This window comes from Candidatus Thiothrix putei (assembly GCA_029972225.1).
Classification (GTDB): Bacteria; Pseudomonadota; Gammaproteobacteria; order Thiotrichales; family Thiotrichaceae; genus Thiothrix; species Thiothrix putei.
Window position 1 is genome coordinate 228417 of record CP124756.1, and the last position, 56808, is coordinate 285224.

Consider the following 56808-nt stretch of genomic DNA (forward strand, 5'->3'; position numbering starts at 1 on the left):
CGCGATTATGATTGACGAAGGGCATGATTTTCAGCCCGCGTGGTTAAAGCTGATTAGCGGCATGGTTGACCCGGAAAAGGATTCCCTGTTGTTGTTATACGATGACGCGCAGTCGATTTATCAGCAAAGTAAAGCGTTGAAGTTCAGCCTGTCCAGCGTGGGGATTCAGGCACGTGGGCGCACCACGGTGCTGCGGCTTAATTACCGCAATACCGATGAAATCTTTGGGTTTGCTTATCAATTTGCGCGGCAATACTTGCAACCGCACGACAGCGACGATGACCATATACCGCTGCTTGCCCCTGAAATGGTGGGGCGGCACAGCTTTGCGCCGGTCTGCCGTTTGTTCCCCAGTTTTGCGGAAGAAACTGCACGGGTGGTGCGTTGGTTACGCCAATGGCATGAGGAACGCGGAACCGCATGGGCAGACATCGCGGTGTTGTACCGGCATTATCAACAGGGCGCGGCGTTGTGGCAGGCAATACAGGCGGAAGGCGTACCTTGTGCTTGGTTGCGCGATGCCGCGAGTAAGAAAGGTTTTAACCCGGCGGACAATACTGTGAAGCTGATGACCTTCCACAGCAGCAAGGGATTAGAATTTCCGCTGGTCGTGGTTGCGGGTCTGGGTTTTATTAGTGCGGATGCAGAAAGTGCAGTCGACGAAGCCAAGCTATTGTATGTCGCGATGACCCGCGCTACTGACCGTTTATTGCTGACTAGCCATCAGGAAACGGACTTTACGCGAGTCTTGCAAAGTAAAACCACTTCCGTAGCAGTAACGCTTTAGCCGTATTCGATACCCAAGCCAAACAACAGAAGCAGTTGCCTCCCTATGCTATGATTTTCCTACCGTGAGCTTTTAGGAACAAAGAACCGCCATGAAAATCCCCTACGGTCTGAGCAATTTCAAAGATGTCATCACCCAAGGCTATTATTACGTCGATAAAACCGACTATATCGCCAAGCTGGAAGAAAATGGTAAATACCACATCCTGCTGCGTCCGCGCCGTTTCGGCAAGAGCCTGTTTCTATCCGCATTGGAACATTATTACGACATCGGCTATCAGACTGATTTTGATGCAATTTTTTCAACGCTTTATATTGGCAAGCACCCCACAACGCTCAAAAGCAGTTACCAAGTACTGTTCATGGAATTCAGCGGAATTGCCACTGAACAGGGGTTTGAGCGCTTATACCAAGACTTTGACCGAAAAATATCCATCTCACTGCAAGCCTTTTTACGGCGCTACGGTTATCCGCCGGATATGCTTGCGCTGGTCGATAGCGAACCCTCTCCCCACGCGAAAATGGAGCAATTCTTCAAACTTGTCGCAGAGCAGAAAATTCTGTTGCTGATCGACGAATACGACCACTTTGCCAATAGCATTCTGGCGCAAGACCTGAAATTGTTCCAAAGCATTGTCGGCAAGGGCGGCTTCTTGCGCAGTTTTTACGAAACTCTCAAAACTGCCACACAACGCGGCACGATTGACCGTTTGTTTATTACGGGGGTTACGCCGATTACGCTCGATAACATGACTAGCGGGTTTAATATTGGCGAAAATATTTCCCTGCATAAAGACTTCAACGCCTTGATGGGGTTCACCAAAGCGGAAGTGGAACAGTTGCTGCAACCCTTAGTGAAGGCGTGCCAGCTTGATGCTAGCATACTGATGGCGGATGTGACCCGTTGGTACAATGGCTACCGCTTCCATACCAAAGCACAGGAGAGCCTTTATAATTCGGATATGGTGCTGTACTTTGTGAAAAACTTTGATGCAGAGGATTGCGCCTACCCTGCACGGATGCTGGATGACAATATCGCCTCAGACTACGGCAAGCTGTTGGGCATGTTCAGTATCGGCGACCGTGACGAAAACTACGCCGTGCTGGACGAGTTGATCAATACAGGGCAGGTGATTGCTGAGCAACGCCGTAAATTCGACTTCGACAAGGGCTTTGATCGCGACGATTTTATCAGTTTGCTGGCGTACATGGGTTTTGCCTCCCTGCAAGGTCAAACCCTTTCCGGCGAAATCTTTGGAATCCCCAACCATGTGATGCAGGAATTGTATTTCCAGTACTTCAAAGTCGAATTGGAACGCCGCAACCAGATCAGCATTCCCAATCGTGCGTTGCGGATGGCGCTGGAAACCTTGGCGTTGCATGACAATATCCAGCCACTGGCGGATGAGATGCAACGGGTACTGCAATTGCTCTCCAATCGCGATTTTACCAATATGGATGAAAAGCACGTCAAGACCCTGCTGTTAACCTTGCTATACCAAGTGTCGTTCTATTTCATTCAGAGCGAGCGCGAAATGAACCACCGTTATCCCGATGTTTTGCTGTTGGAGCGCAGCCCGTTTGCCGTCAACCACCAGCACCTGATTGAGTTAAAATACGCCAAGAAAAGCGATAAGGAAAAGGGGTGGGAAGCCAAACGGCAGGAAGGCATTGCGCAGGTGCAAGGCTATTTGCAGTTGCCAGAGATTGCCGCACTCCCCAAACTCAGTGCATGGGTATTACTCACGGATGGGGAACGGCTAGATGTGGTGAAAGTGCAAACAAATCCATACCTATCGACATAACCTGCGGATTCAGGCGTGCGGCAAGCCATGCCCCACCAATGAGGTTTCACCATCAGGATAAGTCCGCACCCGGGTAAGCTGTGCGTACCCCACTTCAAAGCGCAAACTGCGCTGATACAAAATATCCAGCACCTTTGCCAGCACCACGCGAATCACGCCTGCATGAGTCAGCAGCAAGATATTTTGCCCCGCGTAGCTGCGTTGCAGTTCATCCCAGGCTTGTTGCACGCGGTCAATGAAGTCTTCCATCGCCTCGCCATTGGGGGCAATGAAACGGCGCGGTTGATACCACAATTGTTGCATCAGTTCGGGGTATTGTTCCCAGATGTCGCTTTGGGATTTGCCGATCCAATCCCCGAAATCCATTTCCCCGAAACGTGGGTCAACCCCAAATGGGCAGCCGAGGCGTTGCGCCAATAAGCGGGCGAAATCGTGGCAGCGGCGGTTGGGGGAGCTGATCACGATGTCCCATTGCCCCGCTTGGGTGGCAAGGGTTAATTGCTTCCAGCCGTGATTACCCAGTGGCTCGTTGCTGGGGGCGCAAAACAAGTTGGGGGTGACCACTTGCCCATGGCGTAACAAGTCCACCGTGGTGGGGGTGGTGATTGGCGCGGGTTGTTCTGGCGCTACGTCGGGCTGATCAGCCTGAGTTTCGTGGGTTTCGTCTGTCATCGTGTCTCACAGTTTTCCGGCTACGGCGGCTTCCGCAAACGTCGCCATGTGATTGTGTAAGGCGCAGGCCATGCGCAATAAGGGGACGGCAACAGCAGCACCACTGCCTTCGCCTAAGCGTAAATTCAAATCCAGTAAGGGGCGTTGTTGCAATTCGGCAATCGCAAAGAAGTGCCCAGGTTCGGCAGAGGTATGGGAAAGCAGTAACCAGTCAGCGACGCTAGGTTGCACATTAATCGCAAGCAGCGCGGCGGCAGTGCTGATGAAACCATCCACCAATACCGGCAAACCGAGTTGTGCCGCCCGGATGTATGCGCCGGTGATGGCGGCTATTTCAAACCCACCGAGGCGGCGTAAGACTTCCAGCGGGTTGTCGAAATGGCTGCGATGTTGGTTGAGAATACGGCGGATTACATTCACTTTATGTATCATACCATCGCGGTCTAAACCCGTACCGGGGCCGGTAGCATCGAGTATGGCGACATCCAGCAGGGCGCAATAGATAGCAGTGGCGGCAGTGGTGTTGGCAATGCCCATTTCGCCTGCAATGAATAGATCCGCATTGGCGGCTTTAGCACGATCAGCCGCATCGGCTCCGGCTTGCAGGGCAAGGCTTAATTGGGCTGTATTCATGGCCGCATCCAAGGCGCTGTTAGCGGTGCCATCACCAGCACGTTGGCTGATGAGATTGGGGTGCGTGAGTGGGGTTTTCACGCCGACATCAATGATTTCCAGCGTTGCGCCGAGTTCACGTGCCAAAACGTTGATAGCCGCACCACCGTTGAGGAAGTTATGTGCCATTTGTGCGGTGACAGCTTGGGGGAATGCGGATACGCCTTCATTGGCTACGCCATGATCAGCGGCAAACACGCTAATGTGGACGTTATCAACGCGGGGTTGCTCCCGCCCTTGCAAACCCGCCAGACGGATTGCAACCGCTTCCAATTCACCCAACGCACCGGCTGGTTTGGTCAGTTGTGTTTGGCGCAAGTGGGCGGCTGCGGTCATTGCTGCATTGGGCGCTTGAGCCGGGGTGTTTAGCCATTCCATGAGATCACTCCTTTCAACGGTTGTGGTAACCCTGCCACCATGAAAATTACGGTATCCAATTGTGCGGCGAGTTGCTGGTGTAATTGGCCTGCATGGTCGACGTAACGGCGGGTTAATTCGCCTAATGGCACAATGCCTAAACCGACTTCGTTACTGACCAGCAAAATATCAGCGGGTAAGGCGGGCAAACACCTTAGCAACGCGCTGGTTTCGGTGTGCAGGCGGTCGTTATCGTTTAAGCATAGCAGGTTGCTGAGCCAGAGGGTCAGACAATCCACCAGTAGTAAGCGTCCGGGTACTGCATGGTTTTGTAGGGTGGTCGCCAGCGCTAAAGGTTCTTCCAGGGTTTGCCAATGGGCAGGGCGGGAGGCACGGTGGTGGGCAATGCGGCTGTGCATTTCAGCATCATGGGCTTGAGCGGTGGCGATATACACCACGTCGCGCCCGGATTGTTGCGCAAGGGTTTCCGCATAACGGCTTTTGCCAGAACGTGCACCACCGAGGATCAAGGCTTGCATGGGCGTTTCCTGTGAATAACAACAGGAAAGCGTGTATCAGCTTGCCACTAATTGCAAGGTTAACGGCTCAGGGCCGGTCACTTGGTAGCGGAAATGGCTGCCGGGTTCTTCCCGTAAGGCAACGATTTGTGGCTCGATGGGGAGTTCACGCCCCTCACGGGCAATTAGCACAATGGCCGTAATGCTGGCAGGGCGACCGAAGTCGAACAACTCATTCATCGCACCACGCAGGGTACGCCCGGTGTAGATGACGTCATCGACCAGCAGCACATGGCGGTTTTCAATTTCAAACGGCAGGTGGGAGGGCTTTTGTTGGCGGTGTAACCCTACTTGATGGAAGTCATCACGGTAGAAGGTGGCGCTGACTGTGCCGAGTTCTTCCGCTATGTGTAAGCGTTGGCGCAGTGCTTGGGCTACCCACACGCCTGCGGTGTGTAAACCAACAATAACGGGGTTGGTAATGCTTTTTGCTTGCATCCACGCACGGATTTGCTGTTCGAGCTGGTCAAGTAAGGCGTTGATATTATAGCTTTTGCTGTCCATGGGTGTATTCCTGCATCCAGCTTTCCAGAATAATGGTTGCTGCTATTTGGTCAATTTCTTCTTTGCGCACTTTGCGCTTACGCCCTACTTGCCGGGCCTGCTTGAGACGTTGTTCGGCTTCGAGGGATGATAGTTGCTCACTGACGACATCAACAGGAAGGTGGTAACGTCCTTCCAGTTGGCGGATAAAGCGTAAAATCGGTTCCTGCATAGCACTGTCGGAGCCATCCAGTTTGCGTGGCATTCCCACCACTAAGCGTTTCGGTTGCCATTCTTGCAGGCAACGGGTAATCGCGTTCCAGTCGGGTGTGCCATCGTGCGCCTGAATGGTGGACTGGGGTGTCGCAATACCGGTGAGGGTATTGGTTATCGCCACGCCAATTCGTGCTTTACCATAATCAAAGCCTAGCACGGTTATGTGACTCATGCGTGACCAGCCGCAACGCCTAACAAATTAACATCAATACCGAGTGTGCGAGCTGCCCCATGCCAGCGTTCCTGATAAGGCATTTCAAACAGAATATTGGCGTGGGAGGGGCAAGTCAGCCAGACATTTTCTTTCATTTCGTGTTCGAGTTGCCCCGAACTCCAACCCGCACAGCCTAATAACAGCAAAAAGTGTGCAGGCCCCCGGTCATGGGCGATGTCTTGCAGAATGTCACGCGACGAGGTAAGCGCTAAATCCTCAGCAATACGCAAGGTGCTATCCCAACTGCGGCTGCCATCATGCAGTACAAAGCCTTGTTCGGCTTGTACCGGGCCACCGCTGAGGGCATATTGCCCCGCAATGTGGGGGTCATCAATGATAATGTCGAGTTGCTCAAACAGTTCACCCACCGTCATTTCCAGTGGGCGGTTGATCATCACCCCAAAGGCACCGAATTCATCGTGTTGACAGATCAGGCTGACCGTATGCTCAAAGTTGGGGTCACCCATGTTTGGCATGGCTATCAGCAGATGATTGCGTAAATTGAGGATGTCTTGGGTCACAGTTGTTCCGGTCACGCTCTGGCTATTGGGTGTTTAGGGTTCCGCTGTGGAAAATCCACGTGCGGGTGATGTTCAGTTGATCCCACTTACGGCGAATTTCATCGGGCAATGCGGGGTAAGGGCCTGCGAGTTTAATAATACGCAGCGCGGCTTTGTCCAGCACGTCATACCCTGATGATAGACTAATTTGTGCATCAACGACACGCCCGCCATGATCCAGTGTCGCATTGAGAATGAGTTTGCCACTGAGGTTGCGCATGATGGCTTCTTCAGGGAAATTGATATTGCCAATGCGTTCGATTTTCTTGACCCACGCGTCGATGTATTCGGCTTCGACCGCACTTTTGGCACTCACTGCATCAATGAAGTGGATGCGTGGGCGACGGGCATAACGGGCTTCGTCCTCATCCATTTCAGCGAGTAATTGGGCAATTTCCTCGGTCGCATCGGTGCGTTCTTCGGCGACGGGTACGTCCTCTTCCTCAACCGGTTGTTCGGGTGTCTTGTCGACACGTTTGAAGGTTTCTCCTTTCGTGGTGAGGATTTGCGGCGTCAGTTTGAGCGGGGTATCCGGTGAACCGGCTTCCGACTGCACCGGCGATTCGCCGCTGGTTTCGATAGGCAGAAGCGCAGCCAATGGGCTTTGCGGGCGATTCTTTTCGTCGCTGCTGCCGCTGGCTTGCTGGTTGGCTTGTGCAATAAAGTCCACCACATCGGGTGCTTGTTCGGAATGCGTCTGAACAAGGGTAATATCCAACACGGGTGCTAAGCGGGTGTTTTTGCTGATTTCGGGTAGGAAGCCCACGCCAAAGATCAACAACAGGTGCAACAGCGCTGCAACAGGGAAGGTTTTGGCTAACGGTTCGTCAGCTAGGTTCATTGGCAATACATGCATTGTTATAGTACGCAGATAACGTGTCCCACGGACAGGATATTGTTTTTAATATTACCCTGCTTGCTTTTTTTCAAGGTATGCCCCTTTGATTGAAGGTATTCTAACACTTTTCAGAGCCGATTGAGTAGAGCCTTATGTTGAAACAAATCATCGGGGTGGTCTTAGCTGTCTTATTAGGTGTCGGGGGAGCATGGTTTGTTGCCGGATTTCTCAGTCCAGATGAAACGCTGAGTCAAGCACCGTTACCTTTGCCTAAAGGCGGGGATTTTACCCTGCAAGCGGTACAGGGTGCGGTTAGCCTGAGTGACTTTCAGGGCAAAGTCGTGGTGCTGTATTTCGGCTATACCGCGTGCCCGGATATTTGCCCCACCTCCATGGCGACCTTAAAAGCCGCACTGGCACAGTTGACGCCAGTGGAGTTGTCACAGACACAGGGGCTGTTTGTTTCGGTAGACCCCGAACGCGATACCTTGGAACACATTCAGCGCTACGTTGGGTATTTCCACCCCAGTTTGATAGGGGTGAGTGGCTCTCAGGCAGAACTCTTGGAAATTACCCGCCGTTATAATGCGTTTTACCGCAAGGTGGAAGTGCCGGGTTCGGCAATGGCATACACCATCGACCATTCCGCAATTTTATATGTCATTGATAAGGATGGGCAGGTGCGTGAGCAGGTGCAACACGCCGTGCCACCCGCAGAATTAGCGGCGGCTATACGCCGTCATTTGTAAGTTTGCGGCACAACATGTGCTGATAACGTGCCAGCGAGCGCCAAGGTTCTTGCTGTGAATATTGGCGTTCCAGTGGTAGCACTTCTTCCAATTTGGCGGCTTTGCGGACATCACGATACATATAGTCATAAAAGCAGCGTACTCCTGACCAAGTATCCAATTCCAAGCCTAATGGTGCAAGCCAGCTCAGGACTTCATCCGGCTTTAGGGGCGAGATTGGCGCTAAGCCACGTTTGCCATCGCTGGCAATCTCACCCCGGCGCACGGTATCAAGATCGCCCGCAATCAGCCGCCGCATGACCGTCGAATGGTGATTGAAAAACATGAGAGACAGCCAGCCTTCCGGTTTCAGGCACGATAACAACTGTGCTAACACTGCTCGCGGCTCTGCCAGCCATTCCAATACGGCATGAAAGGTGATTAAGTCGAAGGATTCACAGTCTTGTGCCGCTAATTCCTGCACACTGGCTTGCAATAAGTGAATCGCATCTTGCAAACCCGCAGCGGCAATCGCGGTGGCAGCGCGTTGTAACATCTCGGCGGAAGGTTCTGCCAATACCACTTGGTGGCCTTGCTGCGCTAACCAAATAGCCATTTGCCCCAAGCCGCCCCCGGCATCCAAAATCTTCAAGGGGCGCGTATTCACGACGCAAGGTTGCAAATCGTCTTGCAGAATGGCTAAGCGAATGGCTCCACGCGGGTCATCATAAATGCTGCGTTGGAAACGTTGAGCTAAACCGTCAAAGATTCGGTCTTGTTGCATATCAAAACCTATGGTGATTACTAGGTTGTTTGTCAGGTTTTTTAATAAAATGCCTAAAAAAAACTTGACGTGTAAACCGGCATTAACTTTTTCTTTGTTATGCTCGTTCCAAGTTGAACAGAGTTTTCCGTCTCAGCTTTATGTGCTAGGGACCCCTCAACTGACCATAAGAACTAGCACATAACTTCAACCGGCCTCCATAACGGTAGGCCGGTTTTTTTATGCCTGCTGTTCCAGCATTTCCCAACGGGTAAAAGCCGTTTCCAAGTCGCTTTCCAGGCGCTGTAATTCATCCTGTCGCGCCGCAATTTGCACCGTGCCTTGCTGGTAAAAGTCAGGCTGGTTCATCAGTTCGTGGAGTGCGGCAATCGCCAGCTCCAGTTGTTCGATCTGGGCGGGTAATTGTTCGAGTTCGCGCTGGTCTTTGAAACTGAGCTTTTTGGCTTTGGGAGCGGGTTTGGCGGCTACTGCGACTGGTTTTTCCGCTGATTTTTCAGTTTTTGCGGCAGGTTTATCTTTCTCAGACACGGGCTGCGGGCGTTGCAACAGCCAGTCGTCGTAACCACCTGCGTATTCGCCGATCGTACCGTTATCAAACACGATGGTGCGCGTGACCACCGAGTTGAGGAAACTTCTGTCATGCGAAATCAGCAATAAAGTGCCTTGGTAGTCGATCAGCAATTCTTCCAGCAATTCGAGGGTTTCAGCATCGAGGTCGTTGGTCGGTTCGTCGAGTACCAGTAAATTGGAGGGTTGCGAGAATAAGCGAGCCAGCAATAAACGGTTGCGTTCGCCACCGGAGAGCACTTTCACCGGCTTTTGGATTTGCAGCGGGGTGAACAGGAAATCCTGCAAATAGCTGATGATATGGCGCTTTTGCCCGTTGATTTCCACAAAATCGGAACCGCTGGCGATGTTATCACGCAGATTTTTCTCACCATCAAATTGCGAACGGTGTTGGTCGAAATAGGCGACTTGTAAACGTGTGCCGAGCTTGACCGTCCCCGCCGTGGGTTGTAATTGCCCTAATAACAGTTTGATCAGGGTGGTTTTGCCGACCCCGTTGGGGCCGATAATGCCGATCTTGTCGCCACGCAAGACGGTGGTGTTGAAGTCTTGAATCAATAGCTTGCCATCCCAGCCATAATCGAGGTGTTCGGCTTCGACCACGATTTTGCCGGAGTTGTCGCCTTGCCCGATTTGTGCGGTGACTTTGCCTTGCAGGTTACGGCGTTGTTTGAATTCTTCGCGCATGGCTTCGAGGCGGCGCACACGACCTTCGTTACGGGTGCGGCGGGCTTTGACACCTTGGCGTATCCACACTTCTTCGTCGGCTAAGCGCTTGTCGAACAGCGCGGCTTGCTGGGCTTCGGCATCGAGCGCGGCTTGTTTGTTTTCTTGGTATTTTTGGAAATTGCCCGGCCAACTGGTGAGTTTGCCCCGGTCAAGTTCAATAATGCGGGTGGCGAGCTTTTGCACGAAGGAACGGTCATGGCTGACAAACAGCAGGGTACTTTTGAAGCCCATCAGGAAGTTTTCCAACCATTCAATCGCGGGGATGTCGAGGTGGTTGGTTGGCTCGTCCAGCAATAGCAAATCGGGTTCGGCGACGAGGGCGCGAGCGAGTAAAGCGCGGCGTTTCCAGCCACCGGAAAGGCTGTCAAACAGGGTGTCGGGGTCAAGCTGGATGCGGGAAAGCACCGTGTCGACTTTCCACTGGATTTGCCACTCGTCTTCAGGCTGCACTTCACCTAGGCCTTCTGCCACAATGTCGAAAATGCGGGCAGAAAGATCGTGGGGTACGTCTTGTTGCAGGCGGGCAATTTTGAGTTCGGGCGGGTGAATCATTTCGCCATCATCCGGCAAAATATCGCGGCACAACAATTTCATCAGGGTGGATTTGCCCGTGCCGTTGCGCCCGACCAAACACAGGCGTTCACCCGGTTCTATGGTGAGGTCGATGCCGTCAAACAGGCGATTGTCGCCGTTTTCGAGGTGGATATTGCGTAAGTGAAGTAAAGCCATGAGTGCCAGCGCGGTGTTGAACAGGCGGGCAGTATAGCGCAGATGCGGGAAAAAGGGTTCTGTTACGCATGGCACTCAGCCAAACATCTCCCAAAACGGCAAGGTTTCTATCCCGTCTGCGAAAGGCTCTGACTGATCGAAGGTAATCAATAACTTGCGAGTAACTGCCAGTTTCAGTTTGAGCAAACCTTGCCGTTCCCGCTCACGGTTTTGCGGAGTCAGTTGGTAACACACCTGAATAGCAGTCAATTGCTCCTCTTTGCGGGCAATGAAATCACACTCGAAATCGCTGCTGATAAAGAACAACTCATAGCCCTGTTTGACCAGTTCACTAAACACCAGATTTTCAAACAACGTGCCGTAATTGGCGGAAAAGCGGAATGCGGTTTGTGCCAGAAAACCGTTATCAATGATGTAGCTTTTTTTCTTAGCCTTCAGTTGTTCCTTGGGCGAATAGGAATAGGGTTTGAGTTCAGTCAACACATAGCAATCTTCCAACACGCGGATGTATTCCTTGATGGTGCTGTCATGTTGCCCCAAAGCACGACCCAGCGAGTTGTAGGAATACAGGTTAGCGGTATTGGAAATCAGAAAATGAGCAGCTTCACGGAAACTTTTGGTATCGCGTATTTGGTTATTGGCAATGCAGTCCTTGAAGATCACGGTATCGTAGTAGTTCAGCAGAATGTCACGTTTCAGCCCTTCATCCTGTTGCCCAAACACTTCGTAAAACGAACCGTATTCCATCATCTGCATCATCAATGCCAGAATCTTGGGCTTGTTTGCCAAGCGTGACAGATAATCGGTGTAACCTTGCGCCTGCAAAAGTTCGCTCAACGCGGGTGGATAAACAATGTCACGCACATAACGCCCACTCAATAAGGTCGCAAATTCGCCTTCCAGCAAGGAGGAGTTCGAGCCAGTGACGAAAGTTTTCTGCACTTGCTGGTTATCGTAGATGGCTTTGACGAACTTTTCCCAACGGGTGACGTTTTGTACTTCATCCAGAAACAAGTACACCACTTTATGCCCTGTGAGCGATTCGGATAAATCCAACAGGCTGTAAAGTTGCTTAGAATCCGTGTACAACTCAGCGAAATACGGGTCATCCAGATTCACATACAGGATGCTCCTCGCCTCTACGCCCTGTTCCACAAGGTGCTGGATCAACAGGCGGAACAGCGATGACTTGCCGCTGCGGCGGCTACCTTGCAATACTTGCACCTGTTTGAGTGCCAACTTTTTGGTTAGAACGGGCAGCAACGCACGCGGGTATAAAGTGGGGAAACGTGCTTCCCAGTGAGGATTGTGCGTCAGCAAGGCTCTTTTCATAACGATTCTTGGCAATAAATGAGTATTTTAGAGATTATAGACTGTAAAAAAATTAATATTTTCACCTTGCCCCAAAAATGGCTGTGCCGATGCGCACAATAGTCGCCCCTTCGGCAATGGCGGCTTCCATGTCATCGGTCATCCCCATTGATAATGTATCGAGGCTGAAACCTTGTGAGACGAGATTTTCTTGCAAGGCACGTACTTGCGCAAATACGGCACATTGCTTAGTGAAGTCGTGTTCGGGGGCGGGAATCGCCATTAAGCCGCGTAAGCGAATACCGGGTAAGGTTGCTATTTGGGCGGCTAATTCGGGCAGGTCTTCCGGCGTTACGCCTGATTTGCTGGCTTCCCCGCTGATATTCACTTGCAGGCAGATATTGATGTCGGGCGCATCTGCTGGTTTTTGCTCACTCAAGCGCTTGGCGATTTTGACACTATCCACAGAATGTACCCAGCGGGCGGTTGCTGCAATCAGGCGCGTTTTGTTGGATTGGATCGGGCCGATGAAATGCCACACGATGCCGCTATTAGCGAGTTCAGCCGCTTTTTCGACCATTTCTTGCACGTAATTTTCACCAAACTGCGTCTGGCCTGCGAGGATGGCTTCGCGAATACTCGCTGTGGGGTGTTTTTTGCTTACAGCGAGTAAGTGTACGCTGCCCGGTTCACGTCCGAAGCCTTGTTCAGCAGAACGGATGCGTTCGCCGATTGTCTGGATATTGTCACGGATTGTCATGGTATGTGTTACTTTCCTCATTAATTACGGAACTAAACCTTCAACGCGAATAATAACAACAATGGATATTACTCAACTGCTGGCATTCAGCGTCAAAAACAATGCATCCGACTTGCATTTATCGGGCGGGATGCCGCCTATGATCCGTGTCGATGGTGAAATGCGCAAGATTAACTTGCCGGTGCTCGACCATAAACAGGTACACGCGCTGGTGTACGACATCATGAATGACTACCAGCGTAAAAATTACGAGGAACATTGGGAATGCGATTTTTCGTTTGAAATTCCGGGTGTTGCCCGTTTTCGTGTGAATGCCTTTAACCAAAATCGTGGGGCAGGTGCGGTGTTCCGTACCATTCCCAGCAAAGTATTAACCTTAGATCAGTTGGGTGCGCCGGGTATTTTTCGCAAGATTTCCGAAAATCCACGGGGGTTGGTGCTAGTGACAGGGCCTACGGGGTCGGGTAAATCCACCACCTTAGCGGCGATGATCGACTACAAAAATGACACCGATTACGGTCATATTCTCACCATCGAAGACCCCATCGAATTTGTCCACGAAAGTAAAAAAAGTCTTATCAACCAACGTGAAGTGCACCGTGATACCAAAGGTTTTGAAGCAGCTTTGCGTTCCGCCTTGCGTGAAGACCCGGACACCATTCTGGTGGGGGAAATGCGTGACTTGGAAACCATTCGTCTGGCACTGACGGCGGCGGAAACCGGGCATTTGGTGTTTGGCACCTTGCATACCACGTCTGCGCCCAAAACCATTGACCGTATTGTGGATGTGTTTCCTGCTGCCGAAAAAGAAATGGTGCGAGCCATGCTGTCTGAATCGTTGCAAGCCGTTATTTCCCAAACGTTATTGAAGAAAAAAGGCGGCGGGCGTGTGGCTGCTCACGAAATTTTGATTGGCAACCGTGCGGTGCGCAACTTGATCCGCGAGAACAAGATTGCGCAGATGCGTTCCGCGATGCAGACCGGACAAAATGACGGAATGCAAACCCTTGATCAGTCACTGAAAAATTTGGTGATGAAAGGGCTGGTCGAGCGTGAAGCTGCCCGCCGCAAAGCCGATAACCCCGATAGTATTTAAGCAGAGGGTAAGATATGGATCGCGATGCTGCCATCAGCTATGTGCATAAATTGTTGGCTACCATGTTGGATAAAAAGGCTTCCGACTTGTATATCACTGCCGAGGCCGCGCCTTCTGCCAAAATTGCTAACGAAATGCTACCGTTAACCACGCAGGCACTTAATGAGCAAAACGCTAGGATGTTGGTGCGTGCCATTATGAATGACCGCCAGCTCAAGCAGTTTGAAGAGGATATGGAATGTAACTTTTCCATCAGCCTGCCTGGCAAAGCGCGTTTCCGGGTCAATGCTTTCACGCAACGTGGGTGCGCAGGCATGGTATTGCGGCACATTCCTACCCATATTCCGGGTTTGAAGGATTTGGGCTTGCCGCCAGTATTGCGTGAAATTGCCATGACCAAACGCGGTTTGGTGATTATGGTGGGGGCAACCGGTTCGGGTAAGTCCACCACGTTGGCCTCAATGGTGGATTACCGTAATACGAATTCCAAGGGGCATATCATTACCATCGAAGACCCTATCGAGTTTGTGCATCAGCACAAGGGGTGTTTGATTACGCAGCGTGAAATTGGAGTGGATACCGCCAGTTACGAAATCGCCATGAAAAACACCTTGCGCCAAGCACCCGATGTCATTTTGCTGGGTGAAATTCGGGATCGTGAGTCGATGGATTATGCGATTGCTTACGCGGAAACCGGGCATTTGTGCTTGACTACCTTGCACGCCAACAGTTCTAACCAAGCGATTGACCGGATTATTAACTTTTTTCCCGAAGAACGCCGCAACCAGTTATTGATGGATTTATCGTTAAACCTGAAGGCGGTGGTGTCACAACGTTTGGTACGTAAAGCCAAGGGCGAGGGGCGTTTGGCAGCGGTGGAGGTGGTGATTAATACCCCATTAATGGCAGATTTGATCCTCAAAGGGGATGTGCCGGGGATGAAAGTGCTTACCTCGAAATCGCGTGAACAGGGAATGCGCACGTTCGACCAAGCCTTGTTTGACCTGATTGAAGCGCGGCAAATCACCGTACAAGAAGCGTTGCGCCATGCAGATTCACAGAATGACTTGCGTCTACGCCTTAAATTGGAAAGCCGCTTTGCCCAGGATAATGACTTCTTTAAGGGTTTGGATGAGTTGGCGATTGAGCCGCTGGAGAATGCCACACGATGACCATTTTAAGTGAAGCTGAGATGCGCATCACGCCATTATTGAATGTGATGGTGAAACAAAGCGCGTCGGATTTGTATTTGACCACGGGGGCGCACGCCACGATTAAGGTGCGCGGGCAGCTCAAGCGCATTAGCCGGGAGTCGATGAAGCCGGGCAATATTCGCCAATTAGCCGAAGAGATCCTGACGGCAACCGAAATTGAAGCTTTCTTTGCGGATCGTGAATTAAATAAGGGATTTTCGCTGAAAGGTATTGGGCGCTTTCGCATGAATTTTTATTTTCAGCGAGGGGAAGTGTCGATGGTGATTCGCCATATTCGTTCCGACATTCGTTCGCCGGATGAGTTGAAATTGCCGGAAGTGCTGAAAAAACTGGTGATGCAAAAGGAGGGGATGTTGCTGTTCGTGGGGTCTACGGGATCGGGTAAATCCACGTCGATGGCATCTTTGATTCAGCACCGCAATGAGCATCACTGTGGGCATATTTTGACTATTGAAGATCCGATTGAATACACCTTCCGCCATGGCAAATCCATCATCGGGCAACGCGAAGTCGGTTTTGATACCTTGAGTTATGCCAATGCGATGCGTGAGGCAATGCGTGAAGCACCGGATATGATCATGGTGGGGGAGGTACGCGATACCGAAACGATGGATGCAGTATTGGGGTTTGCGGATACCGGACATTTGGTGTTATCGACTTTACATGCCACTAACGTAATTCAGGCATTGGAGCGGATGTTGTACCTGTTTCCCAGCGAAAATAAAAGTCGGGTGTTGATGGATTTATCCCTTAACTTGCGGGGTATTGTGGCGCAACGGCTGATTCCTGATGAGCAGGATGGCTTGCATCTGGCGGCAGAAGTATTGGTCAATACGCCGTATGTGGCGGAACTGATTCGCACCGGGCAGTTTGGTGAACTGAAAGACATCATTACCAAGGGCACGGTGGATGGAATGCAGACCTTCGACCAAGCGCTCTACCAGCTTTATATCGGTAAACACATTAGCAAAGCGATTGCGCTGGAATATGCGAGTTCACGCAACGACCTTGAGTGGCAAATCAATTTCGGGGCGGGTCAAGGTGATAGCCGCGAATCCCTCCATGAGTTACCGGAGATGGTTTAAGCACATGGGAACTGCATGATTGGAATATCGAGGTATTGTTGCAAATCATGGCGGTTATCCATGCCTGCGATGGGTGTCTGCCGAGCATTGAGGATAATACCCGCAAGTCTGAGCGCTCGGTGTTGAATGGCTTCTGCTATCAGTAAGACATGATTCATACAGCCTACACGGTCTTCTGCCACTAGGATAATCGGTAACCCCAGAATTTGGGCAAGGTCGGCATTTACCCCATCATGTGCAATGGGTGAGTAGAAACCACCCGCGCCTTCCACATGCAGAAATTGGCGAGTTTCCCAACGTGTAGGGCAGGTTGCGGCAAGTTGTTGTAATCCTAAAGTTGTGCCTGCTTGTCTGGCTGCCCTTGGCGGGGCAAGGGCAGCGGCGAACCGGTAGGGACAAATTGTGTTATCCAGGGGCAATCCAGCCGCATCTGCTAATTGCCAAGCATCGGTTTGTTTTAGGTCTGATACCCAGCCTGATTCCACGGGCTTACGGGGGATCACTTCGCGCCCTAAAACACGCATGACCCGAATCAATTGAGTGCCAACCCAAGTTTTACCCACACCGGTATCGGTGCCTGTTATGAAAACACCATTGCTAGTACTCATTCCGGAGTCATCCAGCCATTGAGCAAGTGCCGGGACAATCATTCCCATAGCGTTCCCTCTTCGTTAATAACGTATCCAAAAGGTATCATTTTATGGAATATATAATCTGATACTTACGTCTAGCAAAACAAGTTGATAAATTTACATTATCAGTTTGAACCATTTTGATTAAATAAGCGTCTTAAAGATTGATTGTTAATCATATTTGATTTTGATCAATAAATAAAACGAATGACTTGCTTGGTAAATAACAATATGACAATGAAAAGACTCTCCCTCCTGTTGAGCGGTAGTTTGCTGCTCACTAGTGCTAATGTGGTCATGGCACAACAAAATTGCAACCCTAATATTCCATCTTCCACGCCAGTGCAGCGCTTCAACGATCAGGGTAATGGCACATTAATTGACGTTAGTACAGGCTTAATGTGGAAAAAATGTCTAGAAGGCCAAACCGGTGAACGCTGTACAGGACGTGCTGTACGTATGGAGTGGGATAAAGCCGCCAGTCTGGCGCAATTGAGCAGCAGTGACAAATTTGCAGGTTATTCTGGCTGGCGTTTACCCACATTGGATGAGTTAGGTACACTGGTGGATAAGCGTTGTATTGAGCCTGCGGCTAACCATGACATTTTTCCGAATATGCAGGCGGTTGGTTTATGGTCAGTCAATCAGTCCGATCCATTAGCATGGAGCATGGATTTCGCTAAAGGCCGCGCCTATGAAAATCTCAAAGGCGCGGGTATGTACATTCACTTGGTGCGTAATTTACGCTAACGTTACGGTGACGTATCCGTTGGCAGCATCAAGCTCACCCAATACTGGCTGCTGGTTTCAGTCATATCCAACATCCCCTGTGGGTAGAGGCCGAATACCAGCACCAGTATAACTATCAGCAGCAGGACACCCAGTTCTCGCGGCTTCAAGTCAGGTGCGTCACGGATAATGTCGTGACGCGCTTCACCCAGAAAGGCTTTGCGGTAGAAGTTCAGGAAATACGCCGCCCCCAAAATCACCACAAACAACACCACCAAACCTGCGCCGGTGTGTACTTCCAAAATACTCACAATCAGCAAGAATTCCGCCGGAAAGCCGCTGGTGGCGGGCATTCCGATCCCCGCTAAGCCGAGGAAAAAGAACAGCGATGCCAGCAATGGCATGGATTTCGCCACCCCGCCCAAGCTCAACAACTCCGTCGAGCCGGTACGTTGATGCAAAAAGCCGGTAATCAAAAACAAGCCACCCGCAATCAGCGTAAAGTTCAGCAACTGGAAGATTGCGCCCTGCATCCCTTGTGGGCTAAACGCAGCAATCCCCAACACCACCAGCCCGACGTGGCTTAAGGATGAAAACGCCAACATGCGCCGCAAACTGGTCTGGCTCAACGCCGCCACCGCGCCATACAACACCCCAATCATCCCCAGCCCCACCAGAATCCAGCGGAATTCCAACGCGGCATCCGGCACCAGCGGCAAGCCAAAGCGCAATAACCCATACGCCCCGACTTTCAAACCCGTCAGCAAGGCCACGGTGGTCGCAGGCCCTTCTTGTGCGACTACCGGCAACCAGGTATGCAGCGGGAACAGCGGAATTTTCACCCCAAACCCCACCAGCAACAGGAAAAACACCGTCACCTGCACCCCGTATTCACGGCTACCCTGCAATAAATCGGTGTAGGCAAAACTCATCCCCGTGGAATTATTCATCGCCAGCACCACAAACCCCAGCAGAATCGGCAAGCCACCCGCCAGCATAAACAAGCTGTATTTCACCCCCGCGTAACGCCGGTTCGCACCGCTGCCCCACAAACTGATCAGGAAAAACAGCGGCAGCAGAGTCATTTCCCAAAACAGGAAAAACAAAATCGTATCCAGCGAGGTGAAAATGCCCATCATGGTGCATTCCAACACCAGCAATAGCGCGAAATACAGGCGTGTCATGGTGCGAATCGCGTTCCAAGACGCCAATATCACCCCAATGAACAACAGCGCGGTGAACGGCAGGAACAAGACCGATAACCCATCCACCCCCAAGAGGTAATGAATCCCCAAACTTGGCATCCAGGGGGCTTTTTCCACAAATTGGAACCCCGCCTGCTGCGAATCAAACCCCGCCACGATAATGAGCGCCACCACCAATGTCAGTACCGCCGTGGTCAACGCTGCCAACCGCGCTTCTTTGCCCGGCATGAATGCGGTCAAGATTGCGCCCAACGGTAACATCAGCAGTAACAGGCTGAGCCAAGGAAAATTCATGCTTGTTAAGCTATCCATCAATGTTCTCCCCCTTGAACGTCGCCCGTGTATTCTGCAAACAGCCCCGCCAAACCTTGGATGGGCTGACCAATCAATGCAATCCACGGCGCGGAATAGAACCCCGCCGTTACCGTTACCACAATCACAATACTTGCCATCAGCATTTCTGCCGGGTAAGTGGGGTTGGTATCCCACCGTTTGGTATCCACCCCCGGATTGGCTAAAAACGCCTGTTGGAAAGCGCGTAACAAAAAGCCCGCCGCCACCAAGTTGCCCAAAGCCGCAGCGACTGTCACCAACGCCCCGAAGCGTTTAATCGAGCCTTCCAACACGAAATGCACTGCATCAAACCCCGGTGTTCCCGGCATTCCCACAATCGCCAAGCCAGCCACCAGAAACGCCAAGCCCACAATCGGGATGTAATCCATCATCCCACCGAGCTTGCTCAAGCGCGTGGTGCGAGTCCGTTGCCACACCATGCCGGTCATCAGTAACAAGCCAGTGATCGCCAATCCAAAATTCATCGCCAGCAATACCGCGCCTTCAAACGCCATGCGGTGCAAACTAAACAAACCAATCGTCAAAATCCCCGTATGGCTAATGACCGCAAACGCCAATAATTCACGCAAGGTTTGCTGGCGCATCGCCAAAAATGCGGCGTAAAACACTCCAGTTGCGGCGAACACGGTCGCGACCATGTGCCATTCCCACACCGCATGAGGCACAATCGGGAACACAAAGCGCAACAGCCCATAGACTCCCACTTTCAAACCCAGCAAGTAAATCGGTGCCACTGCCACATTGCCGTGCAACATAAACGCAGGCAGCCAGCCGTGAAACGGGAATAACGGAATCCGTACCGCCATTGCATAAAACAGGGCGAAAAACACCAAGGTTCCCACCATATCGTGCGCCCCAAAGCCGAGGGTTGCCAGCTCATACAGGCTGAAACTCCAGCGTCCGGCATTCGCATCGGCATAATTCCAGCCCAACACCAGCGTGCCAAACACCAACAACAGCAGCCCTACCACCATGAATTGCAGGTAACGCGCCAAGGTCGGTTGAATGTCGTGGAACGTCGGCCAGCGTTTGGTCAAATACGCCACCATGACCACTTCGAGGAAGGACATACAGGTAAACCATAACAAATCCACCGTCACAAACTGACTGGTAATGACGGACTGAATCATCATCATCACCGCCAGTATCGAACTTTCGTGCAAACGCCGCACCAGAACAAACGCCACACTTAATAAGCTGATCAAGCTGGTCAGCAACACAAACATGACCCCGATGCCATCCACCGCCGCGTGGTAGTGAAACGCACCGAGTATCTGGAAACGTTCCGCAAACTGCATCACCCCCGCCGCTTGATGCACATCAAACTTGGCATACAAGCTTACCGCCAGCAACATTTGCGCCAGCGCCATAATGCCCGCCAAGGCCACTGCCGCATTGCCGCGTATCTTAATTAACACCAGCCCGGTCAACAGCGGGAACAGTTGCAACATGGTCAACAACGGTGATGCTGCCGGAATTTCCGAAAATGTCATTGGCATTACCCCTGAAAAATAACGACCAGCGTTGCCAAAATCAGCAACACCAGATAACGCGGTTGAGTGAGCAGGCGTTCAATCTTATCCAAATAACGCCCTAAGGTATCCCGAATGGATTTGGCTTTGCCGCCGCCTTGTTGCAGCAATAAGCGTTGCTCAAACCATTCCAGCCGTTCGGCTATCCATTGCATGAGCTTGCCGAACAGCCCAGAGCCAGTGCCGATACTGCTTTCTACCCGCAAGCGCCCTTGCTGCATGGCTTGCATATCCGCAAGGGTCGCAATGCCGCTGTGATGCCCCGGTGTGCCGCTGAGTTTGTCGAGGATTTGCCCGTCAAAGATTTGCGCTTCCTGCGACAGGGCAACGGTGGGTTTTACCAGCAACCAATCCGCCAGCGGGTCGAGCCAGAAACGTTGCAAGGCCGCATTGTGCAGCCAGCGCCGTTTCCCCAGCCATGCCGGAACAGCGGGAGCCGCTTGCCATTGGGTATGCAATGCAAACGAGGGCGAATGCAGAAATTGATACGCCCGCCACACCGCGTGCAACACCAGATGCACCAGCGCCAAGCTATACCAGCCCAGCGCAATCGCGATCAACATCAAGCCGGTTTGTGCCAAGGTGGAAAACAACAACGAGGTTTTAATATCGGTTTGTGCCAAGCCACCCAGCCAGCCATACAATACGGTGAGAACACCCACCCCCAGCAGCAAGTATTGCAATGCCGGGGCTTGTTCCAACAGTGGGTGAATCCGCAGCAATAAGAAAATGCCTGCATGAACCATCAATGACCCGTAAAACACCGTACTGGACGGCGTAGGCCCTTCCAGCGCACGGGTAATCCACGCCGAAAACGGAAATTGCGCCGATTTTACTAACGCCGCGCCCATCAAGCCAAACGCCGCGACGCCAATCAGCAAACTCGACTGATCCGCTTGCGGCACTAACATCACGTTCCATTCGGTGCTGCGGAATAGCGAAAACGCCATAAAAATGCCCAGCAAAAAGCCCGCATCCCCCAGCCGATTGGTGACAAACGCCCGCGTCGCATTGATGGTTGCGGTTTTGCTTTGCCAGTTATACGCAATCAACAGGTAAGAACTCGCACCCGCCAATTCCCAGCCCACAAACGCCAGCACCGCGCTGCCCGACAGGGCAATCAATTGCATCGCGGCGGTGAACAGTGCCAGCACCATAAAAAAGCGCTGAAACCCGCAATCACGGTGCAAATAATTCACCGAAAAGCGTGTCACCAACAGCGTAATCACTGCCACCAAGGTCGACATGCTCAAGCTCAAACCATCCAGCATGAAGCTGATGCTGGCGTTGTAGACACCGCTGTGTAACCAAGGCAATACCATGACGTGCTGGCTACCGTGCAATAAATACTGCACATCCGCCCACAACACCAAGACCAGACTCAGCAAGCCCGCCCCCAGCACCAACTGTGAACTGAGGCGTTCGCTCGCTTCGCAGCGATTCCAACGCAATACCCGATTCAGCGCCACCAACACAGCGGCTAATAAAGGCAAACCGGGAATCAGTAATAACCAGCCATTAGCCATGTGTCACCTCCGCTGTATTGCGCACCGCAGCGGGCGGCAAATACCCCCGCTGCCCCGCGTACCATTCTTGTGAATGCTGTACCCTTGGCAATTGATGAATTTCGCCCTGCCATTGCACAAAGCCTTTGCCCGGTTGGAATACATGGATTTCGTTACGCTCCGGCGGTTTTGCTGCCAGCAACACCCAGCCATTGTCCAGCAAGCGCCGCAAATAATCATGACGCTGGTAAATCGCCACCAAGGTATCAATCTCCGCTTCGGCAATTGCCAGTAAGCGCATCGGCTCGTGCAATTCCACCATCTGTTGTGCCAGTCCGGTGCGTAAATCGCTCGCGCCGCCTTCCATGACCCCAAACAAGCCAGTAAGGTTGTGAGTGGCTTTGCTGCCGGAACCGAAGTAGCCGTTTTGCATCCGCGAAAAGTAGTAGTCCATCTGAATCCCGACCCCGACCACGCCATTGCCTTGTAATTGCGCTTCTAACATTTTGCCATCGGGGTCATTGTGTGGGTCATACGAAATCAGGAAGGCGCGTCGATCCCAGAAAATCCCTTTGCTCAATTCCCGCCGCCCAATGAAGGCGACCGCACAGCCTTGATGCCCTAATTCCGCCCGTACCTGATCGGGGGATGCGGCGCGACCTTCCACATGCCGCTTGGCTTGACGCGGGGTCAGATGCGGGCTGGCAGAGGCAAATTTGCGGCAACGTTCCTGCGCGGATAAGCGCACCGCTTGCTCGGTGGCTTGCTGCACGTGCGCAAACACACCGCGATGGCTGGCAGGAATCAAATCGGTGTCAAACCAGTCGATGGCATCGCTGGTGGTGTCGTGTTCACTGGCGATGAACCAGCAGCCGTCAGGGATGTGAATACCGTGTTGCGCGACCAATTGCGCCCGCACTTCCGGTTCATTACACATGCTGGTAAAGGCACGCGCATTCGGACCGCCGAAGCGCCCGCTGCACGCGCCGCAACCGTAGCCGAGAATGTGCGGGTTATTCAAATGGCGCGAACGGTGTGCCATGAGCACCACCAAGGACGCAAAGCCGCTGGTAAAGCCGGTGAGCTTGAGGAAAGTCGCGACTCTGGTGACTTTTTCCGCCGCGCTGAAGCCTTGTTGGTTGTGGTCTTTGCTGGGGCATTCCAATACGTCTTGCGCAGTGTAAGCCACGCGGGTTTTGAGTGGCACACTGCTTTGACGTTGTACCTTGCTGATGAAACGTTGGTAGCTGGCGGGCATGACGCTACGCCCCACCATTTCCAGCAAGGCAAAGGGTGCGAGTAACGGTAATGCCAAGGCCGTACCGATGACGCTGTGGCGCATCCGGTGATTTTTCAGCTTGTGCAACCAATTGAGCCAGCGTTGGCGGCGTTGGTGGGCGGGTAAGCGCCGTTGGGCATTCGTGGCGGGAACTTCGCGGAGTTCGTGAACCGCTGTGACCACGGGTTGTGCCAATTTTAACGGGCGGGGTGCATCCAGCCCGCGCCAGTTATTGGGTAAGCCGAATACGCCCGCAGCACCGAAGGTTTCGAGGTCGGGGGCGAGTTCTTCCAGATGGCGGCGCACGCTTTCTTCGCGGTCATCCATGCAGAAAATCAGTTGCACATTGGGCGGGGAAGAGAGGTTGGGCGGGGGTTCTTCCGCGTGTTTGTTCAGCAGTGCGCTGAAAATTTCTTCCTGATAATGGTGTTCATACGCTCGCAGCCATAAGTAGCCACTGGTGTTGGGGTCGTCGAGTTCTTCCAGAATCGCCAGCAGGCGTGTGATGCGCGGGGTTTCCAATTGCGCCACTTGCGGTGCTGCCATGCCTAAGTGTTGGGCAAGGTGGAATAAGCGCCAAGCCTTGCGGTAAATATCCGTGCCGACCGGAATCACGGTTTCCGGCGCAAGGTTCCAGGTTAGGATTTGGTGTGCGAGTTGATGCCAGTCAGCGGGCTGGATGTCTTCTTGACTGCTTAAGAATTGCTGGGCGAGTTGTTGCAGGAATTCCGGCAAGGTGGTGTTGTAGGCGTGGTAGCGGACAAAAAACTCATCCTGATGCTGATGGAAATAACCGCGAATGCCGGTGGTGCTGGCGTCGATTTGCCAGTTGTCGCGGGCAACGTGACGGCAGTATATATGCTCCATCACCAAACGCACCGCGAGGTAATCTTCCATGCTCACCGGTGTGGTTAAGCCGTAATAGCCGGGATTTTTCGCCCGCCAGTTGAACATGCCTGACCAGCCCGGCAATTCCAGCGCCAATACCCGCAAGTAGCCGCCCCAATGGGCTTTGTCGATGCCAAGGCGCATCATTTCTTGGTGGATGGTTTCCAGCGGGTCGTGATGCAGGGAACGCAGGTAATCGTCCCAATCATCCATGCCAGCGAGGGTGAGGGTGAGGGTGGGGTCGTTGAGGGTGGCTTCGCGCCAATAACGGTAGAAGCCAGTTTGCCCTTCGGCTTCGCTCAGGGAACGGGAGCGGAAGGCGGCAATGCCTTGGTCGAGCCAGCTTGCCAGATGGCGATCCAGCAGCGGCAGGAGTGAATCCATCACGTCAACAGCGGTCAGTTTGCTCAGTAAGCCGCGCAGGGTGAGGGTTTCGCCGACTTGATCCAGCAAATTGTGTAGCAGGTGGCGGCTTTCAGCGTGGATGAAGCTTTCTGCATCGGGGATGCTGGCGCCGATTTGCCCTTGTTGCTTGATTTGATCCCAGATGCCGTTAATGTCGCTGAGGCGCAGGTTGAGCAAGGCTTCGGGGTGCGGCAAATCGTAGTGCAGTTCCAGCTTTTGCAGGCAAGTTTCCCACAAAGCACGGATGGCGACGGCTTCGTCTTGACCGGCGGCTTCGAGTAATTTTTCGCGCTGCTCAAAAGCAACATCGGCTTGAAAACGTTCCAGCGCGTGGTTTTCTTCCACCTGCCAACGCATTTGCTGGAAGGTGATCGGCTTAATATTATTCGCCAGCGCGGTGAGGTAAATGTCGCGGTCAGCCACTTTATCTGGCTCGGTAGCGAGTACGCTGAAAATATCGTGGCGATTGATGCGCCCTTCGCGGAAAAACCGGCGGTATTCGCCATTCGGCAAATAGCCCAGTGAGCCACTGTGGGCGTGAGCGGTGCGTAGCGCCTCGGCGAATGGCAGGTATTCGTAATTTTCCAGCGGATTAAAATGCACAAAATCTTGCAGCGGCGCTTGAATCGGCAGCACCGCATTCAGACCGGCAATGGCTTCACGCAAATAGTCACGTTGTGCGTCGTGTGACTGACTGTGATTCGTCATGTGTTATTGTTTCCTACAAAATAACGGCGAGGGTAGCCGCTATCAATAAAATCAGGTAGCGCGGTTGGGTGAGTAATTCTTCAACCAAGTCGAGGTATTCGCCCAATTGCTGCAAATAGCGCCCCAGTTTGCTGCCACCTTTTTGTAATAATAGCCGGTCTTCCAGCCATTCAAAGCGTTCAGCCACCCATTGCATCAGCTTGCCCAGCAAGCCTGAACCCGTGCCGATGCCACTTGCCAGCCGCAATTTGCCTTGTTGGAAGTCCTGCATTTCTGCCAAGGTGGAGAGCATATTGCTGTGCGAGGGTGTCCCGGTCAGGCGGTCAATCACGCGGCTGTCCAAGGTTTGCACTTCGTGCGCGAGGGCTTGGGTGGGGCGTACCAGCAACCAGTTTTCCAGCGGTACGAGCCAGAAACGTTGCAGGGCGGCGGTATACAGCCAACGGCGTTTGCGCAGCCAAGCGGGGGCGGGTTTGGCGGGTTCCCATTCGGTTTGTTGCAAAAACGAGGGCGAATGCAGGAATTGGTAAGCCCGCCAAATCGCGTGCAGCCCCATGTGAAACGCGGCGAGGGTGTAAAACCCGAACCCGATTTCAATCAGCATTAGCCCGGTTTGCTGTTGGGTGGAAAAGATCAGCGAGCTTTTAATGTCGGTTTGCACTTGCACACCGAGCCAGCCGTACAGCACCGTGAGTATGCCTAATAGAATCAGCACGTTGCCCAATAGGGGCGATTCTTCCAGCAAGGGTTCGAGACGTAACAGCAGGTAAATCCCCGCGTGTACCATGATTGAGCCGTAAAATACCGCGCTGGATGGGGTGGGGCCTTCCAACGCACGGGTAATCCACGCACTGAATGGAAATTGTGCCGATTTTACCAGCGCTGCCAGCATGAAACCCATGGTCATCAAGCCCACTACCATGCCGGACATATCGGGTTTTTCGCCAAACAACACATTCCACTCAACATTGCCTAGCCAGCTAAAGCCAATGAACATGCCGAACAAATAACCGGTATCGCCGAAACGGTTGGTGACAAACGCACGGGTAGCGCCTTCCGCCGCCGTTTCGCGCTGCCAAGCGTATGCAATCAGCATATAGGAACTGATTCCCGCCATTTCCCAGCCGATAAAGCCCAGCAAGGCACTGCCCGACAGCACAATCAGCAACATGGCGCAGGAAAACAGCGACATCACAATGAAAAAGCGCTGAAAACCGGGTTCGCGGTGCAAATAGTTGACCGAAAAGCGCGTGACCACCAGCGTAATCGTCGCCATCACCACCCCAAAGCTTAAGCTGAGCGTATCCAGCATCAAGCTGACCGAGGCTTGGTAATCGCCGCTTTGCAGCCAAGGAAACAACATCACATGACCGGGTGCGCCGTGGGTAAAATCGTAAATCGCCAGTGCCACCATGGCCAGCAAGCTGAGGGTGTTGGCGGTGACGGCGACCAGCGCGGTTTCGCGTTCGCCTTTTTCACCGCGATTCCAGCCGAAGATAAAGCCGAGGACAATCCACAGGGCGGCGAGGAAGGGGAGACCGGGGATGAGCAGAAGTAAGCTGTTAGGCATGAGCGACCTCCGGGGAAACGGCGTTAGCCGTCACCAACGCCGGTGACAAATGCCCATAATCCCCCGAATACCACTGTGCCGAGCGTTCAACCATCGGCAACTCATGCAATTCTCCCTCCCAACGCACAAACCCCGTTCCCGGCACAAACCAATCAATCCTTGCAGAATCCGGGTCTTTCACCGCCACCATCAGCCACCCGCCACCAATCAATTCCTGCAAGGGCGCTTGCCGTGCGTAAATCTCACCAACCAGCGCGGCTTTCGCTTCCACGATTACCAGCAAGCGCATCGCCTCGTGGATTTCAATCATCTGCTGTGGCAAACCGGTACGCAAATCGCTGAATACGCCTTCCATGACCCCAAACATCCCAGTGAGGTTGTGCGTCACTTTCGTGCCCGCCCCGTAGCGGTCGTTATTCACGGTGGAAAAATAGTATTCGAGGTTAATGCCCGCGCCGACCGGCCCGGCATTCAGCAAAATATTTTCCAGAATCTTGCCATCAGGGTCGCGGGTGCAGTCATACGAAATCAGGAAACAGCGCCGATCCAGAAAACTGCCGCGTGTGACGGCGCGTCGCCCGATCAAGGCGCAAGCATTGGTGGCATGACCCAATTCCGGGCGGGCTTGGCTGTAATCCACGGCACGGCTGGCAATGTGTGCTGCTGCTTGTGCCAGTGTTGGTTTGCGCGGGGCAGAGGCCAATTTGCGGCAACGTTCGTGCGCCGAATGCCGCGCCGCTTCGGTCAAACTGGCTTGCAAGGTATGCAACGCATCCTGCAACGCCGCAGGCACTTTGTCGGTATCAAACCAAGGAATGTGTTCGTCGCAGGTATCGTGTTCCGCGCCCACAAACCAAGTATCGGCGGGGATGTGAATGCCTTGCGCTGCCAACAATGTGCGAATTTCAGCGCGATTCGCCATTGCCGCAAACACCCGCGCATTCGGCCCGCTGTGGCGACCACTGCACGCGCCGCATTCATACGCCGCCGCATGGGGGTTGTTTTGGCTGGTAGAGCCGTGTCCCATAATCACCACCAGCGGCGCGAAGCCATCGGTTAGCCCGATCATGCGCAAGAACCCGCCGACTTTTTCGGTTTGTTCCGCGTCGGTGAAGCCCATCTGGTTTTGTTGGCTGGAACGGGTCAGCTCCGGCTGCAAAGCGCTGAATTCCAGCTTGGTTGGAATCGGCAGATCGGCTTTGCGGCGCAAGCTTTTTACCCATTGCCCAAACCCCAGCGGCAGGTAGGATTTGCCTAGCATGACACCCAACGAGGCGGGCGCGAGTGCCATTTGGCTCACGGTGCCGAGCAGTAAGTTATGCCGGGTAACGTGTTGCAAATGCGCAAACAGCCGTTTACGCCACCCGACCCGTAGCGCATGTTGGCGTTGCAGTTCTGCTGCTGCATCCGCTGGCACTTCGCGCACCAAATGCACCGGGGTAACGGGTACAGGGCAGAGTTTGGTGACGGTTTTGTCGTCCAGCCCTTGCCAGTTCATGGGTAGGTTGAAAAATGCCGCCGCGCCCAGCGTTTCGATGTGCGGGTTGAGTTCTTCCAGATGGCGGCGAATGCCTTCTTCGCGCTCATCCATGCAAAACACCAGTTGCGCTTGCGGGCGTTGGTGGCGTTGTTGCCAAGTGCCGCGCCCGTGGTTATTAAGGATGGCGTTGAAGATTTGCTCGCGGTAATGGCGTTCGTAGGCTTGCAGCCACAGAAAACCGCTGTGTTCGGCATCCAGCGCGTCCAGACAGGTGAAAATAGTTTCCAGTTGCGTGTGGCTCAGTTGGTGTAGCGTTGCCGCATCCAACGCCAGATGTTGCGCCAAGCGGAATAAGCGCCAGCCGTGCGCGTAAGCGTTCCAACCTTGCAGGGTGGCATTCGCGGGGCTGTGCGCCCATGTCCAGATTTGGTGCGCCAGTTGTTGCCACTGCGCTTCTTCGTTGATACGCGGGCGGCTGTGACGAATCAATTGTTGTGCCGGGGTGAGCAAATATTCGGGCAGGCGGTGGTTAAAGGTGTAGTAACGCACCCAAAATTCGGTGGGATGTCGCCGAAATCGCCCGCGAATATCGCTAAGGCTGGCTTCCATCCACCAAATTTGACGGCACAAGCGCCGCGCAAACAGGTGTTCCATGCTCAAACGCACCGCCAAATAGTCGAGCATGTGGACGTGTGGCGTGGTGATGCCCGCGTAACCGGGGTGTTGATCGCGCCACAGGAACATGCCCGACCAACCTGGCAATTCCAAGGCAAGGCGTTCCAGATAGCTTTCCCAGTGTTCTTTGGGAATACCGATGCGTTGCAATTCGGCAATGATGGCGGCTTCAGCCGTATCGGGGAGGGAATTGAGGTGTTCGCTCCAATCGGTTAGCCCTTCCAGTGTGCTGGTGAGGTCGTCTGCACTGGTATTGCGCCATGCGGTGAAAAAGCTGCTGCCCGCCGTGCCGTTGTGCCAAGCCGCCATGCCTTGATCCAGCCAAGAGGCGACTTGCCGGAGGAATAAGGGGCGGATGTCGTGGAGGATGTCTTCCCCCGTCACCGCTTGCAATAAGTCGCGTAAGGTCAGCGTTTCACCAACTTGCCGGGTGAGAGTGAGTAATTGCTGCTGTGCGTCTTGGGCGACGCGCTCGTGAATGCTCGTGCCTTGCGCATCGAGTTCGGCGGCAAACAAACGGGCGGCACGTTCGGGGGAAAAGTTGAGTAAGTCTTCGGAATGTAGCAGATGATGATCCAGTTGCAACGCACTCAGGCACGCTGACCACAATTCGCCGTCACGTTCCAGCACCCGGTTTTCTTCCACTTGCCACACAAATTCGCTGGGGCTGATGGGTTTAATGGGGTGAATCAGGGCAGTGCGGTAAATATCGCCGCGTGTAACCGCTGCACCGTTAGCGGCGCGATTGAATACAGTTTCTGCGCTATTCAGGCTGGAATCGGCTTGCAATACCGCGTCCAGATCATCAGCGGCAATGCGACCCTGCTGAAAATACTCGCGGAATTTTTCGCTGGGTAAATAGCCGTAAGCGCCGGTAATGTCATGTGCCGCTTTGAGCGCTGCTGGGAAAGGGAGGTGTTGAAAACCGTGCAAGGTATTGTGGTGCACGAAATCCCGCAGGGGTGCTTGACCGGGTAAGACGTGTTCCAGATGTTCCAGTAAGTGCTGGAAAATACCCCCACTCACGGCATCGCTCCCCCCGATATGGGTGCTACGATGGGCAGCACAAAATGGCTAATGAGTTGTTGCACCGAGGTATCCATCATCGTCAGCAAAGGCGCTGGATAAAAACCTAACAGCAACGTACCAATAATCAGGCTACCCGCCGCAACCATTTCCAGTGGGCGCATGTCTTCGACTTGCTGCATATCCAGCCGCATCGGGCCGGTGTAAAGCTGTTTGACGGTGCGAATGCTGTAAGTGGCGGTGATCAACACACCCAGCGACAGCAAGACAATGCTCCATCCCCACGCCTCAAAGCCGCCGATCAAAACGTGCAATTCCGCCACAAAACCTGCGGTACTCGGCAAGCCTACGCCACCGACGAACGCCAAAATAATCAGGAAAGCGAAACGTGGCGTAACCCTAATCAGCGAGCCGTAATCGTTGATGTCGCGGGTATGGGTACGTTCATACAACAAGCCGATCAGCATGAACGTTGCACCCGCCACCAGCCCATGCGCCACCATTTGGTATACCGCGCCGGTCATGCCGATCACGTTCAGGGTGGAAATCCCAATCAGCACCACGCCCATGTGACTGACGGAGGAGTACGCGATCATCTTTTTCATATCGCTTTGCCGCCACGCCAATAAGCCGCCGTACAACAAGCCAATCACACCCAAAGTAAACAATAAGCCCTGCATCGCTTGCGCGGCGGCGGGTAAAATATCAATGGCGCGTAATAAGCCATACGACCCCATTTTCAACAGGATGCCGGAGAGCAAAATACTCACGGGGCTAGGCGCTTCGACGTGCGCCAACGGTAGCCAGCCATGCAGTGGAAACAAGGGCATTTTTACCCCAAAACCAATCAGTAAGCCGCTGAAAATCAGGATTTGTTCTGTTGTACTCAGTTGCCGTGCACCTTCTGCTATGGCCGCAAAGGTGAAAGAGTGTGCAGGAGTCGCATCAAACAGCACCAACAGCGCCAGCAGCATGAAAATTGAGCCACCCATGGTATACAACACGAAATTCAATGCCGCCGTTTGCCGATTTTTGCCGCCCCAACGATCAATCAGGAAAAACAACGGAATCAGCACCAGTTCCCAAAAGACGTAGAATAAGCCCCAATCTTGCGCCATGAATACACCCATGGTGGCGGCTTCCAGCAAGAGCATTAGCAGGTAATAGCCTTTGACGTGATGCGTGATCATGTGCGAAGCCAGCAATGCCATCAGCACCAGCACGGTGGTGAGCAACACCATCGGGAACGCTAACCCATCCACGCCTAAGGAAAACGACGTGCCCAGTTTAGGATTCCAGACCATACTGGTCGCCAATTGAATCGCGGGGTTGCTAAAGTCGATTTGTTGGGTGAGGCTTACGGCATAGGCCAGCGTAACGGCTGCCACCCCAATAGCGGTGTTGCGGATTAAGCCCGGTCGCCCACTGGGTAATAATGCCAAGATAAACGCACCTACCGCAGGCAGAAGCAAGAGCAGGATGAGCGGGTGATCCATCATATCCAATGCGCCTTAAAAAGGGGTGGTCAGGGGAATATAAGCAGGCGATGATACATAAGTTTCGTATCTGTGGGTAGGTGTCAAGCCGTTTACCCACACTGTTTTACAGGATTTTGAGGTAAATAAATGCAGTATTCTACGCATCAGTTGGTGTTGTTCCCTGTCGCTACGGCTGATGCGCCAGCCATTGCCCCGCTAGAGTCGTGTTTACAAACGTTGGGTTTGCTAGGTGAGAGTTTGGGGGCAGGGCATTTTGCGGTGGGTGAAGGGTTTTTGTCGTTGGTGTGTTTTTTGGGATGTTCGCCGGATATTGAATTAGTGCCGCAGGAAAACAAGCCATTTTGTTACATACAATTACCTTGCAGTGCAGCAATGGTGGATTTTCAATTGATTCGTAAGCCACTGGTGCAGGTGCGCGAGTGGGTGATTATTGGCAATATTCATGAGGCGGAAGCAGTACCGGATGCTGCTTTGCTGAGTGCATTGGAAGCAGCATCCGGGTGTCGCTGGAAATACGCTTACCGGCGTTGAGGCTTATTTTTTGCCAACATCTTGCGGGATGGTGAAGTATTGCTGCTGTGCTGGTTTGGCGGGTGTTGGCTTGGTTTTGATCGGTGCTGCTGGCTTTTCTTGCTTCACATCAGTCGTGCTGTATTGCTCAAAACTGCCATTGTCCTCAATATCAGCGGGTGGAGCACTTTGCTGTAACGCGGCTGCTAATTGCTTGGGGGTTGAGGTCATGAATGTGTTCATATTGGCAATATCTTGATCGGTCAAAATACCTGCTGCTTGACGCAATTTCAGCGTATTTAGCAAATAGGTGTAGCGGGTTTGGGCGTAGTCACGCCGTGCACTGAAGACGTTGCGCAAGGAAGTCAGCACATCCACCGCTGTACGTGTGCCGACTTCAAAGCCCGCCTGGGTGGCCTCCGCTGCTGTTTCCGCCGAAGCAAGGGCGCGTTGGTTGGCTTTGACTTGGCTAATACTGGACTGCACCGTCAGGAATGCATTACGTGCTTGCTGTTCTGTGGTGCGGTTTTGAAAGTCGTATTGCTGTTGTGCTTGGCGGAAGTTGTGTTGGGCTTCGCGGATTTTGGAATCGGTGCTACCGCCGGTATACAGGGGCATACTGACTTGCACACCGACACTTGCACCGTAGTTTTGTGGATCCAGGGGGGCACTGCTTTGGGCATCACTGCCTGTTTGTTTGGCGACTAGATCCACTACCGGTTTTTTGGCAGCACGCTGGAGGTCAATAGCGGTTTGTGCTGACTGAATGGCATGTTGGCTGGCAATCAGTTGTTTGTTATTCACTTTGGCTGTTTTGACCCATTGCTCAATATCGGCTGGTTCTGGAACGGTCAATGGTAGATTAGCCGCCGGAGCATTTAGGGTTTGGTAAAAACCACCGGTGAGTACGCGCAATTGTTCACGGCTTAAATCCAATTGGTTAACTGCATTGATTTCTTGAGCAACCGCAAGGTCATAGCGTGATTCTGCCTCCTTGACGTCGGTAATGGCGGAGCGACCCGCATCAAAATACGCTCTGGTCTGCTCTAATTGGCGACCAATCGCGTCTTTTTCAGTACGGGCAAATTCCAGATTGTCTTGGGCGAGTAGGAAGTTGAAATAAGCTTCCGCCACCCGCAGGATCAATGCCTCGCGCTGTGCGTCTAAACCCGCGCTGGCTTGGGCGATAGTGGAGTCGGCGAGATCGACTTGGGCATTTAGGGCTTTGTTATACAAGGATTTACTGACATTGACAGCGTAATTAGTGTTGTTGCCGCTATTAACGTCATTAGGGTCGAGCAGAGAAGCATCATGCGTTGTACGCTGACGACTATGGGTGATGGAGCCTGAAACGCCGACCTGCGGTTTTAAGGCCGCTAATGCTTGTGGTTTGCGTTCTAACGTTGCTAGGTAATCACTTTCCAGCGCCTTAAACTGAGCATCGTATCCTTTGGCTTGTTGGTAAACCTGAAGCAGGTTTTCTGCGTGTGCTTGTTGGGCGATCAGTGTCAGGGAGGCCGCTATCAAGAATGCCAGTGTCTGTTGTTTCATAAAAAAACGGTTCCAAAATTATAGTTAGCTACGTGCCATACTAGCATGTTTATCCAAAAGCGGATTATAGCCTTAATCTCAATTAGTAGAGTGGCATATCATGATCAACCTCTTTAGCCCAACGGTCGATCCCGCCGGTTAAGTTGATGACTTGAAAACCATTCCGTTCTAAGTAATAGCACGCATGGGCACTACGAATACCATGGTGGCAGACCACTAACCACTCATGATGGTTATCTAAGTGTGACAGTTTGCTGGGTAATTGTCCCAAAGGGATGAGGGTTGAGGGTTCGAGATGGGCAATCTCGTATTCCCATTCTTCCCGGACATCCAATATATGCAAAGGCTGCTGCGTGTTGAGATGTGCAGCAAGCTCAGTAGGAGTCCAGTGACGCACGATTAGAAGACAAAAGCGCGATCAGTATCACTGTCGGTTCCGACCAGTGCCTTTAGCTGCGTTTCAAATAGTGTAGTGCGCGTAAATTCACTGTCCGCTTCATGCTTGATCAACGTGGCTTGCATGACTGAACCGTGCCCGACGACGACGAAAAGACGACCACCGGGGGCAAGCTGCGCTTCAAAGCGAGGTAGATAGGTTGGCATAGAACCTGTCACGGCAATGACATTGTACTGTTTGCCGGTTGACCAATCACGCAAGGCATCCGCTGTGTGTAGGGTGTGGTTGCGCAGTTTGAGGTTGAACAGGCGTTCTTCCGCTTGTCGGGTAAAGTCCTCATAAATATCGACACTATCAACGTGTTTGCTAAGATGAGCCAGACAGGCGGTGATAAACCCGCTACCTGTACCAATTTCTAAGCAGGTATCGTCGGGGGAAATCTCTAGCGCTTGTAACATCCGGGCTTCAACACGGGGGAACATCATGTGTTCGCCGTGACCGAGTGGGATTTCTACATCAGCAAACGCCAGTGCTTTGTGAACCTTGGGTACAAATAGCTCACGTTGGATGAAACCAAACGTGTCTAAAACTGTCTGATCAAGGACGTCCCATGGACGTATCTGTTGTTCGATCATATTAAAGCGGGCGTGTTCCAGATTCATGTGCAGGCTCCAGACAAAGAATGCGATAAGAGTACGGATTAAGGCGTGATGTCGCAAGTGATTGCGTAATGTCTAAAACAGTATAATGCGAGGTTTTTATGAAAAGCTTGGGAATACTGCTGTTAGGGGGGGTGTTGTTAATAACAGCCCTGTCAGGTTGTAGCCGTTCTGATGCGGCAGAAGGGATGGCTGATACGGCATCTTTTCAACCGTGTCGTGAGCCACGCCCTGAAATTTGCTACGAGTCGTTTGTGCCTGTGTGCGCAACCCTAAGCAGAGTGAATGGGCAATTTAGTCAGCCTGTAACGTATGCAAATGATTGTAAAGCGTGTGCAGACCCGCAAGTACAAGGGTTTGTACCGGGTGCGTGTCCGTAAACACGTTAGGGGCGAATGATGATTCGCCCCTACGAATGATAAAGGCTTAGGCTAAACCTTCGTTGCCGTCCACATTTTTGAGTTTCGGCGTGTTCAGCTCGATCTTGCCAATGGTCTTTTTGTCACGCAGGTAGTCGGCGACCACTTCCCAGATTTGCTTGTTAGGCTTAACTTCTTCTTGGACACTTGCCCAGCCTGCGACCGGGTAGGTTTTTGCCGCATCCAAGGGTTTGCCATCAAGTTCCATGTCGGAGACGCGGTTGCCCATTTTCGCCGTCGGATCAAAGGTGAATTTCAAACCACCCACGCGCACCATGTCGCCGCCTTGCTGGTAGTAAGGGTCTTCATTGAAGAGGTTATCGGCTACGTCTTCGAGGATGGTTTTGATGGTTTCGCCAGTCATTTCGTTACGCGTGACCGTGCCGTAAGTAATCGCGGTTTGGTCAGCAACGTGTTCAAACGTGATGGGCTGCCCCGGCAGTACACTCGTACCCCAGCGGAAGCCGGGTGAAAATGCCATCGGTGCATCCAAGCCTTGCATCAGCGCGTCGCAGATCAATTGGTCAAACGTGCCGTTGAAATTGCCACGGCGGTACAATACGTCGTCACACACCGCGAGTTCTTCCGCCAATTCTTTCTTGTACGGCTCACGGATTTTGTCGATGAGGGTTTGCATGTCCTTGTTGGCTTCCAACAAGTTGGAAAACACTGGCAGTAATTTGTAACGGAAATCCGCCACTTTGCCGTCTTTCACGTCAAGGTCGAGCACGCCGAGGAACTTGCCGTTGGAACCCGCATTCGTGACCAGCGTTTTGCCGCCTGCATTTTCAACCACCACCGGCTGGAATACGCCATCGTGGGTATGACCGCCCATGATGGCGTCAATGCCGGTGACTTTGCTGGCCATTTTCAAGTCAACGTCCATGCCGTTGTGCGACAGCATAATGACGACTTTCGCGCCTTTGCTACGCGCATCGTCAACCGCTTGCTGCATATCGTCGTCACGGATGCCGAAGCTCCAGTCAGCGACCATGTGTTTGGGGTTGGCAACGGGCACATACGGAAATGCCTGACCAATAATCGCCACGGGTACGCCGTTGATTTCTTTGATCACGAACGGTTCAAATACACGCTCGTCAAAGTCGTTGCTGAAGATATTTTGTGCGACGAAATCAATTTTGCCCGCGAAATCTTTCTCGACGATTTCTTTCACACGATCCGCGCCGAAGGTCATTTCCCAGTGCGGGGTCATCACATCTACGCCGAGAGCAAGCTGCGCGTCCACCATGTCTTGCGCATTGGTTTTTAAGGATGTCCACGAACCTTGCCATGTATCGCCGCCGTCCAGCAGCAATGAACCGGGGCGTTGGGCACGTACTTGGTCAACCAAGGTTTTTAAGTGTGCAAAACCACCGACCTTACCGTATTTTTTTGCGGCTTCAACGTAATCAAGGTAGGTGAATGCGTGCGCATCCATCGTACCGGCTTCGATACCGTACTTTTTCAGGAAGTGTTCGCCGACTAAGTGTGGCACTGCACCTTTCATGCTGCCGATACCCAAGTTGACGTTCGGCTCACGGAAGTAAATCGGCAATAATTGTGCGTGGCAGTCGGTGTAATGCATCAGGGATACATTACCGAAGGCGGGCAGTTCATACGGGTTGCTGGGGGCTTTGACAGATGTTTTGTCGCCTTCTTTGCTGGCATCTGCCGCAAACGCGTTATTCAGGCTGAAACCGGCAACGCTGGCAGCCGCCAACATTTGCATAAATTCACGACGGGTTAGACTCACGTTTTCTCTCCTCAAACGGGCTGAAGTTATTCTAGCTACAGGGGTAGTGACGGGGTGCAGGCGAAAATATTCCATCTTTTTTGGAATATTTCGCATATATTTTGCGTCATGTGCAATAGAACCGCTAAGAGACTTTAATAAATCACATGTTTAGTCAGTATTTTCGTTTTAACCGCCTTGACCAGCAGTTGTCGGAACACCGCGCTAAGCTGCATCGCATGGCAGTGGCATGGTGTGGCGATAGCGCGTTAGCCGACGATCTGGTGCAAGACACCCTTGCAAAAGCCTTGGAAAAACAAGAGCAGCTCAAAGATGAAGCGCGTTTAGGCGCGTGGCTGTACAAAATCCTCCACAACTGCTGGATGGAGCATTTGCGCACCCAAAAGCCGACGCTGGACATCGACGATATGGAGTTAACCTGTACGGATTGCCCCGAAAAACACTTCGCCGATGATCAACTGGCAACGCAAGTGCGCCTTGCGGTGGAATCGCTGCCCGTTAGTCAATGCCAAGTCATGACCTTGGTGGATTTAGAAGGGTGCAGCTACGAACAAGTCGCGTCGATTCTCGATATTCCGGTGGGAACGGTGATGAGCCGCCTCAGCCGTGCCCGCGAAACCATGAAAAAACGCCTGCAAGGGATACGCCAAACTGACAACGTTCACTATTTACGGAGAGTGAAATGAATCCCGATCAGCTAACCATCCACGACCGCCTGCACGCCCTCGCAGACGGGCAATTGGGTGCTGAACAAACCCGCGAAGTGTTGGCTCAGGTGGAAACTGACCTTGGGCTGCAAAAAGAATTGTGCGAAATCCAGCGCATCAAACATCTGGTGAAATCGGCTTACCCCTTACCAGTTTTGCGCCAGCCCGTGCGTCGCCCACCAGTATGGCAACAAGCTGCAACGGTTGCTTTGGTGTTTGGGCTTACCTTTCTTGCTGGCGCAGGCAGTAGCCACTACGTGCCGAAATTGTGGCAGCCCGAAGGGTTGACGTTGGAAAATGCAGCGGCACACGACGACCGTTTTATTGTGTTCGTCGATTCACATGAGCCAGCTAAGCTAGAAAAGGCTCTGGTGAAAGCCGAAACACTGGCGGAGCAGGTCGAGCATAAAGATGGCAGTGTTTATGTTGTAACCAGTGCAGAGGGCATTGATTTATTACGTTTGGGCGAAACTCAGCACGAAGGACGAATTTTGCAGATGAGCGAAAAATATCCCCATTTGCGCTTTGTGGCGTGCAGCAATACGTTATATTCCTACCACCAACGTGGGGAATTAGTGGCATTGGTGGAGGATACGGAAGTTGCACCATCGGCGGTGGAGTTTGTGGTGAAACACATGCGTGACGGTTGGCGTTACATCGCTATTTAACTCGCCACACAGGCTGTCTTATAGGGAAGCTGCTCAGCGTTTGCTGGCAGCATCACCCCAATCCAAATTGTTGCAAGCCTCGCACTCTTCTTTCAGCACGCCCATCCAGACTAACAAGGCGTGCACTTTGCAACCCGCGCAGAAACCCAATACAGTTTCCATCCACATAAATCCAAAACAGACCCACACCATAACCAGCGGAATCCATGAAGGCATGTAGTTGTACGTTTCTGGCAACTGTTCGCTACCTGCTATGGCATTCACCCAGCCCGCGAAGATTTCGGGGTTAAAGAAAATCAGGCAAGTGATAATAAAACTGGCACCAATCGACCAAGCAAAACGTTTGGGCAATAACGGTTTCCACACCGGGCGCAAATTTTTCGCCAGAAAGCTGCTGAGCAAAATGGTGGGGGAAAGCCGCGAAGTGCTTACAAACATGCCGGAAATCATTTCAAATAGCGCGTAAAACAACACCCATGTTTGCGTGCTGTAATCAAACGTGCGTTTGACGGCTTCGACGCTGTAAATAATGCGCCCATCAAAATCGGTTTCGAGCGTGTCGGTAATGACCTCGCCGGTGATGACCCAATCCGAACCAAAGATGGCATCAAACAGCGTGAATGCCATGTAGATGGGAATCGCGAGTAACAGCCCGGCGCGGATGCGCACAGCGGTGTCGTTAATGTAAGGGCTGACTTCGTTGCGGTCACGAAACCACAAATCTTTGCAGCAAGAGATAATCCAATTGACCATGAGGGTTAATTCCTAGCTTGATAGGTCAGAATGGTGCTGAGTTTACTCAGCACCATTCTTGTTCTGCGATTACGGTTTCAGCAATTGGTAGCCTTGCGACTGCAAACGACCAGCTTCTGCCACACCGGAGGGAATCACGTCTTCTGCTTTGGCATCGTACAAGTCCTCAAACTTGATTTTGCGCCCAGTCAGGGTGTTGTAGCACACTTGGAATTTCACGCCTTTTTCCTTTAGCTCGGCGATTTTTGCTGGCAATTTGGCGTCAGCGTTCATTTCCACCTGCTTGGCGGTGGTCAGCAAACCTAGGCCGTCGCCGTTCATGACGATGATTGCGTCGGTTTTCTTGCCGGTTTGATCCAGTGCTTTGATGTAATTGCTGACATTGCCCAGTACACCAAGGTATTTCTTTTCGTCACCCTCCATTGTGACGTGAACTACCACTTTTTCAGCACCGGCGTAATAGTCGTCAGCGACTTTGGGCGCAGGCACACCGGGGTCGAACTTGGCTTCGGCGGGCTTAGGAACTGTCCCGAAATAACTTCCCTCTTTTCTGCTAACAGCGAAAGGGGGAAGATAGCCCCTTGTAATGCCAATCAACACCGAGGATGAGCCAATGGATGTTTACCCATCAGCCATAGAAAAACAAATGCAGCGGTTCTACCAATCGCTCAATGAGCGTGACCGCCGCCGCTACGCCGCCGTGGAAGCCGTCCGGCTTGGGCACGGGGGGCAGGACTACATTTCCCGGTTATTGGACTGTGACCCCAAAACCATCCGCCACGGGTTGACGGAGTTGGAATCGGAAGATGGCTTGCCCACCGTAAGGCAGCGAAAAAAAGGGGCGGGCGCAAACGGCTGAACGCTACGCACCTGCAATTGGATGAGCATTTTCGCCAAGTTTTAAAGGATCATACGGCAGGCGACCCCATGCGGGAGGCGGTGAAATGGACGAACCTGTCACGTCGGCAGATTGCCCGGCGGATGCAGGCATTGGGGACATCGGCTGGGAAAAACGTGGTGTCGCGCCTATTACGGGAGCACGGCTACCGCCGCCGCAAGCCCCAGAAGAAACGCACCATGGGGCAACACGCTGACCGTAATGCCCAGTTTGAAAAGATTGCCCAACTCAAACAAACCTACCTGCAAGCAGGCAAACCCGTGATCAGCATTGACACCAAAAAGAAGGAACTGCTGGGCAACTTTTACCGTGAAGGGGTAACGGATGCCGTCGAACCCACGGAGGTCAATGACCATGACTTCCCCAGCTATGGCAATGGTCAGGTGATCCCCCACGGCATCTACGACCTTGCCCGCAACGAAGCGGCACTGCACCTGAACACCAGCCACGACACCACCGAGTTTGCCTGCGAAAGCCTTGGCTTATGGTGGCGTGAGCAAGGGAAACCCAACTACCCCGAAGCTGACGAGCTGTTGGTCTTATGTGACGGTGGTGGCAGCAACAGTTCCTCTGCGTACCTGTTCAAGCAAGACTTGCAGGCATTGGCGGACAGCCTGAACCTGACAATACGCATCGCCCACTACCCGCCCTATTGCTCCAAATACAACCCGATTGAACACCGACTGTTCCCCCATGTGACCCGTGCCTGCCGGGGTGTGCCGTTGGAAACGGTCGAAACCGCCAAACACTACATGGCAAAAACGGAAACCACCACTGGCTTGAAGGTCGCTGTCCGCATCATCAGTAAAGTTTTTGAAACCGGGCGCAAGTATACCCAAGCGTTCAAGGATAACATGACCATCCAGTTCGATGACTTCCTGCCAAAATGGAACTACTCCGCTGTCCCTCAGTCCCCCTGATTTCGGGAAGTTATTTCGGGACAGTTCCTTAGCATCCGCAGCCGGAGCAGCGGCGGCTTCTGCTTTCGGTTCAGCCGGTTTGGTATCGTCAGCGATTGCAAGACCAGCAACGCTGCTGGCAGTCATCAATAAACCCAGTATGATTGGTTTTAACATGGGTCGTCTCCTCCTACGGTTGATAAAATTGTTCTAATTCAAATTGTGTTTATTGCATTCCTTCCTGTTCCAGCGACAGGTAGACCTGATAAGCATTGCGGCGGTTGGCTTCTTCAAATGCAGGCAGGTGGATGAAATCGCCCCAGTCGGTGGCGGCATAAGCTTCGTCAAACGGGGTCATGTCTTCGACGGCTTTGCCCATGGTTTTGCGCAGGAATTCGATGTATTGCACCGTGGTTTTAATCACTTCCTGCGGTTTTTTGGACATCGGGCCGTGACCGGGAACCATCGCAGTGAGCTTGCCTTGCGCCATGTCTTTTAAGCGTTCCAGCCAGATTTTGGTATTAGCATCACCAACGAAAGGCACGCGGCCTTCAAAAATCAGATCGCCAATCAGCAACACGCCATCCGGCTCGACCAGCACGCTTTGGTCGCCATCAGAATGCGCTTTGCCATTAAAAATGAGTTTGAGGGTGACACCGCCGAGGGTGATTTCTTCATTGCCATCGACGTAACGGTCGGGTTTCACCAAGCGGGTGTCGGCATTGACCCACGGGGCAAGCTCTGCGCGACGCGAAGCCAGCAAGGTTTCGGCGTTTTCAGAATTGAGGTATTCCTCAGCACCGGCAGGGGCGATGATTTCCGCGCCTAAGTCTTTGAATACTTGTAAGCCGTAAATATGGTCGGCGTGGTAATGGCTCACAATCACCTTTTTCACCGGCTTGTCAGTCACTTTTTTGAGCTTTTGCAGGAATAATTGCGCCAAGGCTGGTGTGCCAAGGGTGTCGAATAAAATTACGCCTTCGTCAGTGACAATCACCGCAGCGTTGGAAATGAAACCGTGGTTTTGGGTGGCTGCACCGGGTGCGCCTTGCACATAGTAAACGTGTTCGGAAACCTTGATCAGCTCCATCACGACGGGAGGGAATTTGTCGTCAGCACGGGCATTCGACCCCATGGTTAAACAGAGAAGGGTGAAGAATGCAGCGATAACGCGCATGAGTCCTCCGGTAAAGCGTGACAGAATGTGGGCGTGTGTGGGGCAGTGGTCAGTTGTTATGGTTTTTGTGGTAGAGACGCAAGGTTTTGCGTCTCTACGGGCAGCGTAGATTACGCTACGTCAGCTTCGGCAGAGTCTTTCTCGCCTTTGTTGTCAGTCCACGCGAGTTTCACTTTGTCACCCGCTTTGCCCGCGTAGTTGAACGCGAGGTAAGGGTTCTTGGAGACAGAGCCACCCCACTTGGCGGTCAGGATAGTTTTGTCACCCGCCGTGACCACGATGTCCTGAATGAAATGCGCCGGAACCAGTTCGCCGGTTTTCTTGTCTTTGCGCTGCCCGGTTTCCATCGGGTGTGTCATGAGTGCTTTGACTTCAACAACATCGCCTTTGGCAGCGGCTTTAAGTTTAATACTAGACATGATCAATGCTCCTCTGAATTAGCCGCCGCAGCCGCCGATAGTGACTTTAACTTCTTGCTTGGCGGTGTACGATTTGTCACCGGCTTTAGCAATCGCAACCACGTTAGCGGTCTTACCCATTTTGATACGGGTAGACGCTTCGGGTTGTGTGCCTTCACCGAGGATGAAGGTAGCTGCCAGAGGGGTAGGGTTGCCATCTACCAGAATGCTGATTTCTGTTGTACCAGCGACGCCAGAAGTAACAGTGACAGGGACAACTGCCCCGTTTTCAGCGATTTCAGGGGCTTTGATTTTGATGTCAGCGGAATCTTCCGGGGTCAATGCCATGGTTTTCAGGGCTTCTTCCATGGTTTTGGCGTCAAATGCACCGCCGCCTTCTGCCATGACCATGCGTGGGGTCAGCAAGCCAGCGCTGACCGCAAGGCCAGCCGCACTGGCTGCTAGTGTGCCTTGCAAAAATGTTCTGCGTTTCATAAGTTCCTCTCTCCAGAGATGTTTTGTGAGCGTAATAGCGCTGAGAGCAAGCCACTCTCAACATTCAGAGGTAATGATGTTAGCAGCGCTAAAAATATTCCGTTTTTTTTATTCAAGTGCATAAAAAACCCAGCGTTAAGCCGGGTTCAAGTCGATTGTCAGATCGAACGTAAGGTGTGCTTACTTACGTGAGCCGGGGCCGTTCCATTCCAAGCCATTAGACATATAAGTCAGGAAATATTCCAATGCTTTATATTCATCACTTTGAGCCTTGAAATTGGCAGCACGTACCATGGTGTTGCAACCCATGAAACGGTTATGCAGGGTGGTGATTTCACCATCCGCAGACCGGTAAGTCGGCCAGTGGGTGACATGACCAACCGCAGGGCTAAGCAAATCCGCACGGATCATTTTACCTGCATTATTGGTGTGGCAATCTGCACAAGACATATTCAACTGACCACGTTTGGCGTAGTAGAAGTTTTTGCCTTTTTCGTACCAATCAACGGCTTTGCCTTCCGGAGTAGCAACGTTGATTTTTTCACCACGATTTTCCATCGCAATGTAAGCCATCAACTGTGCGATTTTACCTTTATTCAGCAATGGCTTGCCTTCCTTGTCAACGAAGCCTTCGCCGTCACCTTCTGTCTTACAGGCGTTTAATGCGCCTTCAGCCGTGACGATAGTGTCTTTCTCAGCATCGTAGTAAGGGTATTTGGTGCGGATGGATTTGATGTCACCCATGCAATCCGCATAGGTTTTGCCATTTTTAAAAGGTGTTTCCCAGATGGTTTTTCCCGCATCAATGTCGGGTTCGTAAGGAGGGAATGACGATTCCATTTCTTCCCATTGGGCTTTCAAGTTGGCATCCAAGGCATAAGCACCGTCTTTAAAATCTTCAAATGGTATGTCTTTGAATGCTGTCTTGAAATGGTCTTGGAATGCAGTCAAATCTTCGGCAGGGTCTGCGTGTACGGCGTTGATTGCTGCGAATGACAAAGACATCGCAACTGCTGCTGTCAATACTTTTTTCATGAAAACCTCCAGTTAAGCAACGTCAGCTTCGGCAGAGTCTTTCTCGCCTTTGTTGTCAGTCCAAGCGAGTTTCACTTTGTCGCCTGCCTTACCTGCGTAGTTAAACGCGAGGTAAGGGTTCTTGGAGACAGAGCCACCCCATTTAGCGGTCAGGATGGTTTTGTCACCCGCTGTGACCACGATATCCTGAATGAAATGCGCCGGAACGAGTTCGCCGGTTTTCTTGTCTTTACGCTGCCCAGTTTCCATCGGGTGTGTCATCAGTGCTTTGACTTCGACAGTGCCGTCTTTCACAGCAGCTTTAAGTTTAATACTAGACATGTGTGTGCTCCTCTGAATTAGCCGCCGCAGCCGCCGATGGTGACTTTAACTTCTTGCTTAGCGGTGTACGATTTGTCACCGGCTTTGGCAATCGCGACAACGTTAGCGGTCTTACCCATTTTGATACGGGTAGACGCTTCGGGTTGTGTGCCTTCACCGAGGATGAAGGTAGCTGCCAGTGGGGTAGGGTTGCCATCAACAAGGATGCTGATTTCCGTTGTACCAGCCACGCCGGAGGTGACAGTAACAGGGACAACCGCGCCGTTTTCAGCGATTTCAGGGGCTTTGATTTTGATGTCAGCGGAATCTTCCGGTGTCAATGCCATGGTTTTCAGGGCATCTTCCATGGTTTTGGCGTCAAATGCACCGCCGCCTTCTGCCATAACCATGCGTGGGGTCAGCAAGCCAGCGCTGACCGCAAGACCAGCCGCACTGGCTGCGAGTGTGCCTTGCAAAAATGTTCTACGTTTCATAAGTTTCCTCTCTCCAAAATTCAGCAAATCTAGGTATTACAGACCTGAAATGAATTCGACAACTTTATCCAGTTGCTCGTCATTCAGAATCCCCATCGGGCCAAACGGAATCATGATGGTATTAGGATTCGCGACCCGTGCATCATAGATTTGGGCTTTGAGTTTTTCTTTATCTGGGAAACGCGCTGCCATTCCAATTAATGGTGGACCAATATTGCCGGGCAATTCACCGCCAGCAATCATGTGACACGCCAAGCAGTTGCCCAACCCACGATCAAATGCCAAGTCTTTACCTGTCATTTCTTTTTTTGCTTCTGCTGGTTTTGCTTCCGCTTTTGCAGCGTCTGCTTTTTTATCATCGGCTGCATAAGCAGACGAGAATACAGCGGTTAAAGCCAACACGGAAACCGATGCTGACATTACCAAAGTGCGAAAAAGTTTCCGCATAACGACCTCCTCTCTAAACGAAACATTTCGATGAAACGTGTTTCTCTACGCTTGTGAGATGGCTGGTGTAGTACATCTTGCCAAACATTGAGAAATATCAACTTTCGGATTGGGAGCTTAACTGATTGTGGTAAAACACGCAAAAAAACTTTAATAAAACCAGTGGTTTATATAAGAATATAATTATATTCTTATTATTGGTTAAAACTTGTCGAGTTGCTTTTCTTTGGCTTCCATTTGTTCAATGTCACGAGCCATGGCTTGAAAGCGGGCGCTAGTGTGTGCGGGGTTGCCGGGCAGTCGTGAAGCTTGTTCGAGAATGGCTTTGGCGTGTTTGTATTCGCCCATGCGAATACTACGCTCCGCAGCGGAGCGATAGGCTTCGGCTGGTTGTCCTGCTTGTTCGGCAACCCGTTGGCGAATTTCGAGGAACTCTAAACTGGTTTGCTCAGTGAGTTGCGTTTGCTTAATCAGTTGCCATGCTTGAGGGGCTTTTTTATTGGCGAGCAAGGCTTCTGCGAGTGGGGCGAGTAAATCTTCTTGACTGGGATAAGCGGTTACTAAAGGGGTCAACAGGGTTTCAGTCTCGGCATGACGCCGGGTTGCATTCAAGGCGGCAGCAATGGTTAAGGCGACAGGGAGTTGGCGTGATTGCGTACCGAGTGTTTGCAAGGTGGCGTTTGGATTACCCCGGCGTAATTGGCTGACAGCTTGAGCATATTGTACGAGTTGTGGGATGCCTTCTGTAACCGCAGGCGAGTTTGGGGCAGTTAGGGCGCGAAGTTTTTCGCGGGCATACAAGTAGTCGTTGTCTTCGTGCACGGTACGCTTGCCCATTTGATTGGCTTGGGCGCGGGTATCACTGAGGCGATCAATGCTTTGCGGGTGAGTGCGCAAATATTGAGTAATATCACCGTGTAGGTCAGAGGTGCGTCTGTCCAGTTTTTCCATGAAAAGTGGCATGGCTTGTGGGTCTAGCCCTGCACTGGCAAGGATGCGTAAGCCTGTGCGGTCGGCTTCGGTTTCCATTTGGCGACTGAAGCTCAGTTGACGGTGCAGTTGGGTAGCAATCGTGCTGCTAATAATGGCTTGTGCTGCTTCCGGGCTTTTGGAGGCTGCTGCCGCTCCTGCGAGTACTCCCAGCCCCGTCATGAGTGGATTGCCTTTTTGACCTGCCAGCATTCTGGCGATGTGACGCTGGGAAACGTGGGCAATTTCATGGGCGACCACAGCGGCTAATTCACTTTCAGAGCGGGTGTTGAGAATTAACCCGGAATGGATGACGATGACGCCACCGGGCATGGCGTAAGCATTGATTTCGGGGTCTTTGACAATCAGGAAGTAGTAATTGCCACCACCGGGTGCATGGGCGGTAAGGCGATTGCCGAGGGCGCGTAGCCAGCCGCTGAGTTCGGGGTCTTCGATGATGGGTTCACGACCCCGCAATTCACGGATAAGTTTAATGCCTAATAGGGATTCTTGCGTGCTGCTGAGGGTATTGCTGGCGGGGTCTCCTAGATCAGGAATATTGATGCTGGGTAATTCCAGATCGAGTGCCGCTTGGCTGCTGGTAGTGAGACTTAAGCAGAGGGCTATTAAGCTGGCATTGATTAGGTGTTTCATCATTAATCGAGCTTCCGGGTTGGCTTAGCTAACTATAGCCGTAATGCCCTAAAAAGTATGTTTTCCCTTGTATCGCAGGCTATGATGTTGCAGGTTGAGTCCAATCCCCGGATTTTCCACCGGATTTTTTTAGCAGGCGAATGCCTTCCATCGACATGCCTTTATCAATGGCTTTACACATATCGTAAATGGTGAGTAAGGTGATTTGTACCGCAGTCAGTGCCTCCATCTCGACACCTGTTTGTCCGCGTGTTTCTACGCTGACGCGACAGTGGACGGATGCTGTGCTTGTCTGAGGGGTCAATTCAATGTCGACTTTGGTCAGGGCGAGCGGGTGACACAGCGGAATCAAATCGGCAGTTTTTTTTGCTGCCATAATGCCTGCAATACGGGCAATACCCAGTACATCACCTTTTTTATGGTCGCCTTGCAGGATTTTTTCCAAGGTTTGTGGTTGCATGTCGATGCGCCCTTCCGCCACAGCGATGCGGTGGGTGAAGTGTTTTCCCCCAACATCAACCATGTGTGCTTGCCCTTGAGCATTGAAATGGGTGAGTTGGTCATTCATGGGCGTTGTAAACCTGCTTCCACTCGGTCACGGACAGTCTTATCTGTCAATAGCTCGATAAGCTGTAAGCTAAAATCCATGGCAGTGCCGGGGCCGCGCGATGTAATGACCTTGCCATCTATAACCATCGGTTGTTGAGTCAGGTGTACGTGACTCGTGTCGATAGCAGCAAGAGCACCGGGGTAAGCTGTCAGGGTGCGCCCTTTTAGGATGCCATTTTCAACCAATACTTTAGGGGCGGCACAAATGGCTGCAATATAGCTGCCTTCAGCCGCTAGTCGGTGAATTAAGGTGTGAATGCGAGCATCCGTGTTTAAGTTGTCGGCTCCCGGCAGGCCGCCGGGAAGCACGAGTAAGTCGAAGTGTTGCGCTAAAACGTCATCCAATAAGCAGTCAGCTAACAACCTTGTGCCGCGAGAGCAATGCACGGGAGCATCTTTCAGGCTAGCAGTGATTACCTCGATAGCGGCGCGTCTGAGCAAGTCAATCAGGGTGACAGCTTCCAATTCTTCGCAGCCGTCAGCTAGTGGAATCAGTACTCTGGGCATTACATGACCTTGCCGTTACTGGCTTCTGCTGTGGCAGGTTCAGGTTTTAAGCGTGTTTGTACTAAATCCATGCCTTTAAGAATATTCAGTGCTTCAAAGAGCTGATAGTCGTCTTCCGCCAAGGGTGATTTGGCTTTGTCGGCTTCGATAGCCTTGTCTGTCTTTTCCTCTGATTTAACCGGTGCTGTTTCAGGCTTTTCCTCAGTTGGTTTGGCCTTTTTCTCGGTTTGATCTTTGCCGTTGGGGTTGCTGAGGTGTTTGCTTAAATTGGCTTCTGATACCGGATCGAGTATTTCGTCAGTGCCTTCGGCGTCTTCTTTCACTTTAAGTGCTTTGAGTTCAATGTCAGGTGCAATGCCTTCTGCTTGGATGGAGCGCCCAGAAGGGGTGAAGTAGCGTGCAGTGGTGAGCTTGACTGCTGTTTTCTCATCCAATTGCAGGACAGTTTGTACTGAGCCTTTGCCAAAGGTTTTTTGCCCAACAATCAACGCCCGTTTGTGGTCTTTGAGTGCGCCAGCCACAATTTCAGAGGCAGACGCTGAACCTTGGTTGACTAGCACGACAATAGGGGCATTGTCGATGGCATCGCCTTTTTGGGCGCTGTATTCCATTTTGGCATCTTCGACACGTCCTTCGGTATACACAATCTTACCCGAATCAAGAAACGCATCGGATACCCCTACGGCAGCATTTAGCACACCACCGGGATTATTACGCAAGTCAAGGATTAAGCCGCGTAAATTGCCTTTGTTTTCTTTTTTCAGGGCTTCAATGCCTTCCAATAAGGCTTCAGTGGTTTTGGCTTGGAAGCTGGTGATGCGGAGATAGCCGTAACCCGGCTCCAGAATGCGTTGCTTGACGCTTTTTACCTGGATGATGTCACGCTTGATGCTGACTTTGAAGGGTTTGTCTTTACCTTCGCGGACGATCATTAGGTCAATATTGCTGCCGGGTTTGCCACGCATCAATTTAACAGCATCGTTTAGAGTCATGCCTTTCACTGGGGTTTCGTCCAGACGGATGATTAAGTCGCCTGCTTGTAAGCCTGCTTTTTGCGCCGGGGTGTCATCAATAGGGGAGATAACTTTTACGAAGCCGTCTTCCATGCCGACTTCGATGCCTAAACCGCCGAATTCACCGCTAGTACCGACTTGCAACTCCTTGAACTCTTCCTCGTCCAGATAGGCGGAGTGTGGGTCAAGGTTGCTGAGCATTCCTCTGATAGCATTGGTCATCAGGTCTTTGTCTTTGACGTCTTCAACATAGTTGTCTTTGATGCGGGAATACACCTCGGAAAATTGTTGCAACTCATCTAACGGCGGAGAGTTCTCGACCGTTTGCCGGAAAGCGAACACATTGAGGCTGATGCTGGTAGTAACACCAATCAATACGCCAGCCATAGTGCCAGCCAGAACGCGGTAACGTGTATGCATAATCGTTTCTCTCCAAATATTTTGGCTGCTGACGTCCCTGTCAGCAGAATTATTTTGTTGCGGCGTTGCGTTTACAGTGTGATTTGCAAAACGATGCCAGTTTACCACTGTGTGGCAGAAATGCACTTTGTTGTTGTAAAAATGGTGAATTGTAAAATTATTATCGGTTTACTTTAACGGCACCAGCGTGCTGGATTTTGTGGGGTTGTACCCTGCCTGATTTCAAAATACAGGGCATCTCGGCTTTGCCCGCTGGAGTTACCTACGGCTGCAATGGTTTCGTTAGCACTGACGTTAGCCCCTTCTCTCTTATATACCGCGCGATTATAGCCGTAAAGGCTCATGTAATTGTTGTCGTGTTCAATGATGATTAAATGCCCGTAACCATCCATCCAGCCTGAAAAGGCGACTCTGCCTTTGGCGATCGCTTTGACTTTGCTGCCGCCAGGAGCCGCTAAGACAACACCGCGCCACCGTTGTTTTTCATTACGGGATGAGCCATAGCTGTGGATGATTTTACCATTCACTGGCCAAGGTAGTTTACCCCGTAGTGTTGAAAATGCTTGATTTGAGTGGGTATTGACGGGTTGAGGTGATTCTTCTGGAGATGCTTGCTTAGCAGGAGTGTTTTTCTTGGTGTTGGTCGCTGCTTGTTGAGGGCGAGATGCTTCTGTTTTCGGTGTTGTTTCTTGCACGCTGTCTGCTGCCTTACGTGCGGCTAAGCGATCGACGACGGCTTGTAGACTCGCCTCTTCCGCCTTCAGTTTGCTCAGCTTTTTCTCAGTGGTGTGGATGTCGCTTTTCACATTGATTAAGGCATTGGAGCGTGCTTTGAGCGTACTTTCAATATCGACTTTTTGTTGCTCCAAGGTTTTGTTAAGCGTTTGTAGTTGGGCGTTATCGGTTTCAATCGTGGTGCGCACAGCGTCAAGCTCTTTTAGCGTTTTTTGAACGCTTTGAATACGGGTGACGCGATTGTCATTTAAGTACTCGAAGTAGCGGATGGTGCGGCTGATGTCCGAAGGTTCGTCTTGGCGCAGTAGCAAACGCAGATGCGATTGTTCTCCTGCGGTATACAGTGCCTGTAGCTGCTGAGCGAGACCCGATTTCTGTGAGGCGAGTTCCGCATCCAGTTTTTGCTGTTTACGGGCAGAGTCTTCTAGTTTGACCAGTGTCGCCTCGATCTTTTTTTCTGTCTGATAATACTTGTCAGAAATGTCACCTAGCTTTTTCTCAAGTTGCGTGACTTCTTCCTGCAACTCGCGGGATTCACCTTTCTGGTTTTGTAAACTGTTGGAAAGCTGGCGAATATCGCGCTGTAACTGCTGTTGTTTTTGGGTGTCAGCAATGCTCGTGCTGCTCCAGGCAAGCAGTAGGGTGGCGAGTGGTAGTAAGTAAAATTTCACCGTTTGTCAGCATTCTTAGGGGTCTATAATGCCAACGAGTCTACCATAAGAAAGGGATGACACGGAATGCAATAGGGTATATTATTGTATTTGTCTATACTAATATACTGTAGTTGCCTGTTGTATAGTGCTTTTCAAAGACAGCAACTTAAAAAATACCATTTTCGATGAGGACATCTATGGGTAGCATTGCTCTCGGCAGTAAGTGTGACTTCACGATTGAAGATATGTTGGTCAAGGAAGAAGACATCGACCGTGCTTCCCGTTCTTTGAAAGCGATTTCGCATCCGTTGCGCTTGAAAATTTTATGTGTTTTGGGTGATAAAGAAGTTAGTGTACAAGATATCGTTGATAATGTGGGTACGTCTCAAAGCAATATTTCGCAACATTTAGCTATTTTGCGGGATAAAGGTATTTTGGCGTCACGTAAAGATGCAAATCGTGTTTATTATCGTGTTGGTGATTACCGTACCTTGCGCCTTATCAGTATGATGCAGGAAGTTTTTTGCAGCGCTCCGCATTGACTATCGGCTGACTATTACCAAAAAACTGTGATTAGGGGTTTACCTGCTTCTTCGTGATGTATATCTTTAGCCACTGTTCGTAGCTGAAGGGTTTAATGTGGAAGAGTATATTGTTTTCGCCCGTAGTCACCCTCTGTTGATTATGGGGTTGATTGCTATCTTAGGCATGATCATCTGGTCAGAGATCAGTCGCTTCACCCGCAAGTATAAACAAGTTAATACCACTCAGGCAGTGCAGATTCTCAATCAGGACGGTTCTGTGGTTATTGATGTGCGCGAAGATAACGAAGTGAATAGTGGCAAAATCAAGGGTGCTAAACACATTCCTTTAGGGCAATTAAAAAAGCGCATGGTGGAACTGGAGCAGGCTAAAAGTAAGCCTGTTCTTGTGTATTGCCGCAGTGGTAGCCGTTCTGCCCATGCTTGCAGTGTGATGACAAAAGCCGGTTTTGAAAACGTAAGTAACTTGGCTGGCGGCATTATGGCGTGGGAGTCAGCCAATCTTCCGGTAAGTAAACGATGAAGCAGCGCCCAGTACGCATGTATGCCACGCTTTTTTGCCCGTATTGTCTGCGGGCGCGGATGTTGCTCAAGAGTAAAGGCATTGAGTACGAAGAGATTAGTGTGGGGAGTGACGCCGAACTTTGGGCGGAAATGGAGCGTCTGAGTCAGCGTGATACGGTTCCGCAAATATTCATTGGTGATTTATCTATCGGTGGTTATGATGACATGGCGGCTTTAGACCGTGCGGGCAAACTTGATGCCTTGCTATTTGAATCTTAAATCCATTTGTAGGGGTATGCTATGAGCGAAGCTCAACCACAAGAGCAACAATTTATTATTCAACGCATCTACGTTAAAGATGTGTCGTTTGAAGCACCTAATTCACCTGCGATTTTCACCCAAGAGTGGAACCCCAATACCAATCTGGATTTGAATACCAAGGTCAATACCCTCGCTAACGATAATTACGAAGTAGAGCTGTTCATTACGATCACGGTGAAAAGTGATGAAAAAACTGCCTTTTTGGTTGAAGTCAAACAAGCGGGCGTATTCTTCATTCAGGGCTATGGAGCCGAGCAACTCAACCATTTGTTAGCTGCTTATTGTCCGAATATTCTGTTTCCGTATGCGCGTGAAGTGATTGCGGGGATGGTTTCTAAAGGCAGCTTCCCGGAATTGCATTTGTCCCCAATCAATTTCGATGCTTTGTATGCTCGCCGTTTACAGGAAGAGCAAGCGAAAGCTGGCGCTGCATGAGTGAACGCATCCAGTCCATCGCGGTTTACGGTGCGGGTTCATGGGGAACCGCGTTAGCGTTGCAATTGGCGCGTAACGGGCTGAATGTGTTGCTGTGGGATATTAATTCTGAGCACGTTGCTAATCTTAATCGGCAACGTGAAAATGCGCATTACCTGCCCGGTATTCCTTTTCCTGATAAGCTCCATTGTTCGGATGATTTGCCAACGGTGGCGGCGTTTGCGGATTACCATTTGGTGGTTGTGCCGAGTCATGTGTTCCGTGAAATGTTGCGGAAACTGGCTCCCTTATTGAACGCTGACGCTGCGGTTCTGTGGGCGACCAAAGGCTTGGAGTTGGAAACGGGTAAGTTACTGCATCAGGTGCTGGAAGAGGAATTGCCGCAATGCCGCGCTTATGGTGTGGTGTCCGGCCCTACCTTTGCGGCTGAAGTGGCGCGTGGTCTGCCGACTGCCATGACCGTGGCAGCGAATCAGTCTACGTTGGCGCAAGCTGTTGCTGCGGCGTTTAGTGCGGCGAATTATCGCGCTTACATCAGTAACGATGTGTTAGGGGTGGAATTGGGCGGGGCGGTGAAAAATGTCTTGGCGATTGCGGCGGGCATTTCCGATGGTTTAGGCTTTGGTGCGAATGCGCGGGTGGCAATTGTGACACGCGGATTGGCAGAAATCATGCGTTTGGGCGCAAAGCTCGGCGCACAACCCGAAACGTTAATGGGTTTAGCCGGTGTCGGTGATTTGGTACTGACTTGCACTGATAACCAGTCGCGCAATCGGCGTTTGGGTTTGGCATTAGGACAAGGCAAAAGCCGGGATGCTGCAATTGCTGAGATTGGTCAAGCGGTGGAGGGGGCTAAATCAGCGCTTTCCATCGGCAAACTGGCTGAACGTGCTGGGGTGGAAATGCCTATTTGCCAACAAGTTTACCGTATTCTTTATGAGCACTTGCCGCCCAAACAGGCCGTAAACGAACTGCTTTCCCGTGATTTGAAAGCGGAGTTCTGATCATCTACTAATCAGGGGTTCACGCATGAGCACCTCACCAACTTACGCTATCGGCATCATTATGGATCCGATCAGCAGTATCAACATTAAAAAAGACAGTACCTTTGCTATGATGCTGGAAGCTCAGCACCGTGGTTGTCCCTTGTTCCATATCTTGCAAGGCGATTTGTTTGTGGATGATGGGGTTGTGTATGCCAAGATGAATCCTGTGACGGTAACAGATGATCCACAGAGTTGGTTTTCGCTAGGTAAAGCATCGGTGAGGCCGCTGCATGAATTGCCAGTGGTGTTGATGCGTAAAGATCCACCGTTTGATATGGAGTATATCTACAGTACTTATTTGCTGGAATTGGTGCAAAAACGCGGTACTTTGGTAGTGAATCGCCCGGATAGTATTCGGAGTGCAAATGAGAAGTTATTTACCGCATGGTTTCCTGAATATTGCCCCCCCACGCGTGTGACCCGTGATATGGCGCGTATCCGCGAGTTTTTGGCGCAACAGCAACACATTGTGGTGAAGCCCTTGGATGGCATGGGCGGTTCGATGATTTTCCAGATTAAACAGGGCGATCCGAATAGCAATGTGATTCTGGAGGCAATTACCGCGCACGGCACACGCACCGTCATGGCTCAACGATTTTTACCTGAATATAAACAAGGCGATAAACGTATCTTGCTGATTGATGGGGAGCCATTTCCTCATGCTTTGGCAAGAATTCCAGCGGAAGGTGAGGGACGTGCCAATTTAGCTGCCGGTGGTACAGGGGTTGGCGTTGATTTGACTGAGCGTGAATTCGCCATCTGTGCGGGGATTGCGCCTGTTCTGCGGGAAATGGGGCTGTTGTTTGTGGGCTTGGATGTCATTGGTGATTATGTGACGGAGATTAATGTCACTAGCCCGACCTGTATCCGTGAGTTGGATACCATTTATTCCGCTAATATTGCCAGCCTGCTCTGGGATGCGGTTGAGTGCAGGCTGGCAAGCAGTGTTTAGGCCGTTTGTTGCAATATGCCGTACAGCTCATCTTTGAGGTGCAGACGACGTAACTTCAGACCTTCAACAAACTCGTCAGCGTGGACTTCGATTTCTTGTTCAATCCGGTGCAGTTGCCCGTCAACTTCGTGGTAGTCGTCAAATAAGCGAGCAAAATGCCGATCATTCATTTTTAAGCGATGAATCTGCTCTTTGTATTCGGGAAATTCGGTGGCGAGATCATGAGATTCTCCAAACATTCGTTACGCTCCTTTATTCATTAAATAACCATTTCAGGCTATCACAATACTAGGGTATTGAGTGTGAGTTAAGTCAAGTTCTGGACTGTGCTAGAATTCGCTTTTGCTTATAACGGGAGCCTAGCATGAAAGCCAGAGTAAAGTGGTTGGATAACATGAGTTTCGTCGGCGAGTCTGACAGTGGTCATTCCGTTGTCATGGATGGTGCGCCTGAGTTTGGAGGGCGAAATCTTGGGATGCGTCCGATGGAAATGTTGTTGTTGGGTTTGGGCGGTTGCTCATCGTTTGATGTGGTACTGATCCTGCAAAAGTCGAAACAACAGGTATTGGACTGTGAAGTGCATATTGAGGCAGAACGTGCAGATAAAGATCCCAAAGTTTTCACCCGTATTCACCTGCATTTTGTGGTTAGCGGACGTAACTTATCAGGGGAAAAAGTAGAGAGGGCGGTTAAATTATCCGCAGAAAAATATTGTTCCGCGTCAATTATGTTGGGAAAAACCGCTGAAATTACTCATGATTTTGAGGTAATTGAGGCTGTATGAAGCATTTATTTCACTTGCACGCGGGGGCATAGTTTTGCATAGTTCACTCCCATGCCAGTTGTTGGCCAACTGGCTGATTTTTTTATGCTACGCCTGACAAAGAGGATGATCAGAATTGGTTGAGCGTCATCAAAAGCAGATTCGCCTGCACGGGTTTAATAACCTAACGAAAACCTTAAGTTTTAACATTTACGACATCTGCTACGCAAGGAGTCCGGCTCACCGTGAAGAATACCTCGCGTACATTGATGAAGAATACAATGCTGACCGTTTGACCAAAATCCTCACGGATGTGGCGGACATCATCGGTGCTAATATTTTGAACGTGGCTCGTCAGGATTACGATCCCCAAGGCGCGAGTGTCACTATTCTGGTTTCGGAAGAACCTGTTCTGTCAGAAGAAAAAATCAGTGCATCGACTTCGGCACGCCCCGGCCCTTATCCAGAAGATGTGGTGGCACATCTGGATAAAAGCCACCTGACGGTACATACCTACCCGGAAAGTCACCCTGATAATGGGATTAGTACATTCCGTGCGGATATTGATGTATCGACATGCGGTCGTATCTCGCCGCTGAAAGCATTGAATTACTTAATACATAGTTTAGAGTCCGATATTGTCATTATGGACTATCGGGTGCGTGGTTTTACCCGTGATGTGAAAGGCAAAAAGCACTTCATCGACCATAAGATCAACTCTATCCAAAACTTCTTGTCACCCGAAACAAAACGTAATTACTCCATGTTGGATGTGAATGTTTACCAGGAAAATATCTTTCACACTAAAATGATGTTGAAGGAGTTTGAACTGGATAACTATTTGTTTGGTCTTGGAAAAAATGACTATTTTGAAAAAGATTTGAAACAAATCGAAATGCAGTTACGCAAAGAAATGAAAGAGATTTTTTACGGTAGAAATACAGGTAGTTTTTAATAAAGAAAATGCCTGTATATAGCTGCTGGGGCTCGCAGTAAGTGTTGCTGATGTAGTCTTTGTTGTGAATACTGAACGATCAAAACAAGCCAGTTTGTTGTTTAATAGCAACAAATTGGTAAAATTAAAACAATTGAAAGATTCAATAATTGACTTGATTAAATGTTGATCGTTATGGTTGTTTTGGTTGTAGATACTCTGTTAACGTTCGCCCTATGACGTTATGTAGTGTGTAAAAAACGTCATAAAACAACATTGTTCTATACGAAAGAACGCTGAAAAGGTTATACAAGAGATTATGAGTAGTGTTAGTGTAAAGCCGTTAGCCCTGTTAAGCGTAGGGGCTGTGGCATTGTTACTGGCTGGCTGTAATTCTGAAAATGTTAAAACTGCGGAAGCAGAACAAGCCAAGGTATATACCGCACAGTTTGCGCATTCC

Annotated in this window: 59 protein-coding genes (2 of these 59 running past the window's edge); 21 read left to right on the top strand and 38 right to left on the bottom strand. The window is 51.4% G+C overall.

Annotation, left to right across the window (positions count from 1 at the left end):
* Window positions 1–787, top strand: partial view of an NERD domain-containing protein/DEAD/DEAH box helicase gene (locus QJT81_01150; GenBank protein WGZ94625.1) — the 3' portion only. Its footprint begins 1085 nt before the window's first position; the window shows 787 of its 1872 coding nt (coding positions 1086–1872); its start codon lies off the left edge, out of view; the stop codon is at window positions 785–787.
* Between the two features lie 91 nt (window positions 788–878).
* On the top strand, window positions 879–2591 hold the full coding sequence (locus QJT81_01155) for an AAA family ATPase (GenBank protein WGZ94626.1): 1713 nt from the start codon (window positions 879–881) through the stop codon (window positions 2589–2591).
* A gap of 9 nt (window positions 2592–2600) precedes the next feature.
* Here QJT81_01155 and QJT81_01160 read toward each other — a convergent pair whose 3' ends face one another.
* The 7 genes from QJT81_01160 to QJT81_01190 are packed head-to-tail and all read right to left on the bottom strand — an operon-like array spanning window position 2601 to window position 7244.
* Window positions 2601–3263: a histidine phosphatase family protein gene (locus QJT81_01160; protein ID WGZ94627.1), complete on the bottom strand. Its 663-nt coding sequence runs from the start codon at window positions 3261–3263 to the stop codon at window positions 2601–2603.
* 6 nt (window positions 3264–3269) lie between these two features.
* Window positions 3270–4313 carry a nicotinate-nucleotide--dimethylbenzimidazole phosphoribosyltransferase gene (gene cobT, locus QJT81_01165; GenBank protein WGZ94628.1) on the bottom strand — a complete coding sequence of 348 codons (1044 nt, stop codon included), beginning with the start codon at window positions 4311–4313 and terminating at the stop codon, window positions 3270–3272.
* A complete protein-coding gene (gene cobU, locus QJT81_01170) occupies window positions 4301–4831 on the bottom strand; it encodes a bifunctional adenosylcobinamide kinase/adenosylcobinamide-phosphate guanylyltransferase (GenBank protein ID WGZ94629.1) in 531 nt (176 codons plus the stop codon). The genes cobT and cobU overlap by 13 nt, the downstream gene beginning before the upstream one ends.
* Before the next feature lie 36 nt (window positions 4832–4867).
* Window positions 4868–5374: a bifunctional pyr operon transcriptional regulator/uracil phosphoribosyltransferase PyrR gene (pyrR, locus tag QJT81_01175; protein ID WGZ94630.1), complete on the bottom strand. Its 507-nt coding sequence runs from the start codon at window positions 5372–5374 to the stop codon at window positions 4868–4870.
* A complete protein-coding gene (gene ruvX / locus QJT81_01180) occupies window positions 5355–5801 on the bottom strand; it encodes a Holliday junction resolvase RuvX (protein ID WGZ94631.1) in 447 nt (148 codons plus the stop codon). The genes pyrR and ruvX overlap by 20 nt, the downstream gene beginning before the upstream one ends.
* The gene (locus tag QJT81_01185; GenBank protein ID WGZ94632.1) at window positions 5798–6379 is read right to left on the bottom strand and encodes a YqgE/AlgH family protein; all 582 of its coding nucleotides are present in this window, start codon (window positions 6377–6379) and stop codon (window positions 5798–5800) included. Before QJT81_01185 ends, ruvX begins: the two co-directional genes overlap by 4 nt.
* Window positions 6380–6386: 7 nt before the next feature.
* Complete coding sequence (locus QJT81_01190; protein ID WGZ94633.1) at window positions 6387–7244, bottom strand: TonB family protein; 858 nt, start codon at window positions 7242–7244, stop codon at window positions 6387–6389.
* 149 nt (window positions 7245–7393) lie between these two features.
* Here QJT81_01190 and QJT81_01195 point away from each other — a divergent pair, with 149 nt between their 5' ends.
* Window positions 7394–7990, top strand: coding sequence for an SCO family protein (locus QJT81_01195; GenBank protein ID WGZ94634.1), 597 nt, complete (start codon window positions 7394–7396; stop codon window positions 7988–7990).
* Here the strand turns inward: QJT81_01195 and QJT81_01200 are convergent.
* The 4 genes from QJT81_01200 to QJT81_01215 all read right to left on the bottom strand — a co-directional run bounded on the left by QJT81_01200 (window position 7971) and on the right by QJT81_01215 (window position 12849).
* A complete protein-coding gene (locus QJT81_01200) occupies window positions 7971–8753 on the bottom strand; it encodes a methyltransferase domain-containing protein (GenBank protein WGZ94635.1) in 783 nt (260 codons plus the stop codon). The genes QJT81_01195 and QJT81_01200 overlap by 20 nt on opposite strands.
* A gap of 219 nt (window positions 8754–8972) precedes the next feature.
* The gene (locus QJT81_01205) at window positions 8973–10778 is read right to left on the bottom strand and encodes an ATP-binding cassette domain-containing protein (protein ID WGZ96441.1); all 1806 of its coding nucleotides are present in this window, start codon (window positions 10776–10778) and stop codon (window positions 8973–8975) included.
* Window positions 10779–10853: 75 nt separating this feature from the next.
* Window positions 10854–12110, bottom strand: a complete 1257-nt coding sequence (locus QJT81_01210) for an ATP-binding protein (GenBank protein ID WGZ94636.1) — start codon at window positions 12108–12110, stop codon at window positions 10854–10856.
* Window positions 12111–12171: 61 nt separating this feature from the next.
* A complete protein-coding gene (locus tag QJT81_01215; GenBank protein WGZ94637.1) occupies window positions 12172–12849 on the bottom strand; it encodes a YggS family pyridoxal phosphate-dependent enzyme in 678 nt (225 codons plus the stop codon).
* Window positions 12850–12910: 61 nt separating this feature from the next.
* Between QJT81_01215 and QJT81_01220 the strand changes: the two genes are divergently transcribed.
* Genes QJT81_01220 through QJT81_01230 form a run of 3 tightly spaced genes read left to right on the top strand, consistent with a single transcriptional unit; the run spans window position 12911 to window position 16244 of the window.
* Window positions 12911–13945, top strand: coding sequence for a type IV pilus twitching motility protein PilT (locus tag QJT81_01220; GenBank protein WGZ94638.1), 1035 nt, complete (start codon window positions 12911–12913; stop codon window positions 13943–13945).
* 14 nt (window positions 13946–13959) lie between these two features.
* Window positions 13960–15117 (top strand): PilT/PilU family type 4a pilus ATPase, encoded by a 1158-nt coding sequence (locus tag QJT81_01225; protein WGZ94639.1) that lies wholly within the window; start codon window positions 13960–13962, stop codon window positions 15115–15117.
* Complete coding sequence (locus QJT81_01230; GenBank protein ID WGZ94640.1) at window positions 15114–16244, top strand: PilT/PilU family type 4a pilus ATPase; 1131 nt, start codon at window positions 15114–15116, stop codon at window positions 16242–16244. Before QJT81_01225 ends, QJT81_01230 begins: the two co-directional genes overlap by 4 nt.
* Here the strand turns inward: QJT81_01230 and bioD are convergent.
* A complete protein-coding gene (bioD, locus tag QJT81_01235; protein ID WGZ94641.1) occupies window positions 16241–16852 on the bottom strand; it encodes a dethiobiotin synthase in 612 nt (203 codons plus the stop codon). The two genes, QJT81_01230 and bioD, sit on opposite strands and share 4 nt — an antisense overlap.
* Window positions 16853–17107: 255 nt before the next feature.
* Here bioD and QJT81_01240 point away from each other — a divergent pair, with 255 nt between their 5' ends.
* Window positions 17108–17626 (top strand): DUF1566 domain-containing protein, encoded by a 519-nt coding sequence (locus QJT81_01240; GenBank protein ID WGZ94642.1) that lies wholly within the window; start codon window positions 17108–17110, stop codon window positions 17624–17626.
* Between the two features lie 2 nt (window positions 17627–17628).
* Here QJT81_01240 and QJT81_01245 read toward each other — a convergent pair whose 3' ends face one another.
* Genes QJT81_01245 through QJT81_01275 form a run of 7 tightly spaced genes read right to left on the bottom strand, consistent with a single transcriptional unit; the run spans window position 17629 to window position 31731 of the window.
* Window positions 17629–19122: an NADH-quinone oxidoreductase subunit M gene (locus QJT81_01245; protein WGZ94643.1), complete on the bottom strand. Its 1494-nt coding sequence runs from the start codon at window positions 19120–19122 to the stop codon at window positions 17629–17631.
* Window positions 19122–20657 carry a proton-conducting transporter membrane subunit gene (locus tag QJT81_01250; GenBank protein WGZ94644.1) on the bottom strand — a complete coding sequence of 512 codons (1536 nt, stop codon included), beginning with the start codon at window positions 20655–20657 and terminating at the stop codon, window positions 19122–19124. The genes QJT81_01245 and QJT81_01250 overlap by 1 nt, the downstream gene beginning before the upstream one ends.
* A 5-nt stretch (window positions 20658–20662) precedes the next feature.
* Window positions 20663–22222 (bottom strand): proton-conducting transporter membrane subunit, encoded by a 1560-nt coding sequence (locus tag QJT81_01255; GenBank protein ID WGZ94645.1) that lies wholly within the window; start codon window positions 22220–22222, stop codon window positions 20663–20665.
* Complete coding sequence (locus QJT81_01260) at window positions 22215–25481, bottom strand: Na-translocating system protein MpsB (protein WGZ94646.1); 3267 nt, start codon at window positions 25479–25481, stop codon at window positions 22215–22217. Before QJT81_01260 ends, QJT81_01255 begins: the two co-directional genes overlap by 8 nt.
* A gap of 13 nt (window positions 25482–25494) precedes the next feature.
* Window positions 25495–27051 carry a proton-conducting transporter membrane subunit gene (locus QJT81_01265; GenBank protein ID WGZ94647.1) on the bottom strand — a complete coding sequence of 519 codons (1557 nt, stop codon included), beginning with the start codon at window positions 27049–27051 and terminating at the stop codon, window positions 25495–25497.
* Window positions 27044–30232, bottom strand: coding sequence for a DUF2309 domain-containing protein (locus QJT81_01270; GenBank protein WGZ94648.1), 3189 nt, complete (start codon window positions 30230–30232; stop codon window positions 27044–27046). Before QJT81_01270 ends, QJT81_01265 begins: the two co-directional genes overlap by 8 nt.
* Window positions 30229–31731: an NADH-quinone oxidoreductase subunit M gene (locus QJT81_01275; GenBank protein ID WGZ94649.1), complete on the bottom strand. Its 1503-nt coding sequence runs from the start codon at window positions 31729–31731 to the stop codon at window positions 30229–30231. The genes QJT81_01270 and QJT81_01275 overlap by 4 nt, the downstream gene beginning before the upstream one ends.
* A gap of 126 nt (window positions 31732–31857) precedes the next feature.
* Here QJT81_01275 and QJT81_01280 point away from each other — a divergent pair, with 126 nt between their 5' ends.
* Entirely contained in the window at window positions 31858–32262 is a 405-nt protein-coding gene (locus QJT81_01280) for a hypothetical protein (GenBank protein WGZ94650.1), read from the top strand.
* Window positions 32263–32265: 3 nt separating this feature from the next.
* Here QJT81_01280 and QJT81_01285 read toward each other — a convergent pair whose 3' ends face one another.
* From QJT81_01285 to soxB, 4 genes are all read right to left on the bottom strand, one after another.
* Window positions 32266–33792 (bottom strand): TolC family outer membrane protein, encoded by a 1527-nt coding sequence (locus QJT81_01285; GenBank protein ID WGZ94651.1) that lies wholly within the window; start codon window positions 33790–33792, stop codon window positions 32266–32268.
* A gap of 82 nt (window positions 33793–33874) precedes the next feature.
* The gene (locus QJT81_01290) at window positions 33875–34189 is read right to left on the bottom strand and encodes a rhodanese-like domain-containing protein (protein ID WGZ94652.1); all 315 of its coding nucleotides are present in this window, start codon (window positions 34187–34189) and stop codon (window positions 33875–33877) included.
* Window positions 34190–34191: 2 nt separating this feature from the next.
* Window positions 34192–34851: a protein-L-isoaspartate O-methyltransferase gene (locus tag QJT81_01295; protein ID WGZ94653.1), complete on the bottom strand. Its 660-nt coding sequence runs from the start codon at window positions 34849–34851 to the stop codon at window positions 34192–34194.
* Window positions 34852–35274: 423 nt separating this feature from the next.
* Window positions 35275–37020, bottom strand: a complete 1746-nt coding sequence (gene soxB / locus QJT81_01300; GenBank protein WGZ94654.1) for a thiosulfohydrolase SoxB — start codon at window positions 37018–37020, stop codon at window positions 35275–35277.
* 146 nt (window positions 37021–37166) lie between these two features.
* Between soxB and QJT81_01305 the strand changes: the two genes are divergently transcribed.
* Both QJT81_01305 and QJT81_01310 read left to right on the top strand, forming a co-directional pair.
* On the top strand, window positions 37167–37706 hold the full coding sequence (locus tag QJT81_01305) for a sigma-70 family RNA polymerase sigma factor (GenBank protein WGZ94655.1): 540 nt from the start codon (window positions 37167–37169) through the stop codon (window positions 37704–37706).
* Entirely contained in the window at window positions 37703–38395 is a 693-nt protein-coding gene (locus QJT81_01310; GenBank protein ID WGZ94656.1) for a hypothetical protein, read from the top strand. Before QJT81_01305 ends, QJT81_01310 begins: the two co-directional genes overlap by 4 nt.
* 33 nt (window positions 38396–38428) lie before the next feature.
* Here the strand turns inward: QJT81_01310 and QJT81_01315 are convergent, their stop codons facing one another.
* The gene (locus QJT81_01315; protein ID WGZ94657.1) at window positions 38429–39148 is read right to left on the bottom strand and encodes a DUF4395 domain-containing protein; all 720 of its coding nucleotides are present in this window, start codon (window positions 39146–39148) and stop codon (window positions 38429–38431) included.
* A gap of 69 nt (window positions 39149–39217) precedes the next feature.
* Window positions 39218–39637, bottom strand: coding sequence for a DsrE family protein (locus tag QJT81_01320; GenBank protein WGZ94658.1), 420 nt, complete (start codon window positions 39635–39637; stop codon window positions 39218–39220).
* A 97-nt stretch (window positions 39638–39734) separates the two neighbouring features.
* Here QJT81_01320 and QJT81_01325 point away from each other — a divergent pair, with 97 nt between their 5' ends.
* Together QJT81_01325 and QJT81_01330 are read left to right on the top strand one after the other, a co-directional pair.
* Complete coding sequence (locus QJT81_01325) at window positions 39735–40007, top strand: hypothetical protein (protein ID WGZ94659.1); 273 nt, start codon at window positions 39735–39737, stop codon at window positions 40005–40007.
* A gap of 17 nt (window positions 40008–40024) precedes the next feature.
* Window positions 40025–40966 (top strand): ISAzo13 family transposase, encoded by a 942-nt coding sequence (locus tag QJT81_01330; GenBank protein ID WGZ94660.1) that lies wholly within the window; start codon window positions 40025–40027, stop codon window positions 40964–40966.
* Between the two features lie 205 nt (window positions 40967–41171).
* Here QJT81_01330 and QJT81_01335 read toward each other — a convergent pair whose 3' ends face one another.
* From QJT81_01335 to QJT81_01390, 12 genes are all read right to left on the bottom strand, one after another.
* Window positions 41172–42122, bottom strand: a complete 951-nt coding sequence (locus tag QJT81_01335; GenBank protein ID WGZ94661.1) for an MBL fold metallo-hydrolase — start codon at window positions 42120–42122, stop codon at window positions 41172–41174.
* 110 nt (window positions 42123–42232) lie between these two features.
* Window positions 42233–42541: a thiosulfate oxidation carrier complex protein SoxZ gene (gene soxZ / locus QJT81_01340; GenBank protein ID WGZ94662.1), complete on the bottom strand. Its 309-nt coding sequence runs from the start codon at window positions 42539–42541 to the stop codon at window positions 42233–42235.
* Between the two features lie 18 nt (window positions 42542–42559).
* Window positions 42560–43015, bottom strand: coding sequence for a thiosulfate oxidation carrier protein SoxY (gene soxY, locus QJT81_01345; protein WGZ94663.1), 456 nt, complete (start codon window positions 43013–43015; stop codon window positions 42560–42562).
* A 180-nt stretch (window positions 43016–43195) separates the two neighbouring features.
* A complete protein-coding gene (gene soxA, locus QJT81_01350; GenBank protein ID WGZ94664.1) occupies window positions 43196–44050 on the bottom strand; it encodes a sulfur oxidation c-type cytochrome SoxA in 855 nt (284 codons plus the stop codon).
* A gap of 12 nt (window positions 44051–44062) precedes the next feature.
* Window positions 44063–44371 (bottom strand): thiosulfate oxidation carrier complex protein SoxZ, encoded by a 309-nt coding sequence (gene soxZ, locus QJT81_01355; GenBank protein WGZ94665.1) that lies wholly within the window; start codon window positions 44369–44371, stop codon window positions 44063–44065.
* 17 nt (window positions 44372–44388) lie between these two features.
* Complete coding sequence (gene soxY / locus QJT81_01360) at window positions 44389–44844, bottom strand: thiosulfate oxidation carrier protein SoxY (GenBank protein WGZ94666.1); 456 nt, start codon at window positions 44842–44844, stop codon at window positions 44389–44391.
* A 36-nt stretch (window positions 44845–44880) separates the two neighbouring features.
* A complete protein-coding gene (gene soxX / locus QJT81_01365; GenBank protein WGZ94667.1) occupies window positions 44881–45291 on the bottom strand; it encodes a sulfur oxidation c-type cytochrome SoxX in 411 nt (136 codons plus the stop codon).
* A gap of 201 nt (window positions 45292–45492) precedes the next feature.
* Window positions 45493–46917 (bottom strand): M48 family metalloprotease, encoded by a 1425-nt coding sequence (locus QJT81_01370; GenBank protein ID WGZ94668.1) that lies wholly within the window; start codon window positions 46915–46917, stop codon window positions 45493–45495.
* A gap of 76 nt (window positions 46918–46993) precedes the next feature.
* Window positions 46994–47482 (bottom strand): cyclic pyranopterin monophosphate synthase MoaC, encoded by a 489-nt coding sequence (gene moaC, locus QJT81_01375; GenBank protein WGZ94669.1) that lies wholly within the window; start codon window positions 47480–47482, stop codon window positions 46994–46996.
* Window positions 47479–48030 carry a DJ-1/PfpI family protein gene (locus tag QJT81_01380; GenBank protein ID WGZ94670.1) on the bottom strand — a complete coding sequence of 184 codons (552 nt, stop codon included), beginning with the start codon at window positions 48028–48030 and terminating at the stop codon, window positions 47479–47481. Before QJT81_01380 ends, moaC begins: the two co-directional genes overlap by 4 nt.
* Window positions 48030–49463, bottom strand: coding sequence for a S41 family peptidase (locus QJT81_01385; GenBank protein WGZ94671.1), 1434 nt, complete (start codon window positions 49461–49463; stop codon window positions 48030–48032). The genes QJT81_01380 and QJT81_01385 overlap by 1 nt, the downstream gene beginning before the upstream one ends.
* Before the next feature lie 173 nt (window positions 49464–49636).
* Window positions 49637–50869 (bottom strand): peptidoglycan DD-metalloendopeptidase family protein, encoded by a 1233-nt coding sequence (locus QJT81_01390; GenBank protein WGZ94672.1) that lies wholly within the window; start codon window positions 50867–50869, stop codon window positions 49637–49639.
* A gap of 179 nt (window positions 50870–51048) precedes the next feature.
* On the opposite strand from QJT81_01390, the gene QJT81_01395 reads away from it, so the two are divergent.
* The 6 genes from QJT81_01395 (at window position 51049) to gshB (ending at window position 54651) form a co-directional block, all read left to right on the top strand.
* A complete protein-coding gene (locus QJT81_01395) occupies window positions 51049–51393 on the top strand; it encodes a metalloregulator ArsR/SmtB family transcription factor (protein ID WGZ94673.1) in 345 nt (114 codons plus the stop codon).
* A 97-nt stretch (window positions 51394–51490) separates the two neighbouring features.
* Window positions 51491–51916 carry a rhodanese-like domain-containing protein gene (locus QJT81_01400; GenBank protein WGZ94674.1) on the top strand — a complete coding sequence of 142 codons (426 nt, stop codon included), beginning with the start codon at window positions 51491–51493 and terminating at the stop codon, window positions 51914–51916.
* Window positions 51913–52176: a glutaredoxin 3 gene (grxC, locus tag QJT81_01405; GenBank protein WGZ94675.1), complete on the top strand. Its 264-nt coding sequence runs from the start codon at window positions 51913–51915 to the stop codon at window positions 52174–52176. The genes QJT81_01400 and grxC overlap by 4 nt, the downstream gene beginning before the upstream one ends.
* Window positions 52177–52197: 21 nt before the next feature.
* Window positions 52198–52653 (top strand): protein-export chaperone SecB, encoded by a 456-nt coding sequence (gene secB / locus QJT81_01410; GenBank protein WGZ94676.1) that lies wholly within the window; start codon window positions 52198–52200, stop codon window positions 52651–52653.
* The gene (locus QJT81_01415) at window positions 52650–53657 is read left to right on the top strand and encodes an NAD(P)H-dependent glycerol-3-phosphate dehydrogenase (GenBank protein WGZ94677.1); all 1008 of its coding nucleotides are present in this window, start codon (window positions 52650–52652) and stop codon (window positions 53655–53657) included. The genes secB and QJT81_01415 overlap by 4 nt, the downstream gene beginning before the upstream one ends.
* Before the next feature lie 25 nt (window positions 53658–53682).
* A complete protein-coding gene (gene gshB / locus QJT81_01420; GenBank protein ID WGZ94678.1) occupies window positions 53683–54651 on the top strand; it encodes a glutathione synthase in 969 nt (322 codons plus the stop codon).
* Here the strand turns inward: gshB and QJT81_01425 are convergent.
* The gene (locus tag QJT81_01425) at window positions 54648–54890 is read right to left on the bottom strand and encodes a YdcH family protein (GenBank protein WGZ94679.1); all 243 of its coding nucleotides are present in this window, start codon (window positions 54888–54890) and stop codon (window positions 54648–54650) included. The two genes, gshB and QJT81_01425, sit on opposite strands and share 4 nt — an antisense overlap.
* A gap of 125 nt (window positions 54891–55015) precedes the next feature.
* On the opposite strand from QJT81_01425, the gene QJT81_01430 reads away from it, so the two are divergent.
* The 3 genes from QJT81_01430 to QJT81_01440 form a co-directional block, all read left to right on the top strand.
* Entirely contained in the window at window positions 55016–55435 is a 420-nt protein-coding gene (locus QJT81_01430; GenBank protein WGZ94680.1) for an OsmC family protein, read from the top strand.
* A gap of 115 nt (window positions 55436–55550) precedes the next feature.
* Complete coding sequence (gene speD / locus QJT81_01435) at window positions 55551–56369, top strand: adenosylmethionine decarboxylase (protein WGZ94681.1); 819 nt, start codon at window positions 55551–55553, stop codon at window positions 56367–56369.
* A 298-nt stretch (window positions 56370–56667) separates the two neighbouring features.
* Window positions 56668–56808 carry the 5' end (the start) of a C40 family peptidase gene (locus QJT81_01440; protein ID WGZ94682.1) on the top strand. It continues 450 nt past the right edge of the window, so 141 of the gene's 591 nt are visible here — the first part of the coding sequence; it begins with the start codon at window positions 56668–56670; the stop codon falls past the right edge of the window.

Bases quoted from the DNA above. Each gene is read 5' to 3' on its own strand.
- QJT81_01155 (WGZ94626.1), top strand. From the start codon at position 879: ATGAAAATCCCCTACGGTCTGAGCAATTTCAAAGATGTCATCACCCAA.
- QJT81_01160 (WGZ94627.1), bottom strand. From the start codon at position 3,263: ATGACAGACGAAACCCACGAAACTCAGGCTGATCAGCCCGACGTAGCG.
- cobT (WGZ94628.1), bottom strand. From the start codon at position 4,313: ATGGAATGGCTAAACACCCCGGCTCAAGCGCCCAATGCAGCAATGACC.
- cobU (WGZ94629.1), bottom strand. From the start codon at position 4,831: ATGCAAGCCTTGATCCTCGGTGGTGCACGTTCTGGCAAAAGCCGTTAT.
- pyrR (WGZ94630.1), bottom strand. From the start codon at position 5,374: ATGGACAGCAAAAGCTATAATATCAACGCCTTACTTGACCAGCTCGAA.
- ruvX (WGZ94631.1), bottom strand. From the start codon at position 5,801: ATGAGTCACATAACCGTGCTAGGCTTTGATTATGGTAAAGCACGAATT.
- QJT81_01190 (WGZ94633.1), bottom strand. From the start codon at position 7,244: ATGAACCTAGCTGACGAACCGTTAGCCAAAACCTTCCCTGTTGCAGCG.
- QJT81_01195 (WGZ94634.1), top strand. From the start codon at position 7,394: ATGTTGAAACAAATCATCGGGGTGGTCTTAGCTGTCTTATTAGGTGTC.
- QJT81_01200 (WGZ94635.1), bottom strand. From the start codon at position 8,753: ATGCAACAAGACCGAATCTTTGACGGTTTAGCTCAACGTTTCCAACGC.
- QJT81_01205 (WGZ96441.1), bottom strand. From the start codon at position 10,778: ATGGCTTTACTTCACTTACGCAATATCCACCTCGAAAACGGCGACAAT.
- QJT81_01210 (WGZ94636.1), bottom strand. From the start codon at position 12,110: ATGAAAAGAGCCTTGCTGACGCACAATCCTCACTGGGAAGCACGTTTC.
- QJT81_01215 (WGZ94637.1), bottom strand. From the start codon at position 12,849: ATGACAATCCGTGACAATATCCAGACAATCGGCGAACGCATCCGTTCT.
- QJT81_01220 (WGZ94638.1), top strand. From the start codon at position 12,911: ATGGATATTACTCAACTGCTGGCATTCAGCGTCAAAAACAATGCATCC.
- QJT81_01225 (WGZ94639.1), top strand. From the start codon at position 13,960: ATGGATCGCGATGCTGCCATCAGCTATGTGCATAAATTGTTGGCTACC.
- QJT81_01230 (WGZ94640.1), top strand. From the start codon at position 15,114: ATGACCATTTTAAGTGAAGCTGAGATGCGCATCACGCCATTATTGAAT.
- bioD (WGZ94641.1), bottom strand. From the start codon at position 16,852: ATGAGTACTAGCAATGGTGTTTTCATAACAGGCACCGATACCGGTGTG.
- QJT81_01240 (WGZ94642.1), top strand. From the start codon at position 17,108: ATGACAATGAAAAGACTCTCCCTCCTGTTGAGCGGTAGTTTGCTGCTC.
- QJT81_01245 (WGZ94643.1), bottom strand. From the start codon at position 19,122: ATGGATAGCTTAACAAGCATGAATTTTCCTTGGCTCAGCCTGTTACTG.
- QJT81_01250 (WGZ94644.1), bottom strand. From the start codon at position 20,657: ATGACATTTTCGGAAATTCCGGCAGCATCACCGTTGTTGACCATGTTG.
- QJT81_01255 (WGZ94645.1), bottom strand. From the start codon at position 22,222: ATGGCTAATGGCTGGTTATTACTGATTCCCGGTTTGCCTTTATTAGCC.
- QJT81_01260 (WGZ94646.1), bottom strand. From the start codon at position 25,481: ATGACGAATCACAGTCAGTCACACGACGCACAACGTGACTATTTGCGT.
- QJT81_01265 (WGZ94647.1), bottom strand. From the start codon at position 27,051: ATGCCTAACAGCTTACTTCTGCTCATCCCCGGTCTCCCCTTCCTCGCC.
- QJT81_01275 (WGZ94649.1), bottom strand. From the start codon at position 31,731: ATGATGGATCACCCGCTCATCCTGCTCTTGCTTCTGCCTGCGGTAGGT.
- QJT81_01280 (WGZ94650.1), top strand. From the start codon at position 31,858: ATGCAGTATTCTACGCATCAGTTGGTGTTGTTCCCTGTCGCTACGGCT.
- QJT81_01285 (WGZ94651.1), bottom strand. From the start codon at position 33,792: ATGAAACAACAGACACTGGCATTCTTGATAGCGGCCTCCCTGACACTG.
- QJT81_01295 (WGZ94653.1), bottom strand. From the start codon at position 34,851: ATGAATCTGGAACACGCCCGCTTTAATATGATCGAACAACAGATACGT.
- QJT81_01305 (WGZ94655.1), top strand. From the start codon at position 37,167: ATGTTTAGTCAGTATTTTCGTTTTAACCGCCTTGACCAGCAGTTGTCG.
- QJT81_01310 (WGZ94656.1), top strand. From the start codon at position 37,703: ATGAATCCCGATCAGCTAACCATCCACGACCGCCTGCACGCCCTCGCA.
- QJT81_01315 (WGZ94657.1), bottom strand. From the start codon at position 39,148: ATGGTCAATTGGATTATCTCTTGCTGCAAAGATTTGTGGTTTCGTGAC.
- QJT81_01325 (WGZ94659.1), top strand. From the start codon at position 39,735: ATGCCAATCAACACCGAGGATGAGCCAATGGATGTTTACCCATCAGCC.
- QJT81_01335 (WGZ94661.1), bottom strand. From the start codon at position 42,122: ATGCGCGTTATCGCTGCATTCTTCACCCTTCTCTGTTTAACCATGGGG.
- soxZ (WGZ94662.1), bottom strand. From the start codon at position 42,541: ATGTCTAGTATTAAACTTAAAGCCGCTGCCAAAGGCGATGTTGTTGAA.
- soxY (WGZ94663.1), bottom strand. From the start codon at position 43,015: ATGAAACGCAGAACATTTTTGCAAGGCACACTAGCAGCCAGTGCGGCT.
- soxA (WGZ94664.1), bottom strand. From the start codon at position 44,050: ATGAAAAAAGTATTGACAGCAGCAGTTGCGATGTCTTTGTCATTCGCA.
- soxZ (WGZ94665.1), bottom strand. From the start codon at position 44,371: ATGTCTAGTATTAAACTTAAAGCTGCTGTGAAAGACGGCACTGTCGAA.
- soxY (WGZ94666.1), bottom strand. From the start codon at position 44,844: ATGAAACGTAGAACATTTTTGCAAGGCACACTCGCAGCCAGTGCGGCT.
- soxX (WGZ94667.1), bottom strand. From the start codon at position 45,291: ATGCGGAAACTTTTTCGCACTTTGGTAATGTCAGCATCGGTTTCCGTG.
- QJT81_01370 (WGZ94668.1), bottom strand. From the start codon at position 46,917: ATGATGAAACACCTAATCAATGCCAGCTTAATAGCCCTCTGCTTAAGT.
- moaC (WGZ94669.1), bottom strand. From the start codon at position 47,482: ATGAATGACCAACTCACCCATTTCAATGCTCAAGGGCAAGCACACATG.
- QJT81_01380 (WGZ94670.1), bottom strand. From the start codon at position 48,030: ATGCCCAGAGTACTGATTCCACTAGCTGACGGCTGCGAAGAATTGGAA.
- QJT81_01385 (WGZ94671.1), bottom strand. From the start codon at position 49,463: ATGCATACACGTTACCGCGTTCTGGCTGGCACTATGGCTGGCGTATTG.
- QJT81_01395 (WGZ94673.1), top strand. From the start codon at position 51,049: ATGGGTAGCATTGCTCTCGGCAGTAAGTGTGACTTCACGATTGAAGAT.
- grxC (WGZ94675.1), top strand. From the start codon at position 51,913: ATGAAGCAGCGCCCAGTACGCATGTATGCCACGCTTTTTTGCCCGTAT.
- secB (WGZ94676.1), top strand. From the start codon at position 52,198: ATGAGCGAAGCTCAACCACAAGAGCAACAATTTATTATTCAACGCATC.
- QJT81_01415 (WGZ94677.1), top strand. From the start codon at position 52,650: ATGAGTGAACGCATCCAGTCCATCGCGGTTTACGGTGCGGGTTCATGG.
- gshB (WGZ94678.1), top strand. From the start codon at position 53,683: ATGAGCACCTCACCAACTTACGCTATCGGCATCATTATGGATCCGATC.
- QJT81_01425 (WGZ94679.1), bottom strand. From the start codon at position 54,890: ATGTTTGGAGAATCTCATGATCTCGCCACCGAATTTCCCGAATACAAA.
- QJT81_01430 (WGZ94680.1), top strand. From the start codon at position 55,016: ATGAAAGCCAGAGTAAAGTGGTTGGATAACATGAGTTTCGTCGGCGAG.